Annotated in this window: 47 protein-coding genes (1 of these 47 cut by a window edge); 11 read left to right on the top strand and 36 right to left on the bottom strand. The window is 63.1% G+C overall.

Going from position 1 to position 57,671, the window contains the following annotated elements; all coding sequences use genetic code 11:
- The 3 genes in view from treZ to treY are tightly spaced (each overlapping or abutting the next) and all read left to right on the top strand, a layout consistent with a single transcriptional unit that may run on beyond the window.
- Positions 1-755, top strand: partial view of a malto-oligosyltrehalose trehalohydrolase gene (gene treZ, locus ABQJ48_RS14150; protein WP_367838630.1) — the end only. It extends 1,168 nt beyond the left edge of the window; 755 of the gene's 1,923 nt are visible here — the last part of the coding sequence; the start codon falls outside the window, past its left edge; it ends in the stop codon at positions 753-755.
- Entirely contained in the window at positions 752-2,962 is a 2,211-nt protein-coding gene (malQ, locus tag ABQJ48_RS14145; RefSeq protein ID WP_367838629.1) for a 4-alpha-glucanotransferase, read from the top strand. Before treZ ends, malQ begins: the two co-directional genes overlap by 4 nt.
- Positions 2,959-5,820, top strand: coding sequence for a malto-oligosyltrehalose synthase (treY, locus tag ABQJ48_RS14140; RefSeq protein WP_367838628.1), 2,862 nt, complete (start codon positions 2,959-2,961; stop codon positions 5,818-5,820). The genes malQ and treY overlap by 4 nt, the downstream gene beginning before the upstream one ends.
- Before the next feature lie 35 nt (positions 5,821-5,855).
- Here treY and ABQJ48_RS14135 read toward each other — a convergent pair whose 3' ends face one another.
- Together ABQJ48_RS14135 and ABQJ48_RS14130 are read right to left on the bottom strand one after the other, a co-directional pair.
- Complete coding sequence (locus ABQJ48_RS14135) at positions 5,856-7,199, bottom strand: hemolysin family protein (RefSeq protein WP_367838627.1); 1,344 nt, start codon at positions 7,197-7,199, stop codon at positions 5,856-5,858.
- A gap of 95 nt (positions 7,200-7,294) precedes the next feature.
- A complete protein-coding gene (locus tag ABQJ48_RS14130) occupies positions 7,295-8,101 on the bottom strand; it encodes a sensor histidine kinase (protein ID WP_367838626.1) in 807 nt (268 codons plus the stop codon).
- Between the two features lie 185 nt (positions 8,102-8,286).
- On the opposite strand from ABQJ48_RS14130, the gene ABQJ48_RS14125 reads away from it, so the two are divergent.
- Both ABQJ48_RS14125 and ABQJ48_RS14120 read left to right on the top strand, forming a co-directional pair.
- Positions 8,287-8,628, top strand: coding sequence for an FKBP-type peptidyl-prolyl cis-trans isomerase (locus ABQJ48_RS14125; protein ID WP_367838625.1), 342 nt, complete (start codon positions 8,287-8,289; stop codon positions 8,626-8,628).
- Between the two features lie 46 nt (positions 8,629-8,674).
- Positions 8,675-9,454 carry an AraC family transcriptional regulator gene (locus ABQJ48_RS14120; RefSeq protein WP_367838624.1) on the top strand — a complete coding sequence of 260 codons (780 nt, stop codon included), beginning with the start codon at positions 8,675-8,677 and terminating at the stop codon, positions 9,452-9,454.
- Positions 9,455-9,557: 103 nt separating this feature from the next.
- Here ABQJ48_RS14120 and ABQJ48_RS14115 read toward each other — a convergent pair whose 3' ends face one another.
- The 25 genes from ABQJ48_RS14115 to ABQJ48_RS13995 form a co-directional block, all read right to left on the bottom strand.
- The gene (locus tag ABQJ48_RS14115; protein WP_367838623.1) at positions 9,558-10,748 is read right to left on the bottom strand and encodes an O-succinylhomoserine sulfhydrylase; all 1,191 of its coding nucleotides are present in this window, start codon (positions 10,746-10,748) and stop codon (positions 9,558-9,560) included.
- Between the two features lie 289 nt (positions 10,749-11,037).
- Positions 11,038-12,588: an amidophosphoribosyltransferase gene (gene purF, locus ABQJ48_RS14110; protein WP_367838622.1), complete on the bottom strand. Its 1,551-nt coding sequence runs from the start codon at positions 12,586-12,588 to the stop codon at positions 11,038-11,040.
- 168 nt (positions 12,589-12,756) lie between these two features.
- Positions 12,757-13,251, bottom strand: coding sequence for a CvpA family protein (locus tag ABQJ48_RS14105; RefSeq protein ID WP_367838621.1), 495 nt, complete (start codon positions 13,249-13,251; stop codon positions 12,757-12,759).
- Between the two features lie 7 nt (positions 13,252-13,258).
- A complete protein-coding gene (locus ABQJ48_RS14100; RefSeq protein WP_367838620.1) occupies positions 13,259-14,179 on the bottom strand; it encodes an SPOR domain-containing protein in 921 nt (306 codons plus the stop codon).
- Positions 14,180-14,208: 29 nt separating this feature from the next.
- Positions 14,209-15,519, bottom strand: a complete 1,311-nt coding sequence (gene folC / locus ABQJ48_RS14095) for a bifunctional tetrahydrofolate synthase/dihydrofolate synthase (protein WP_367838619.1) — start codon at positions 15,517-15,519, stop codon at positions 14,209-14,211.
- A gap of 322 nt (positions 15,520-15,841) precedes the next feature.
- Positions 15,842-16,714 carry an acetyl-CoA carboxylase, carboxyltransferase subunit beta gene (gene accD / locus ABQJ48_RS14090; protein WP_367838618.1) on the bottom strand — a complete coding sequence of 291 codons (873 nt, stop codon included), beginning with the start codon at positions 16,712-16,714 and terminating at the stop codon, positions 15,842-15,844.
- Between the two features lie 79 nt (positions 16,715-16,793).
- Positions 16,794-17,606, bottom strand: a complete 813-nt coding sequence (gene trpA / locus ABQJ48_RS14085) for a tryptophan synthase subunit alpha (RefSeq protein ID WP_367838617.1) — start codon at positions 17,604-17,606, stop codon at positions 16,794-16,796.
- Positions 17,607-17,652: 46 nt separating this feature from the next.
- Positions 17,653-18,555 (bottom strand): DNA-methyltransferase, encoded by a 903-nt coding sequence (locus ABQJ48_RS14080; protein WP_367838616.1) that lies wholly within the window; start codon positions 18,553-18,555, stop codon positions 17,653-17,655.
- A gap of 11 nt (positions 18,556-18,566) precedes the next feature.
- Complete coding sequence (gene trpB, locus ABQJ48_RS14075) at positions 18,567-19,760, bottom strand: tryptophan synthase subunit beta (RefSeq protein WP_367838615.1); 1,194 nt, start codon at positions 19,758-19,760, stop codon at positions 18,567-18,569.
- Between the two features lie 25 nt (positions 19,761-19,785).
- Positions 19,786-20,499: a phosphoribosylanthranilate isomerase gene (locus ABQJ48_RS14070; protein ID WP_367838614.1), complete on the bottom strand. Its 714-nt coding sequence runs from the start codon at positions 20,497-20,499 to the stop codon at positions 19,786-19,788.
- Positions 20,496-21,308: a tRNA pseudouridine(38-40) synthase TruA gene (truA, locus tag ABQJ48_RS14065; RefSeq protein ID WP_367838613.1), complete on the bottom strand. Its 813-nt coding sequence runs from the start codon at positions 21,306-21,308 to the stop codon at positions 20,496-20,498. Before truA ends, ABQJ48_RS14070 begins: the two co-directional genes overlap by 4 nt.
- On the bottom strand, positions 21,305-23,833 hold the full coding sequence (locus tag ABQJ48_RS14060) for a FimV/HubP family polar landmark protein (protein ID WP_367838612.1): 2,529 nt from the start codon (positions 23,831-23,833) through the stop codon (positions 21,305-21,307). Before ABQJ48_RS14060 ends, truA begins: the two co-directional genes overlap by 4 nt.
- Positions 23,834-23,971: 138 nt before the next feature.
- The gene (asd, locus tag ABQJ48_RS14055; protein WP_367838611.1) at positions 23,972-25,093 is read right to left on the bottom strand and encodes an aspartate-semialdehyde dehydrogenase; all 1,122 of its coding nucleotides are present in this window, start codon (positions 25,091-25,093) and stop codon (positions 23,972-23,974) included.
- An 84-nt stretch (positions 25,094-25,177) separates the two neighbouring features.
- A complete protein-coding gene (locus tag ABQJ48_RS14050) occupies positions 25,178-25,321 on the bottom strand; it encodes a hypothetical protein (protein ID WP_367838610.1) in 144 nt (47 codons plus the stop codon).
- Between the two features lie 128 nt (positions 25,322-25,449).
- The gene (gene leuB / locus ABQJ48_RS14045) at positions 25,450-26,517 is read right to left on the bottom strand and encodes a 3-isopropylmalate dehydrogenase (RefSeq protein WP_367838609.1); all 1,068 of its coding nucleotides are present in this window, start codon (positions 26,515-26,517) and stop codon (positions 25,450-25,452) included.
- 70 nt (positions 26,518-26,587) lie between these two features.
- Positions 26,588-27,241, bottom strand: coding sequence for a 3-isopropylmalate dehydratase small subunit (leuD, locus tag ABQJ48_RS14040; RefSeq protein WP_367838608.1), 654 nt, complete (start codon positions 27,239-27,241; stop codon positions 26,588-26,590).
- Between the two features lie 86 nt (positions 27,242-27,327).
- Positions 27,328-27,486, bottom strand: coding sequence for an entericidin A/B family lipoprotein (locus ABQJ48_RS14035; RefSeq protein WP_121320181.1), 159 nt, complete (start codon positions 27,484-27,486; stop codon positions 27,328-27,330).
- A gap of 5 nt (positions 27,487-27,491) precedes the next feature.
- On the bottom strand, positions 27,492-28,901 hold the full coding sequence (gene leuC / locus ABQJ48_RS14030) for a 3-isopropylmalate dehydratase large subunit (RefSeq protein ID WP_367838607.1): 1,410 nt from the start codon (positions 28,899-28,901) through the stop codon (positions 27,492-27,494).
- Positions 28,902-29,247: 346 nt separating this feature from the next.
- Positions 29,248-30,549, bottom strand: coding sequence for a citrate synthase (gene gltA / locus ABQJ48_RS14025; protein WP_367838606.1), 1,302 nt, complete (start codon positions 30,547-30,549; stop codon positions 29,248-29,250).
- A gap of 83 nt (positions 30,550-30,632) precedes the next feature.
- Positions 30,633-30,905 (bottom strand): FAD assembly factor SdhE, encoded by a 273-nt coding sequence (locus tag ABQJ48_RS14020; RefSeq protein WP_367838605.1) that lies wholly within the window; start codon positions 30,903-30,905, stop codon positions 30,633-30,635.
- A gap of 1 nt (position 30,906) precedes the next feature.
- The gene (locus tag ABQJ48_RS14015) at positions 30,907-31,611 is read right to left on the bottom strand and encodes a succinate dehydrogenase iron-sulfur subunit (RefSeq protein WP_367838604.1); all 705 of its coding nucleotides are present in this window, start codon (positions 31,609-31,611) and stop codon (positions 30,907-30,909) included.
- A 24-nt stretch (positions 31,612-31,635) separates the two neighbouring features.
- Positions 31,636-33,411, bottom strand: coding sequence for a succinate dehydrogenase flavoprotein subunit (gene sdhA, locus ABQJ48_RS14010; RefSeq protein ID WP_367838603.1), 1,776 nt, complete (start codon positions 33,409-33,411; stop codon positions 31,636-31,638).
- A gap of 4 nt (positions 33,412-33,415) precedes the next feature.
- Positions 33,416-33,784, bottom strand: coding sequence for a succinate dehydrogenase, hydrophobic membrane anchor protein (sdhD, locus tag ABQJ48_RS14005; RefSeq protein ID WP_367838602.1), 369 nt, complete (start codon positions 33,782-33,784; stop codon positions 33,416-33,418).
- 3 nt (positions 33,785-33,787) lie between these two features.
- Positions 33,788-34,204: a succinate dehydrogenase, cytochrome b556 subunit gene (gene sdhC / locus ABQJ48_RS14000; RefSeq protein ID WP_367838601.1), complete on the bottom strand. Its 417-nt coding sequence runs from the start codon at positions 34,202-34,204 to the stop codon at positions 33,788-33,790.
- 155 nt (positions 34,205-34,359) lie between these two features.
- Positions 34,360-35,160 carry a GntR family transcriptional regulator gene (locus ABQJ48_RS13995; RefSeq protein WP_367838600.1) on the bottom strand — a complete coding sequence of 267 codons (801 nt, stop codon included), beginning with the start codon at positions 35,158-35,160 and terminating at the stop codon, positions 34,360-34,362.
- Positions 35,161-35,780: 620 nt separating this feature from the next.
- Between ABQJ48_RS13995 and ABQJ48_RS13990 the strand changes: the two genes are divergently transcribed.
- From ABQJ48_RS13990 to acnA, 6 genes are all read left to right on the top strand, one after another.
- Entirely contained in the window at positions 35,781-36,764 is a 984-nt protein-coding gene (locus ABQJ48_RS13990) for a malate dehydrogenase (protein WP_367838599.1), read from the top strand.
- Between the two features lie 179 nt (positions 36,765-36,943).
- Positions 36,944-37,960, top strand: a complete 1,017-nt coding sequence (locus ABQJ48_RS13985; protein WP_367838598.1) for an HpcH/HpaI aldolase/citrate lyase family protein — start codon at positions 36,944-36,946, stop codon at positions 37,958-37,960.
- A gap of 52 nt (positions 37,961-38,012) precedes the next feature.
- Entirely contained in the window at positions 38,013-39,182 is a 1,170-nt protein-coding gene (gene prpC, locus ABQJ48_RS13980; RefSeq protein WP_367838597.1) for a bifunctional 2-methylcitrate synthase/citrate synthase, read from the top strand.
- A 100-nt stretch (positions 39,183-39,282) separates the two neighbouring features.
- The gene (locus tag ABQJ48_RS13975) at positions 39,283-39,789 is read left to right on the top strand and encodes a hypothetical protein (RefSeq protein WP_367838596.1); all 507 of its coding nucleotides are present in this window, start codon (positions 39,283-39,285) and stop codon (positions 39,787-39,789) included.
- A 25-nt stretch (positions 39,790-39,814) separates the two neighbouring features.
- Positions 39,815-41,266, top strand: coding sequence for a bifunctional 2-methylcitrate dehydratase/aconitate hydratase (locus tag ABQJ48_RS13970; protein ID WP_367838595.1), 1,452 nt, complete (start codon positions 39,815-39,817; stop codon positions 41,264-41,266).
- Between the two features lie 40 nt (positions 41,267-41,306).
- Positions 41,307-44,024, top strand: a complete 2,718-nt coding sequence (acnA, locus tag ABQJ48_RS13965) for an aconitate hydratase AcnA (protein ID WP_367838594.1) — start codon at positions 41,307-41,309, stop codon at positions 44,022-44,024.
- Between the two features lie 105 nt (positions 44,025-44,129).
- Here acnA and ABQJ48_RS13960 read toward each other — a convergent pair whose 3' ends face one another.
- From ABQJ48_RS13960 to ABQJ48_RS13920, 9 genes are all read right to left on the bottom strand, one after another.
- Positions 44,130-45,074 carry a hypothetical protein gene (locus ABQJ48_RS13960; RefSeq protein ID WP_367838593.1) on the bottom strand — a complete coding sequence of 315 codons (945 nt, stop codon included), beginning with the start codon at positions 45,072-45,074 and terminating at the stop codon, positions 44,130-44,132.
- 80 nt (positions 45,075-45,154) lie between these two features.
- Complete coding sequence (locus ABQJ48_RS13955) at positions 45,155-45,766, bottom strand: hypothetical protein (protein ID WP_367838592.1); 612 nt, start codon at positions 45,764-45,766, stop codon at positions 45,155-45,157.
- Between the two features lie 350 nt (positions 45,767-46,116).
- On the bottom strand, positions 46,117-46,713 hold the full coding sequence (locus ABQJ48_RS13950; protein ID WP_367838591.1) for a response regulator: 597 nt from the start codon (positions 46,711-46,713) through the stop codon (positions 46,117-46,119).
- Positions 46,714-47,117: 404 nt separating this feature from the next.
- Complete coding sequence (locus ABQJ48_RS13945; protein WP_367838590.1) at positions 47,118-48,242, bottom strand: OmpA family protein; 1,125 nt, start codon at positions 48,240-48,242, stop codon at positions 47,118-47,120.
- A 96-nt stretch (positions 48,243-48,338) separates the two neighbouring features.
- Positions 48,339-54,953, bottom strand: coding sequence for a YadA-like family protein (locus ABQJ48_RS13940; RefSeq protein ID WP_367838589.1), 6,615 nt, complete (start codon positions 54,951-54,953; stop codon positions 48,339-48,341).
- 402 nt (positions 54,954-55,355) lie between these two features.
- Positions 55,356-55,538 (bottom strand): hypothetical protein, encoded by a 183-nt coding sequence (locus tag ABQJ48_RS13935; protein WP_367838588.1) that lies wholly within the window; start codon positions 55,536-55,538, stop codon positions 55,356-55,358.
- Positions 55,539-55,984: 446 nt separating this feature from the next.
- A complete protein-coding gene (locus ABQJ48_RS13930; RefSeq protein WP_367838587.1) occupies positions 55,985-56,359 on the bottom strand; it encodes an Hpt domain-containing protein in 375 nt (124 codons plus the stop codon).
- Positions 56,360-56,376: 17 nt separating this feature from the next.
- Positions 56,377-57,018 carry a response regulator gene (locus tag ABQJ48_RS13925; RefSeq protein ID WP_367838586.1) on the bottom strand — a complete coding sequence of 214 codons (642 nt, stop codon included), beginning with the start codon at positions 57,016-57,018 and terminating at the stop codon, positions 56,377-56,379.
- 174 nt (positions 57,019-57,192) lie between these two features.
- Positions 57,193-57,564, bottom strand: coding sequence for a hypothetical protein (locus ABQJ48_RS13920; protein ID WP_367838585.1), 372 nt, complete (start codon positions 57,562-57,564; stop codon positions 57,193-57,195).
- Positions 57,565-57,671: the final 107 nt, after the last annotated feature.

Below are 57,671 nucleotides of genomic sequence, written 5' to 3'. Positions count from 1 at the left end.
TCGTGATGTTTCTGCAGAACCACGATCAGATCGGCAACCGCGCATTCGGCGAGCGGCTTCGCAAGCTGACGTCGGACGACGCGTTGCGCGCGGCCACGGGCCTGCTGCTGCTGTCGCCGCAAATCCCGCTGCTGTTCATGGAGGAGGAATACGGCTCAACGCAGCCCTTCCTGTTCTTCACCGACTACACCGGCGAACTCGCTGACGCGGTGCGCGAAGGACGGCGCCGCGAATTCGCCCGCTTTTCGTCGTTCAGCGATGAGACGCGGCGCGCGCAGATTCCCGATCCGAACGACGAGAAGACGTTCGCCGCTTCATCGCCGCCGGCACCGGATCAGGCGTCCGCGCAAAACGACGCGGACGCGAAAGACCGGCTCGACTGGATGCACTTCTACAAGTCGGCGCTCACCGTGCGCGCCAAGCTCATCACGCCGCGTCTGCAGCACAGCAAGGCGCTGGGCGCGACCGTGCTAGGCGCGGCCGGCGGCGGCGATGCCAACGCGCTCGTCGCGCGCTGGCAACTTTGCGACGGCGAGACGCTGTCCATCGCGCTGAATCTGTCGAAGCAAAGCGTCGCGTTCGACGACGTCCCCGCCGGCAAGGTGATTTTCGAAACGCCGCCGCGCGTGCGCGAGCAGATCGATGTCGGCACGCTGCCGCCGAACACGTTCGTCGCGTGGTTGACCGGCGACGTCAGCGACTTCGCGATCAGACACGACGCTCGCATCGCGGGCCAACAGGAGCGCCGCGCGTGACTACCCGACGATCAGGCGAGACGATCGCCACGCTCGCGAGCCGCGCCGGCTTCGAAGTGGAATGGCAGGACGCACACCACACGACCCAGCGCGTGCCGGAGCGCACCCTCGCGATACTGCTCGAAAAGATGGGCCTGCCATGCGGCAATGCCACGCAAATCCGCCAGAGCGCCGCTGCGCTGGGGGCCGAACTGTCGGGCCGCAGAATGCCGCCGCTGATGACCGCCGAGCTCGGGCGCGGCATCGCGCTGCCGGTAGCGGCGGTCAAGTCCGGCAGCCACTACCGGATGGAACTCGAAAGCGGCTCGATCATCGATGGCCGCTTCACTGCGCCCAAGGGCGAAGAGGCCTTGCTCGCACCGATCGACGAGGCCGGCTACCACACGCTCGTCATCAACGATCAGCGCGTGACGCTGGCCGTCGCGCCTTCGCGCTGCTACACCGTCGACGATGCCTGGCGCGCGCTCAATCCCGACGACGCGGCGCCGGCGCGGCCGCCGCTGTGGGGCATCGCCGCGCAGCTCTATGGCTTGCGGCGCAGCGGTGACGGCGGCATCGGCAGCTACTCGGCGCTCGCGCACGCCGCCGTCGAAAGCGCGCGGCGCGGCGCGCATGCGCTCGCCGTCAGTCCGACGCACGCGATGTTCAGCGCCGAGCCGAGTCGCTTCAGCCCGTACTCGCCGTCCTCACGTCTGTGGCTGAACGTCACGCATATCGATCCCGCCGCGGTGTTCGGGGCCGATGCGGCACGCGCTGCGCTCGAAGCCGCCCAGGCCGGCGACGCATGGTCGGCATTGGAAGCCTTGCCGCTGATCGACTGGCCGAATGCGGTCAAGCTGAAGCTGAAGGTCCTGCGCACACTCTACGAGCAGTTCAGCGCACAGGAACGCGGCCAGGACACGCCGCGCGCACTCGAATTCCACGGTTTCTGCGAGCGCGCCGGCCGCGCGCTCGAAGACCACGCGCGCTTCGAAGCGCTGCAAGCCGCGCAACTCGCGCAAGGCGGCAACGGACATTGGCGCGACTGGCCCGAGGCGTTGCGCGATCCGCGCAGCCCGGAAGTGGAGGCCTTCGCCGACGCCCATCGTCACGAGGTCACCTTCCATCTGTTTCTGCAATGGCTCGCCGCGAAGGGTCTGTCGCACGCGCAGCACGCGGCGCGCGACGCCGGCATGGCCGTCGGCCTGATCGCCGACCTCGCGGTGGGCTGCGACAGCGCCGGCAGTCATGCGTGGTCGTATCGCGACGACATGCTGCAACGCGTGTCGGTCGGCGCGCCGCCGGATCTGTTCAATCAGGCCGGCCAGACATGGGGCCTCACCACCTTCTCGCCGCGCGCCATGCGCACGCAGGGGTTCTCCGCATTCATCGATATGCTGCGCGCCGCCTTCGCGCACGCCGGTGGCATCCGCATCGACCACATTCTCGGCTTGCGCCGGCTCTGGCTCGTGCCCGAAGGCGAAAGCGCGCGCAACGGCGCGTACCTGCGCTATCCGCTCGAAGACCTGCTGCGGCTGATCGCGCTCGAATCGTGGCGACATCGCGCGATCGTGATCGGCGAGGATCTCGGCACCGTGCCGCCCGGTTTTCGCGAGCGGCTCGATGAGCACGGCATCGCCGGCATTCGCGTGCTGTGGTTCGAACGCGCGGTCGACGGCAACGATTTCAAGCCGCCGCAGGAGTGGGACCGCAATGCGGTCGGCACGACCACCACGCACGATCTGCCGACCGTCGCCGGCTGGTGGCGCGGCAGCGACATTGCGTGGCGCAACCGGATCGGCCAGACGAGCGCACGGCCCGACGGCCAGGACCCCGAGGAAGCCGCACACGAGGAGCGCACGAGCGATCGCGCCGCGTTGTGGCGCGCATTCCAGCAAGCCGGCGTGGCCGCGCCGGATGTGTCCGCGCCGCCGCCCGACAGTGCGCCCGTCGACGAAGCGCTCGCCTTTGTGGCGGCCACGCCCGGGCCGCTCGTCACGTTGCCGCTCGAAGATCTGCTGGCGCTCGACGAGCAGCCGAATCTGCCCGGCTCGATCGACGAGCATCCGAACTGGCGCCGCCGCCTGAGCTTGTCGATCGACGAATTATTCGACGACGAGGACTTCAACGATCGTTTGCTGGCGGTCGATCGCGCGCGCCGCGCGGCGAGCGCTCCCGTTCCACCTGCCGCTCCTCCCACCGCTTCTTCGGAGCCTGATACGCCATGACCGTCCCGCGCTCCACGCTGCGCCTCCAGTTTCATCGAGGCTTCACCTTCGACGACGCCGCCAGGCACGTCGACTATTTCGCCGCGCTCGGCATCAGCCACGTGTACGCGTCGCCCGTCACGACCGCCGAGCCGGGCTCGATGCACGGCTACGACACCGTCGACTACACGCAGGTCAGCGCCGAATGCGGCGGCGAGGCGGCCCTCAAGCGCCTGGTCGACACATTGCGCGCGCACGGCATGGGTCTGATCGTCGACGTGGTGCCGAACCATATGGGCGTCGGTGGTTCGAGCAACACGTGGTGGCTCGACATTCTCGAATGGGGCCGGCATAGCGCGTATGCGCGGCATTTCGATGTCGACTGGCATTCGCCCGATCCTGCGCTGCGCGGCAAGGTGCTGCTGCCGACGCTCGGCGCGCCCTACGGCGAAGAACTCGCGGCGGGCCGCATCGCGCTGCATTTCGCGGCCGACAGCGGCCGTTTTTACATTGGCTACGGTCCACACGTGTTTCCGGTGTGCCCGATCGATTACGCAGCGATCTTGCAAAGCGCCGAGCGCGTCGATCTCGGTGCGCTCGCGGAGCGCTTTCACGGACTGACCACGCAGCCCGCCGATCAGCCGCGCGCCGCCGAAGTGCGCGACGCGTTGCGCGAATTCGTCGCGCGAAACGGCGATGCGGCGCTCGAATTCGTGTTGCACGCTTATGCGCCCGACGATCCGGTCACGCGCGACCGGTTGCATCGGCTGCTCGAGCGACAGCACTTTCGGCTCGCGTGGTGGCGCACCGCGTCGGATGAAGTGAACTGGCGACGCTTCTTCGACATCTCGACGCTGGCCGGCGTGCGTGTGGAACGACCGGAAGTCTTCGAGGCGGTGCATGCACTGATTTTTCGTCTGTATCAGGAAGGCGTGGTGGACGGGTTGCGCATCGACCATGTCGACGGCCTCGCCGAGCCACGCGAATACTGCCAGCGTTTGCGGCAGCGGCTCACGGAACTGCGCGATACGACGCCCTACGTGGTGGTCGAAAAGATTCTCGCGCGCGGCGAACCGCTGCGCGACGACTGGCCCGTCGACGGCACCACGGGCTACGATTTCATGAACGACGTGGGCGCGCTGCTGCACGATCCGGCCGGCGCCGAGCCGCTCGCGCGAACGTGGACGGAACTGACCGGCCGCAGCGCGTCGTTCGCCGACGAAGCACTGGCCGCGCGCCGCAAGGTTCTCGCGGAGAACCTCTCGGCGGAACTGGACCGCGCGGCGCGCGCGTTGCATCGTATCGCGCGCGATTCGCTCACCACGCGCGACTTCACTTACACGACGCTGCGCCGCGTACTCGCCGAGCTCGTCGTGCATTTCCCGGTGTATCGGATCTATCCGCAAAACGGTATGCGCAGCGCCGTCGACAACCTCTATTTCGAGCAGGCGCTGGCCGGCGCGACAGCGGCGCTGTCGCGCGCGGACCACGCAGCGCTCGATCGCGTGAATGCCTGGCTCGGCGGCAGCGCCGACGACGCGCCCGCGGCGCGGCCCAGCGCGCCGCAACAGTTGCAGACACTGAACGGCATGCCCCCCACTCATGCAGGCTCCGCGCGACGCACCGCACAGACGCTTTTCTCGCAACTCACCGCGCCCGTCGCCGCCAAGGCGGTCGAGGATACCGCCTGCTATCGGTATGGCCGCCTGCTGTCGCGCAGCGAAGTCGGCGCGGACCCTGGCGAACTGGCGTTATCGGTCGAGCGCTTTCACGCGGGCAATCTGGAGCGCTCGCAACGCTTCCCGCACACACTGCTCGCCACTGCCACGCACGATCACAAACGCGGTGAGGACGTGCGCGCACGGCTCGCGGTGCTCAGCGAGATCGCCGAGGAATGGGGCGCGACGTTGCGCGAGTGGTCCACGCTGAACGCGCCGCACCGCCGCGCGCTCGACGGCAAGCCGATCAGCAGCGTCAGCCAGGACAGGAGCGATGCATGGGCGCCCGGCCCCGCCGCCGAAGCGATGCTGTATCAAACGCTGGTGGGCTGCTGGCCGCCCCACTTGCAGCCCGACGACGAAGCAGGCGTCAAGGAACTGGCCGAGCGCGTCGCGCAATGGCAATTGAAGGCGCTGCGCGAAGCCAAGCTGCGAACCAGCTGGCTCGCCCCGGACGAAGCCTATGAAGCCGGTTGCCGCGAGTTCCTGTTTGACATCCTCTCGCCACAGCGGCGCGACGGCTTTCTCAAGGAACTGTCCGCGTTCGTCGCGCGGATCGGCCGCGCCGGCGCGCTGAACAGTTTGCAGCAGACGGTGTTGCGGCTGGCATCGCCGGGCATTCCTGATCTTTACCAAGGCACCGAGTTGTGGGACTTCAGCCTGGTCGATCCGGACAATCGCCGGCCTGTCGATTTCGCCAAACGGGCAGCATGCCTTGCGCAAACGCCGCCGTCCGAATGTATGCCGGACTGGCGCGACGGACGCGTGAAACTCGCGGTGATCCAGCGTGTGCTGGCGCTGCGCGCACATTTGCCGGAGCTGCTGAGTCAGAGCACGTATTTGCCACTCACCGTGCGGGGTGAACACGCGTCGAATGTCATTGCGTTTGCGCGCCGCCATGGCAATGCATGGGCCGTCGTGGTGGCGACTCGGCTCGCGGCCGGCCTGCTCGATGCAGACGGCGACCTGCCGCTCGTCAATCCGGAGAAGTGGGCGGACACGGCGGTGGACATGCCGTCGGATCTGTCCGCGCGGGCATTGTTCGACTGGCTGAGTCCAGCGGCGCCGAAGGTCGATGAAAACGGCCTGCTGTATTTGCGCGACGCGTTGACGGCGATGCCGATCGCGGTGCTGGTCGAGGATGGCGTGCCGCGCAGTTGAGTTTTTTTTGCTAGCCGCAGCCGGTTGGCCTGCGGCTAGCCGCCTTCGTCGTCGAATAGCTTCGGGTACACGCGCACGAGCACGATGCGCGGCCCTTTCATCTTTTTCACCACCACGTCGAAGCGGTCGAATTCCACGCGCTGTCCTTCGCTGGGCAGATCGTTCAGCGCCTGGATGACGAGGCCGCCCACCGATTCGGCTTTGCCCTCGTCTATGTCGATACCCAACGCGCGCTCCAGCGACACCACCGGCAAGCTGCCCTTGCCCATCAGTGTGCCGTCGTCCATGCGCGTCCAGTCGGCGTCGCCCTGACGGAACTCGTCGTGGATCTGGCCGACCAGTGCGCCTAGCAGATTGTCGAGCGTGAGAAAGCCGATCGGCTTCGAATTCTTGTGGCCCACGAGCGCGAAATGCGGCGCGCCCTTGCGAAAGCGGCGAAACAGTTCCAGCGCCGGCATGTCCGGCTTCACGTATTGCACGGGGCGCGCGTAGTGCGACAGGTCGTCGAGCGTGCTGCCCGCGTGACGCGCCAGCAGCAGGTCCTTCAAATGGATCATGCCGGCTACCCGTTCGCCTGACGCGTCCTGAAACAGCGGATAGCGGCTGAAGCGGTGCCGCGCGACCGTCTGCATGTTCTCGCGCAATGGCAGATCGCGCCGCAAACCGATCATTTCATACGCCGGGCGCATCAGGTCCGACACGCTCATGCGCGAGAAGTCGAGCGAGTGCGCGATCGTGTTCCACTCGTCCTGGCTGTAGGCGCCGTCGGGCGAGCCCAGTTCGGTCGCGAGGTTGGTGCGGCGGCCGCGCAGGATCAGCTTGAGTTCGTCGGTCGAGTAATGCGAGTCGTGACCGTGATCCGCGTCGAGCCCGGCGAATTTCAGCACCGCGTTGGCGCTCGAATTGAGCATCCAGATCGCGGGATACATCGCCCAATAGAAAGCGTACAGCGGCACGGCGGCCCACAGCGAGACTTTTTCCGCCTCGCGGATGGCCAGCGATTTCGGCGCGAGTTCGCCCACCACGATATGCAGAAAAGAAATGCACGAGAACGCGAAGAACAGCGAAATGGCGTGGATCAGCGCCTGCGATTGCACGCCGATCAGCCTGAGCAGCGGCGAGAGCAGTTGTGCGAACGCCGGCTCGCCGATCCAGCCAAGCCCGAGCGACGCGAGCGTAATGCCGAGTTGACAGGCGGACAGATAGGCGTCGAGCCGGCCGTGCACCCTGGCGAGCAGCCGTCCGCGCAAGCCGTGCCGGGCGGTAAGGCTCTGCAGGCGGGTCCGCCGCAGCTTGACCAGACCGAATTCGGCGGCAACGAAAAAACCATTGAGGGCAACGAGAAGCAACGCACCGATAAGGGCGACGACCTGGATCAAAGCAAGGAGCTCCGGCGACAAAAGCTGTCAGTATAGAAGCTGAAAGCTCGATGAAACATCAATCGAGCACAAGTCGCCCGGCTAAAGATGAAGGCTCACTTGGGCGCCGTCGCGCTCAACGGCACACGCAGCGCGAGCGTGGCGGCGGCGTCGCTGGTGGCGTCGCTTTGTTCGAAGCTGCCGCCGTGCGCTTCCGCGACGCGCTTGCACAATGCAAAGACCCACCCAATGCGCTTCGCTTCGCGCGGCTCGCCGGCTTGCTTGCGGGCAAATGCCTCCAGCACATGAGGCAAGGCCGGGTCGTTCAGTGCCGTTTCGTTCGGCCGGTATGTGACGATGGCGTCCCACGTGCCCGTGTCGGCGCGCACCGCGACTGTGACCGCCGCGCCTTCGGCGCTCGCTTCGACCGCGAACGCGAGCATCACCCATAGCGCGGCGGCGAGGCGCTCGCGGTCGCCGTTCAGTTGCTCGGTGGCGAGTTGCGACTCCACCTCGATCTCGACGCCGCGCACGCGGGCGAGACCCGAGCGCACTTCCTCGATGGTTTCATCGAGGAGCGGATGCAGCGGAAACGGCGCATACGCAAGCGCCAGCGATCGGGTTTCGGCGCGCGTCGCATCGACGATCGTTTCGAGCAGCTTCACCTGCTGATCGACGCCGCTGCGAATGCCGGTGACCGCACGCTGCACGTTCGGGTCGTTTGCATCGAGCTTGCGCTCGAGCACATAGGCCCAGCTATGAATGGCGTTGAGCGGACCGCGCAGGTCGTGCGACACCAGCGACAGCACATGATCGCGCATGAACAGCGCGGTTTCGGCGCGCAGGCGTGCGGTGCGCTCGGAGACGGCGAAGCCGGATGCAACCGGCTGTGCACGACCAGTCCCGCTTGAAGACGTTGCCACGATCGACCCCTCACAGGCAGTGCTGGATGATTGAAAAAGCCCCATTATAGGCAAGCTGTCCGGCGCGGCCAGCCTGGGCAGACCGTCTATGTGGGCGCAAGCGGCGTGCCACGCGGTATGGTCCGGCGATGCGGCGCCAACACGCCTACAATGTCGGTTTTTACGATTTCATCGAGGAATAATTTATGTCGACTATGACAACCGAGTCCGGCCTGAAGTACGAGGACATCGTCGAAGGCACCGGCGCCGAAGCTGTGGCAGGCAAGACCGTCAGCGTGCACTACACCGGCTGGCTGACCGATGGCCAGAAGTTCGACTCGAGCAAGGACCGCAACGACCCGTTCGCGTTCGTGCTGGGCGGCGGCATGGTCATCAAGGGCTGGGACGAAGGCGTGCAAGGCATGAAGGTGGGCGGCACGCGCAAGCTGACCATTCCGCCGCAACTGGGCTACGGCGTGCGCGGCGCGGGTGGCGTGATTCCGCCGAATGCAACGCTGGTGTTCGAAGTCGAATTGCTCGACGTTTGAGCGATTCACTGTCTTTGCTATCGCGCATCGTCGACGGATTACAGCCGTGAGCCACGCTTGCGTCACCGCACCTAGCGTTTCCTTGCGCCGCTACGGCGCTTTGGAAGCCTCGGACGTGCACGACTTCCACCAGGTCGTGCTCGGGCTCGACGGCGCGATGGTGATGGCGGTCGACGGTGTCGCCCAGGAGATCGACGCCGGCTCCGCGTGGCTGATTCCCGCGGGTGCACGGCACGAGTACGCCGGGCTGGGCGAGAACCGCCAGTTGGTGCTGGATTTGCCGGCCGCGTCGCTGGCCGTACCGCAACGGCTGTTCGACCGCGCGCGCGCCGTGATGGTGGATGCGTCGCTCAGGCAGCTCGTGCAGCGAATCGCGGAGAATGCCACGGCTGATGCTCCCGGCCACGATCTGGACAGCCGGCGCTTCCACTGGGACGCCGCTGCGCGGCTGGGCGCAGCACTCGTCGCCGACACCGGTACGACGGGCAGCGCGCTAGCCGGCGGGGCCGGTCTCGACTTCGCGCGCATCGACCGCTGGCTGCGCGCGCATTTGTCGGAGCCGTTGCGCATCGCCGACCTGGCCGCGCATTGCGGTTTCGGCGTGCGGCGCTTCCACCAGCTTTTCATCGATGCGTTCGGCGAAACGCCGCACCGCTATTTGCAGCAGCTGCGGCTCGATACGTCGATCACGTTGCTCGCCGACCCGCGACTCTCATTGACCCATATCGCGCTTGAAATCGGCTTCGGCGATCAGAGTGCGTACACCCACGCGTTCACCCGGCGCTTCGGACGGGCGCCCGGTCAGTGGCGCGCGCTGCGATACTGACCCACGACTACGCTTGAGCGCGCGAGCCGCAGGAAGCCGCGGCCCGCTTTTCGCGGCCGGCAGCGCCGCTCACGCCGGCGCGCCTTGCATCATCGACCAGGAATCAACCGGCCAGCCCGCACTGCAGATCGCCGCGAATATCGCCGGCGTTTTCCAGACCCACGGCAAGCCGGATCAAACCTTCGCTGATGCCCGCTGCCGCCCGCGCTTCCGGCGTCACGCGAGCATGCGTGGTGGTCGCCGGGTGCGTGATCGTGGTGCGGGTATCGCCGAGGTTGCCGGTAATCGAGCACAGCTTCGTGTGGTCGATCACGCGCCAGGCGTTCTCGCGCATTTGCTCGGGCGTGTCGCCCTTCAGTTCGAACGACACGATCGCGCCGCCCGACTTCTGCTGCCGCATGGCGAGCGCATGCTGCGGATGCGACTCGAGCCCAGGATAGAACACGCGGTTCACCGCCGGATGTGCTTCCAGCCACCGTGCAATTTCCAGCGCATTCGCCGACTGCTTCTCGACCCGCAGCGACAGCGTTTCCATGCCCTTGAGCAGCACCCAGGCGTTGAACGCAGAAAGCGTCGGCCCCGCGCTGCGCACGAACGGGAACACCTTCTCCATGATGAATTTCTTCGAGCCGACCAGCGCGCCGCCTAGCACCCGCCCCTGGCCGTCGAGAAACTTGGTGGCCGAATGCATCACGACGTCCGCGCCGAGCTTCAGCGGCTGTTGCAGCGCGGGGCTGCAAAAGCAGTTATCGACTACGAACAGCGCGTTCGCCGCCTTCGCGACCTTGCTGATCGCTTCGATGTCGGCGACTTCGGTCAGCGGGTTCGACGGCGTTTCGAGGAAGAACATCTTCGTCTCGGGACGCACGGCGTTTTTCCACGCTTGCACGTCGGTCGGATCGACGAAAGTGGTCGTGATGCCGAACTTGCTGAAGATCTGCGAGAACATGCCGAGCGTCGACCCGAACAGCGCCTGCGAGCTCACCAGATGGTCGCCCGCCTGCAGCGTGGACATCACCACGGACATGATCGCGGCCATCCCCGACGCCGTCGCCATGCACGCTTCGCCGCCCTCCAGCGCGGCGAGTCGATCCTGGAACATCGACACCGTCGGGTTCGTGAAGCGCGAGTAGGTGTAGTTGTCCTCGGAGTTCTTGAAACGCTCGGCGGCGTCCGCGGCACTCTTGAACACAAAGCTCGAGGTCAGGAAGATCGCTTCCGAGTGCTCGTTGAAGTTGCTGCGCACGGTGCCCGAGCGGACTGCGAGCGTATCGAAGTTCAGGGAGTCGTCCATGGTGGTTGTGGTTTCCAATGTTCGATGGCTGCATTCGGCGCGGCTCGTCTGCGACGATGCGCAACGCCGGACAGCAGCAACAAAAAAGCCCGCTTTGCGTCGGCATAAGCGGGCTTCATGTGCGGGAAAAGCTGGAGCGGCAGGCGGATGAGTGCGGCTTTTTCCACCCTTCGCTTTAGCTGTTTCGGGTTGCCCCGCGTCCGCAAGCTGAGATCAAATCGACGCAAGCCGCCATGCTAACACGCTCATCGCGCGGCGTGCCACGCGCTGAGGCGGCAGCGCCGAGCGCTCAACCTACCGACAGTTGCAGATGCAATTGCGAACGCGCCGGACCACCACCGTCGATCGCTTCGCTCGCGGCATCGCGGTCCGATTGCGACGAAGGTGCGAGACGCGCCGTTTCGATGCGATCAAGGTACTCGGTCGTGACATCGCCGGTCACGTAGTTGCCGTCGAAGCACGACGCCTCGAACTCCTTGAGCGCCGGGTTGATGTCGCGCACAGCCTGCTTGAGCGCTGCGACGTCCTGATACACGAGATGGTCGGCGCCGATCATGCGCGCGACTTCTTCATCCGTGCGCCCGTGGGCGACGAGTTCGCCGCGCGTCGGCATGTCGATGCCATAGACGTTCGGGAATTTCACCGGCGGCGCCGCCGACGCGAAGATCACCTTGTTCGCGCCCGCATCGCGCGCCATCTGCACGATTTCGTGCGAGGTGGTGCCGCGCACGATCGAGTCGTCGACGATCAGCACGTTCTTGCCCTTGAACTCGATGCCCATCGCGTTCAGCTTTTGACGCACCGACTTCTTGCGCACCGCCTGGCCCGGCATGATGAACGTGCGCCCCACGTAACGGTTCTTGAAGAAGCCTTCGCGATACTCGACGCCCAGCTTCTTCGCGACCTGCATCGCGGCCGGACGGGACGAATCGGGAATCGGCATCACGACGTCGATCGCGACATCGGGCAGTTCGCGCCGGATCTTCTCGGCGAGGTAGTCGCCCATGCGCAGACGCACGTTGTACACCGGCACGCCGTCGAGCACCGAGTCCGGACGCGCGAGATAGACGAGTTCGAAAATGCAGGGGTTCAGGCTCGGGCTCAACGCGCACTGCTGCGAATGCAGTTGGCCGTCGATGTCGATGAATATCGCCTCGCCCGGCGCCACGTCGCGCACGAACTCGAAGCCAATGCCTTCGATCGCCACCGATTCCGACGCCAGCATCCACTCGACGCCTTCAGCCGTTTCCTGTTTGCCGAGGCACAGCGGACGAATCCCGAACGGGTCGCGAAAGCCCAGCAATCCGTAACCGGCGATCAGCGACACGATCGCGTACGACCCGCGCACCCGGCGATGCACGCCCGAGACCGCATTGAACAACGCGGCCGGATCGAGCTGCAGGCCGGAGCTGGCCAGCTGCAATTCGTGCGCGAGCACGTTGAGCATGACTTCGGTGTCGGAACTGGTATTGATGTGGCGCCGATCGATGCGGAACATCTCGTCTTTCAGCTGCCGCCAATTGGTCAGGTTGCCGTTGTGCGCGAGGATGATGCCGAACGGCGCATTGACGTAGAACGGCTGCGCCTCTTCTTCGCTCGATGCCGAACCCGCGGTCGGGTACCGCACCTGGCCGATACCGGACGTGCCGGGCAGGCTGCGCATGTTGCGCGTGCGGAACACGTCGCGCACCATGCCGTTGGCCTTGTGCATGTGGAAGTTGCTGCCGTTCGCTGTCGCGATGCCGGCGGCGTCCTGACCGCGGTGCTGCAAAAGCAGCAGGCTGTCATAGATCAGCTGGTTGACCGGAGAATGGGAAACTACGCCTACGATGCCGCACATGGCATGTCCTTCAAAGGTACGAAATTCGTCGTGGCGGCCGCTGCCTGCGTGGCGTCCCCAAGAAGCTTCCTTCGGGTCGTTCGCGATGCTACGCGACGGTACGCGCCGTTACGGCAAGGCAGCCGGTTTGCGCCGGAGTCCAGCGGCGTCCTGCTACTCGCTGTGTCGTCATACGCGGACGTAGACAGCGAGCGGCTCGGGAAGCAGCGGTTTCATCAAGTGCACGCCCTCGACCGCATAGGGCCTCAGCAGAGCGTTGCGCCAGAATTCCTGCTGGGGCAATTCGGTCAAGCCTGCGAGGGCGACCAGAATCAACACCAGAATGACCCCGCGCACGAGGCCGAACATCAAACCAAGCGAGCGGTCCACGCCGCCCAGGCCGGTTGCCTGCACGAGGCGGCTCATCAGCGCGCTTACCACGCTCGCCACCAGCACCACGCCGATCACGAGCAGCGCGAACGCCAGCAGCCACTGAGTCAACGCGCCGCCCGGCCAATGAGACGGCATATACGGCACCACGTAGCCGACGAATTCGCAGGCTATGAAAAATGCCGCGATCCAGCCGATCAGCCCGAATATCTCGGACAGAAAACCGCGCCATGTGCCCCGCAGCGCCGATAAACCGATCACCGCCATTACAGCGTAGTCGAAGGCCGTGAACATCGCTCGCTTAGTGCGCAGCGCCGTTGTTCGCGCCCGACGTCAAGCCGGCCTCGCGAACCTTCGCGATCGCGGCGCTTGCGGCTGCGCGGTCCGCGAATGGACCCGCGCGCAACAGTGTCAGCGTCGAGCCGTCTGCCTGCTTGCGATGTTCGGTATATGCGGGCACACCGGCGGCTTTCAACTTGGTGGCCCAACTGCGCGCGTTGGCGTCGTTCGCGAATGCGCCGAGCTGCACAGCGAAACGGTTGCCAGGCGGCGATGCGGGTGTGCCGGAATTCGCGTCTGCGCGAGCGGCGGCGCTGTTTATTTCGTCGTCGCTCGGGGCCGGCGCGCTTTCTGCGCTATGCGTGGCTGGCGTGCGGGCCGCTTTGGCGGGCGCGACGGGCGCAGCCGGTGCGGTATTGGCGGCGATAGCGGGCGCTGGCGGCTTCGCCGCAGGCTTGGCTGCCGGTGCCGGTGCCGGCGCATTATCGGCGTTAGCGCTTTGCTTTGCCGCGCCGGACTGAGCTGGCTGCGTTTGCGGCGTCGCCGCAAGGCCTGACGCGGCAAGGCCCGCGTCGGGCGTCGGATTGTCGGGCGCTACGCCCGCCTGGGTGTCTTCGGTGCTCTTGTGGGAGATCTTCGGCGCGGGCCGATTCGGAATGTCGATCGAAATGTCGTCGGTGACCGGCTTGGGATGCGAATCCAGCACCATTGGCAGAACGATCACCGCAGCCACGACCAGCGCAATCGCGCCGACCAACCGGCGCCGCGCGCGCTGCTTTTCCGGCAGCGTGGGATCGAGCAGCATCGCATCGGCCTCGACCGTGCGCTCGGTGCGGCGGGTGCGCCGCTCCACGCGCTCACTGCGGGCGGCCCGATTGGAACTGGTGTTTGCGCTGCGCCGGGTAGGCGCGTCGTCTTTCTTGCCGAACGAGAAAATTCCCATGAATCGCTTGGTTCGAGGCTGGCGCCCGTTCAGTGTTGCTGCGATTTCCGGTAGGCCATGACGCCTGCTACCGTATAGAAACTGCCGAAAACCACGATTCTATCATTCTCTGACGCACGTTTTAGCGCGTCTTGGAAAGCCTCTGCCGGTGTCGCGTAGCAAGTCACACTGCCGTCGGCGCTCGCTCCCACGCCCTGCTCGCGCAACGCCGCTTCGAGTTCTTTCGCCGAGGCCGCGCGTGGGGTCGGCAAATCGGTCACGCACCAATGGTCGATTTCGCCTTTCAGATGAGCCAATACGCCGGCAATGTCCTTGTCGCGCATCGCGCCGAACACCGCGTAGGTGTACGGAAAAAAACCCATGTTGCCGAGGTTTTGCGCCAGCACCGCGGCCGCATGCGGATTATGACCGACGTCCAGCACGACGGCCGGCTTGCCCGGCAACACCTGGAAACGTCCCGGCAGTTCGACGTTGGCGAGACCGAGCCGGATGTCCTGCGCCGATACCGGCAAGCGATCGCGCAATGCTTCGAGACACGCGAGCGCGGCCGACGTATTGATCAGCTGGTTCGCGCCGCGCAGCGCGGGATAAGCGAGCGCGGAACGCCGCATGGTCGGACCGACGTAGCTCCATTGCTGACGCTCGCTGCCCGCCTGGCCTTCGTAGCGAAAATCGCGGCCGAACAGCCATAGTTCGGCACCGATCTTCTCAGCATGGTCGATCAGCGATTGCGGCGGCACGGGGTCCGCGCAGATGGCCGGCTTGCCCGGACGGAAGATACCGGCTTTTTCGAGGGCGATCTTCTCGCGCGTGTCGCCGAGATACTCCGTGTGATCGAGATCGATGCTGGTGATGATTGCGCAGTCCGTATCCAGAACATTCACCGCGTCGAGGCGACCGCCCAGGCCAACTTCGAAAATCACCGCATCGAGCCGGCGCGAGGCGAACAGGCTCATGATCGCCAGCGTCGTGAATTCGAAGTACGTCAGCGTGACTGGCTGCGCGAGGCTTAGGCGCGCGGCTTCCACGGCTTCGAAGTGCGGCAGCAGATCCGCCTCGTTCGCCATTTCGCCGTTCACGCGCGCGCGTTCGTTGAACGCAAGCAGATGCGGCGAGGTGTGGCAGCCCACCGCAAACCCGGCCCGCAGCAGGATGGATTCGAGGATCGCGCACGTCGAGCCCTTGCCGTTCGTGCCGCCGACCGTGATGATCGGACAGGCGAACGACAGTTGCATCGCGTGGTGCACTTGGGAGATACGGCCCAAACCCATGTCGATGCCTACCGGATGCGCGGATTCGAGGTGCGTGAGCCACGCGTCGAGGGTGGGGAATGTGGTCATGGGGGTGAATCGCGAGTGGATCGGTTTTGGCGAGTGTGACGAAGATGCGCGGGCTTGGCGGCTGCGGCTGCGGCTGCGGCTGCGGCTGCGGCTGCGGCTGGCGAAGCATAGCGCGGCGGGCAGTTTATGCGCAGAAAGCCGCGGGCGGCAGCGCGGCTGGCGCCGCCGCGTAGCGAGACTGTGATTATCCCGGAAATGAGAGCGCGCCGCTCGATGACTCACGCGGCGCGCTGTTTGTTTGCTGTTTGTTACTGCGTTTCGACCCCACCCCCGGCTCGGCAAACTGCGACATGGCGGGTCGATTGCTCTCCATGGCCGTCGCTTACGCGACCGCGTCCGCCGGCTGATGGGTCAACAGCGCCAACAATTGAGCCAGCTCTTCCCGGAGCTTGCGACGATCTACGATCATGTCGACCGCGCCCTTCGTCAGCAGGAACTCGGCGCGCTGGAAGCCTTCGGGCAACTTTTCGCGAACGGTTTGTTCGATCACACGCGGTCCGGCAAAGCCGATCAGCGCCTTCGGCTCGGCGATCACCACGTCGCCGAGAAACGCGAAACTCGCGGACACGCCGCCCATTGTGGGATCCGTCAGCACGGAAATGAACGGCAGCTTCGCTTCGGCGAGCCGGGTGAGCATGGCGGTGGTCTTCGCCATTTGCATCAGCGACAGCAGGCTTTCCTGCATTCGCGCGCCGCCTGAAGCGGTAAAGCAGATAAACGGCACCTTCTGTTCGAGCGCGTTCTGTGCGCCGCGCGCAAAGCGCTCGCCCACCACCGAACCCATCGACCCGCCCATGAACGAGAACTCAAAGCAGGCGACCACCACCGGCAAGGTGTGAATGGCGCCGCCCATCACGACCATGGCGTCGGTTTCATCCGTATCGTCCATCGCCTCTTTCAGGCGATCCGGATACTTGCGGCTGTCCTTGAACTTGAGCGCGTCGACCGGAACGATTTCCTGGCCGATTTCGTAGCGGCCTTCCGGATCGAGCAGGCCGTCGAGCCGCTCACGCGCGCCAATACGCATGTGATGGTCGCACTTCGGGCAAACATGCAGATTGGCCTCGACGTCATTGCGGTATAGCACGGCTTCGCACGACGGACACTTGATCCACAGGCCTTCCGGAATTCCCTTGCGGCTCTTCGGGTCGGTTTGTTTGATTTTGGGCGGCAGCAGCTTGTCGAGCCAGCTCATATTGAATCCTTCTGGGGTCACGGTCGCGCGAACGGCGGGACAAGCCCGCCGTTCGCACTCGAGCGAGAAAAAGTAACTGTTATCGGGCTGTCGCGACGCTATCGATCGCCTCTCGTACTTCAGCGACGAAGCGCGTAAGCGTCTGCGCGGCGGTTTCCGGTGCTGCCTGTTCGAGCAATTGGACGATACGGCTGCCGATCACGACGGCATCGGACACTTCGGCCACCAAACGCGCGGTTTGCGCGTCACGGATGCCGAAACCGACGCCCACCGGCAGGGGAACTCGCGACTTGATGGCCGGGATTTTACTCGCGATGCTGGAAACGTCCAGATTTGCCGCTCCGGTCACGCCTTTTAGCGACACATAGTAGACGTAACCGCTGGCAATCTTGCCCACTTCTGCGATGCGCTCGTCCGTGGACGTCGGTGCCAGAAGAAAGATCGGATCGATGCCGGCCGCACGCATCTGTTCCGCGAAGTTCGCGCATTCTTCCGGCGGGTAGTCGACAACCAGCACGCCATCGACGCCAGCCTCCTTGGCCGCCTTCGCGAAGCCTTCGGTGCCCATGCGTTCGATCGGATTCGCATAGCCCATCAATACGACCGGCGTGCTGTCGTTGGTTTCGCGAAAGCGCTTGACGTCGGCCAGCACGTGGCGCAACGACACGCCTTGCGCCAGCGCGCGTTCGGACGACTGCTGGATCACCGGGCCGTCGGCCATCGGATCGGAAAACGGCACGCCTAGTTCGATCACATCCGCGCCGCCGGCGGCGAGCGCGTGCATGAATTCAACCGTGCGGGACGGGTCAGGGTCGCCAGCCGTCATGAACGGAATCAGGCCTTTTCGACCTTCGGCGGACAACGCGGCAAACGTGTTCTTGATACGGGACATGGAATGTTCTCGGTATTGTGGCTACTGCGCCCTGCGCGCACATCGGTCATTGCACTTCGGGCTGCCGTTGCGGCTTGGCTTTGACGCGGCGAGGGCCGGGTGCAGAAGCGGCGGCGCTGACGCGCTCGCGCGCTATCGCACAGTAGCTTTCATTGATCTCATAGCCGACGAATTCACGCTGCTGACGGGCGCAAGCGACGGCGGTCGTGCCGCTGCCCATGAACGGGTCGAGCACGCGGCCGCCCTTCGGACAACTAGCCAGCACCATCCGCTCGACGATCTCCAGCGGTTTCTGGGTGGGGTGCGCGACCCGTTCGGCATGTTGCCGATGCAGCCGCGAAACCGACCAGACATCCTTCGGATTGTAGCCAAGCTCCAACCACTTGCTGCCTTCGAACAACTTGCGCGAACGCGCCTTCTTCGTAACGGCGTCATACGGGATGCGGACGGGATCGAGATCGAAGAAATAGTCCTTCGACACCGCGAAAAAGCCGATGTTGTCGTGCACCGAGGTGAATCGGCGCACGGTGCCGCCCATGCTCGGTACGCGCCGGTCCCAGATGATTTCGTTGATCATCGTGAGTCTGGTCTTCAGGAAACTGAAGATTTCCGGCGCATATTGCCACGTGCAGAAAATGTACAGCGAACCCGACGGCTTGAGTTTCGGAATAGCCAACTCCAGCCAGCCGCGCGTCCAGCCGAGAAAGTCCTCGCCTGTGCGCATATCCGAGTCGTTACCGTAGTCCTTGCCCAGCCCATAGGGCGGATCACATACGATCAGGTCGATCGACGCGTCGGGAATATTCGCTACATCGGTCAGAAAATCGCGGTTCAACAACCGAATGCCGGCCGGCACCTGCGCCACCAACGGGGCAGGCGCCGCTCCTTCGTCGGCGGCCGGGTTCTGAACGTCACCGGCCGCCTGCGGCTCGTCGAACTCGTCGCGCATCGTCGCGGCGCTCAGAACTGGATGCCCGATCGCTCGGCGACCGTATGCATGTCCTTGTCGCCTCGGCCCGACAGATTGACCAGCAGGACCTTGTCCTTCGAGAGCGTGGGCGCCAGCTTCGCGGCATAGGACAGCGCGTGGCTGGACTCCAGCGCTGGAATGATCCCCTCGATGCGGCAGCAATCGTGAAAGGCTTTGAGCGCTTCTACGTCAGTGATACCGACGTATTGTGCACGATTGCTCTCCTTCAGCCATGCGTGTTCGGGACCGACGCCGGGATAGTCGAGGCCGGCCGACACCGAATGAGTCTCAATGATCTGGCCGTTTTCGTCCTGCAGCAAGTACGTGCGATTGCCGTGCAGAACGCCCGGACTGCCGCCGATTAGCGAAGCCGCGTGACGGCCCGTTTCGATGCCGTCGCCCGCCGCTTCCACACCGATCAGTTGCACGGCGGCGTCGTCGATATAGGGATAAAAGATACCCATTGCGTTCGAACCGCCGCCGACGCACGCGATCACCGCATCGGGCTGGCGTCCGACCAGTTCCGGCATCTGCACCTTGCATTCATCGCCGATCACGCGCTGGAAGTCGCGCACCATCATCGGATAAGGATGGGGACCTGCCACCGTGCCAATGATGTAGAACGTGTTTTCGACGTTGGTGACCCAGTCGCGCATGGCTTCGTTGAGCGCGTCCTTGAGCGTGCGCGAGCCGGACTCGACCGGTACCACGGTCGCACCCAGCAGCTTCATGCGATAGACGTTGGCGGCCTGGCGTCGCACATCCTCCACGCCCATGTAGACCACGCATTCCATTCCGAAACGCGCTGCGATGGTCGCCGTGGCCACACCGTGCTGACCGGCGCCGGTTTCCGCAATCACCCGCGGCTTGCCCATGCGTTTTGCCAGCAGGGCCTGGCCGATCACGTTGTTGATCTTGTGGGCGCCAGTGTGGTTGAGGTCTTCGCGTTTGAGGAAGATCTGCGCGCCGCCCAGCAGTTCGCTCCAGCGCTGCGCATGATAGATGGGCGACGGCCGGCCGACGAAATACTTCAACTCGCGTTCATATTCGGCGATAAAGCCGGGATCTTTCTGGTACTTCTCGTAGGCTTCCCGCAGCTCGTCGAGCGCGTGAACCAGCGTTTCGGCGACGAACACGCCGCCGAACTGGCCAAAATGGCCTCTTTCGTCAGGCAAGTTATACATGGCGATCACTCTTTCCAGTGGGGAATCATTCGACATCCGCTGCGCGCACCGCGCGCACGAATGCCGCCATCCGGGCGTGATCCTTCACGCCCTTGGCGCCCGCGACTTCGATGCCGCTCGAGACATCGACCGCGTACGGGCGCACGCGATGGATCGCATCACTGACGTTTTGCGCGTTCAACCCACCACTCAAAACGGCCCGACGCGCGAGCTCTGCTGGAATAAGTGACCAATCGAAAACCTTTCCGCCGCCGCCATAGCCCTCGACATGCGTGTCGAGCAGAAGACCATTGGCCGCTGAATAGTTGAGAGCCGATTCTACCAAATCGGCCGGTTGAGTATCCGCCGCAACGCGCAATGCGCGCAACCAAGGCAAACCCGCAACGCCCGCGAGCGATTCGCACTGCTCGGGGGTCTCGTCGCCATGAAATTGAAGTAGAGTGAGCCCGACATTGCTCGCCACTTCGTGAATCCATTCGGGCGTCGCGTTGACGAACAGCCCGACCACGGACACGAAAGGCGGCACGTCGCGCACCAGTTCGGCCGCTTGCGCGACGCTGACCGAGCGCGGGCTCGGCGGATAGAACACGAGGCCGATCGCGTCGGCGCCCAGCTCGATCGCGTGAGTGACGTCCGCCGGTTTCGACAGTCCGCACAGCTTGATGCGCGTGCGATGCGGCACGTTGGGCGCATCTTGCGCGGCACCCGCCGGGTGGGCGAGGTCTTGACTAGCTTTCATATTTCCGGTTGCTCGGTCCATACGGTACTCCACGGCACGCTGCCCGTTTTCGGCGCGGGCACGGCGAATTTCTCAGGATAGCCCACTTGCGCCAGATACAAGCCGTCCGGCATGAAGGTCGGCGCGGCGCAGTCGCGGCTGCGGCTCGCGAGCACGTCGGCCAGCCATTCGGGCGGCCGGCGCCCGCGCCCGATTTCGATCAGGCAGCCCATCAGGTTGCGCACCATGTGATGCAGGAACGCGTTCGCCCGGAAGCGGAAATGAATGAAGTCGCCCTGCGGCCGAACGTCGACTTCGTACAGATGCTTGATCGGCGTTTTCGACTGGCATTGCGACGAACGGAACGCCGAAAAGTCCTGTTCGCCGAGCACATGAACGACACAGGCCCGCATCGCGTCGACGTCGAGCGGCACATGCACCCAGCCGGCCCGGGTCGCCAGCATCGGCGAGCGCACCGGACTGACGTAGAGCACGTAGTAATAGGTTCGCTCGAATGCCGAAAAGCGCGCATGAAACTCGTCGGGCATCGGCTTGGCCCACTGGACGCCGATCGTCTTCGGCAGAAACGCGTTCGTGCCGCGTACCCAGGAGACGTCCAAACGGTCGAGTTCCGTGTCGAAATGCACGACTTGCCCCAGCCCATGCACACCCGCATCGGTGCGGCCCGCTACCACGGTACGCACGGGCGTCTGAGCAAATTCGCGCAGCGCCCGTTCCAGTTCGTCCTGCACCGTCCTACCGTGCGGTTGCGCCTGCCAACCGCCGAATGCTGCGCCGTCGTACTGGACGCCTAATGCAATCCGCCTCACGACAAGGGCGCCAGCGTCGAGAGCAACGCGCGCGCCTCGGTGCGCGTGGCCGGATCGTCCGCTTCGATCACTTCGTTGATGAGCGTGCGTGCGCCGGACAGATCGCCCAGTTCGATGTACTCGGAGGCCAGATCGAGCTTGTTGCGGGCAATACGGATCAGATCGGTTTGCGTGAACGCAGGCAGCGGCGGGGCTGGGCTCGGCGGCAGTTCCAGATCGAAGTCGAGGTTCAGCGCGCCGAAGCTGCGCGCGCCCAAGCCCGCGAGCGCCGCATGACCGGCCGTGCCGGCGGCGATTTCATCGGCGATATGCGGGCTGTCGTCCAGTTCTTGCGACGTGATCGCGTGCTGAGCGGCGTCTTGCGGCGACGCTGCCGGCTGTGTCGCGGCCGATGTTGCGGCATGCCCGGTGTCGGCCGGGGAGTCGATGCGCGGCGGCAGCGGCATGTCGAGGCTGCTGAACGCGTCGACGGCATCGCGCGGGAATGCGCTCGGGGCAGCGGACACGGGCTGAGCGGGCGTCGACGGTTCGGGGAACGTGCTCGAGACCGCATCGTCGGACGGCTGCCCCAACGGGGGCACGGTGCGCGACTCGGTGTTTTGCTGAGCGAAGTCGATCACCGGTGCGGGAGTATCGGGATGATCCTGCCTATCGGTGGCGGGCTCCTGTTGGGCGCTCGGCGCGCTGCGCGCCGGTTCGTCGTTCCATTGCCGGTGGCGAGTGGGGTCGTCGCGCTGCCGCGGTTCGTCGAGCGGTTCGAGCGGGTCCAGCGGCTGGAGCGGCAACGCTTCGGCGCCCAGTTCCGCCGCGGCGGCGAGGCTTGGGGCCGTCGTCGCGCCGTTGCTCGTCTCTGGAGGAGCCGCGGGAAGAGGCTCCGATGAGGAAGCGCTTTCGGCGAGCTGCGGGGCGTTCGCGGATGGTTGAGCCGGTTCGGCGTGTACGGGCGACGCGGCGGGTATTTGCCCGCTTCGCTTCGGTGAAGCGGGGTCCTGGGTGACGCTGTCGGCGCGAGCTTCGTGCCCCGCGGCTGGCTCGGCCATTGCCTGTTGTGCTACCGTCCCTGCTGCCGTGTGATCCGCTGATGACGGTTCGGCTGACGTGCGTTCGGGTGCTGTCTGTTGGGGTGATGTCTGTTCGGCCGCTGCTTTTTCAGCTGCTGCTTTTTCAGCTGCTGCTTTTTCGGCTGCTGCGTGTTCGGCTACGCGTTGAGCTGCCGCATGTTCCGCCACTGCACTTTCGCCTGCCGCGCGTTCGGCCGCCGGCTCGTCCTGTGCCGCCCTATCCTCGCCCGCCAGCGCGGCCGCTTCCCCCGCCGATTCACCGTCACGCGCACGTGCTGCCCGGCTCGCGAGCATCTGCTGGTCGCTTGCCGGTGTCGATGCGGCACGGCCATCCGCGGACGCCGCCTCCGCCGCCCCACCAGCCTCCCGCTTGCGCCGAAGCGTCCGTAAAGCCGCGAGCAGAACAACCAACGCTGCGCCCACCGCCGCCGCGATGCTCAACCCCGTTTGCGACATGCCGGGACTATTCGGCACGGGAACCACTGCCGCGCTCGCATGCGCCGTTTCGGCCGGCTTGGCCGACGATGCAGCCGGCACCGACGCGGACCCGCCCACGGACGCAGTGCCGCTGGTTGCCACCGGCGCGCCACCGATGCCGTGCTTTTGCAATTCCATCAGCACGCGGTTCTTCAGCGCGAGCAATTGCTGCAAGCTGGAAACCTGCGCGTGCGGCTGGGATGCCGGCTGTGCACCCGCCGTCGCCGGAGCGCGGGGTCGAGCGACAGCGGCAGGCTCGCTAGCCGTCGGTTGAATCGCGCCCGACCACTCGCGCCCGTCGCTGGCGGACGACGATGCCGCCTGGCTACCCGCGACCGGTGCCGACGAAACCGCACCGCTTACGGCCGCGCCAGCCGGCGCCGCGCGTGCCTCAGCCGGCGCGCTGGCGACCTGTGACGTGACAGGCGCGGCCGGCGCAGCGGAACGAGCCGCCGAACTTGCCGGGCTCGCGGCACTTGCTGCAACCGCATTGGCCTGCGCGGCGCCGCTCGCCGCGTCAGTCGCCGCCGCGGTACCCGGCGCAGCCGCGCCCGCAGCCGCCTGCGCAGCCGGCGACGAAGCAGTCGAAGCAGCCGCCAAAGCCCCCGAAGCATCGAGCGCCGGAATCGTCAGCACGGCTCCCACACGCATCCGGCTCGGATCGTGGCTCATGAACGCGTTCGGATTCGCGTCGAACAGCGCGTGCGTCGCACGTGCGAGCGTCGCCCGATCGTGCGACTGGGTCACCGCAATCGCCACGTCGTTCAACGACTGCCCGGGCCGCACCGTGTATTGACTGCCGGCCGCATACGAGACTGAGGCGGCGTCCGGCGCGCTCGCGGCATCGCCGGGCGCGGCGAGCGCGCTGCCCATGCCAGCGCCGGCCAGCGCCAAAACCAAAGCGGCTGCGGCCGCCGGGCGGCCCGTCAAACGGTTTTTATCTTGATGATTGGACATAGCCCGAAGGGATGAGAGTCGAAGGTTCATCGGGACTCCAGGCGCGTCAGCGCGCAGCCCTTGTTCGCGGTTCGAAAGTGACAAGATGATCGGAGCACACAATGAAAAAAGCGCCGCGCAAGCGCGACGCTTCCTGGTTTTCTACGCGTCGTGAGCGCGTAGTTTACTTCACTTGTCGAGCACAATGCGAAGCATGCGACGCAGCGGTTCGGCCGCGCCCCACAGCAGCTGATCGCCCACGGTGAAGGCCGACAGATATTCGCCGCCCATCGCCAGCTTGCGCACCCGGCCCACCGGCACCGTCAGCGTGCCCGTGACCACCGCCGGGGACAAATCGCGCATCGACGCTTCGCGCTCGTTCGGCACGACCTTGACCCAGTCGTTGCCGGACGCGAGGATGCTGTTCACCTCGTCGAGCGGCACATCCTTGTTCAGCTTGATGGTCAGCGCCTGCGAGTGGCAGCGCATCGCGCCGATGCGCACGCACAGACCGTCGACCGGGATCGAACCCGGCGTGCCCATGGCCGGCTTGCCGAGAATCTTGTTGGTTTCGGCACCGCCCTTCCACTCTTCCTTCGACATGCCGTTGCCGAGATCCTTGTCGATCCACGGAATCAACGAGCCGGCGAGCGGCACGCCGAAATGGTCGGTCGGCATGCGATCGCTGTTCATCGCGCTCAACACGCGACGGTCGATGTCGAGAATCGCCGACGACGGATCAGCCAGGTCTTCCTTGGCCGCACCATACAGCGTGCCCATTTGCTGCAGCAACTCGCGCATGTTCTGCGCACCCGCGCCCGAAGCGGCCTGATACGTCATGGCCGTCATCCAGTCGACGAGGTTTTCGCGGAACAGGCCGCCGAGCGCCATTAGCATCAGGCTGACCGTGCAGTTGCCGCCGATGAAATTCTTCTGCCCCTTGACCAACGCGTTCTTGATCACGTCGAGATTGACCGGATCGAGAACGATGACCGCGTCATCTTTCATGCGCAGCGACGAGGCCGCGTCGATCCAGTAGCCGTTCCAGCCCGCCGCGCGCAGCTTCGGGAAGACTTCGTTCGTATAGTCGCCGCCTTGGCAGGAGATGATTGCTTCGCACTTCTTCAGGTCTTCAATGCTGGTCGCATCTTTGAGCTTGGTCTCGTTTTTGGCGAACGACGGCGCGTTGCCGCCCGCGTTGCTGGTGCTGAAAAACACCGGTTCGATCAAGTCGAAATCGCCTTCCTGCTGCATGCGTTGCATCAGGACGCTGCCGACCATGCCGCGCCAACCTACGAGACCTACGTTCATGACTTGATACCCTTCGAGTGGAGACTTCCCCGCATCTTTGCCCGCAGTGACCGCGCGGGGAAGATGAGCGGGCACGACGGACGATCAGCGTTTCGTGATCGTTTTCGGGGTAATTGTTTTGATGAGCGTCGTGGTGACGATGGCGAACTCAACCGCACGGGCCGTTTTGCCGTGCAGTTCCAAAATCGAGGAGATTTGGGAGATCTGCGCCATCGCTACAATATACACGAAAACCCGAAACTGGCGACGTCATTCGCCGCTACCGTCCGTATTACGCGCAAATCGGCCCATTTTCGGGCCGATTTGCGTTTTAACGGGCGTTTGACGACCCGTTACTGCGTTGAGTGCAACGCGGTTTACAGCGCTGCGACGACGGCGTCGCCCATCGCGGCGGTGCCCACCTGCCTGCAACCCGGCGTGAGAATGTCGCCGGTGCGATAGCCCTGCTCGAGCACCGTCTTCACCGCGCTTTCGATGCGATCGGCCTGGTCCGCCCTGTTCAGCGAATAACGCAGCATCATTGCCGCGGACAGGATGGTGGCGAGCGGATTGGCCACGCCCTTGCCGGCGATATCCGGCGCGGACCCGTGCGACGGCTCGTACAAACCCTTGTTGTTCTTGTCGAGCGAGGCCGACGGCAGCATGCCGATCGAGCCCGTCAGCATGGCCGCCTCGTCGGACAGGATGTCGCCGAACATGTTGCCGGTGACGATCACGTCGAACGACTTCGGCGCCTTCACCAGTTGCATCGCGGCGTTGTCGACGTACATGTGCGACAGTTCAACGTCCGCATATTCCTTCGACACCTCGATCATGATGTCTTTCCAGAACTGCGACGTTTCCAGCACGTTGGCTTTGTCCACCGAGGTCAGCTTCTTGCCGCGCTTTTGCGCTGCCTGGAACGCGACGTGCGCGATGCGACGCACTTCCGGTTCCGAATAACGCATTGTGTCGAAGCCTTCCTTTGCGCCGGCGAACAGGCCGTCCGGCGCTGTGCGCACGCCGCGCGGCGCGCCGAAGTAAATGTCGCCGTTCAGTTCGCGCACGATCAGAATGTCGAGACCCGAGACAATCTCTTCCTTGAGCGAGGACGCGCCGGTGAGCTGCGGATAGCAGATCGCCGGACGGAAGTTCGCAAACAGCTCCAGGTGTTTGCGCAGACCAAGAATCGCCTGCTCAGGGCGCAGCGCGCGTTCGAGCTTGTCGTACTTCCAGTCACCGACCGCGCCGAACAGGATCGCGTCCGCTTCTTTCGCAAGCGCCAGCGTCGACTCAGGCAGCGGGTGGCCCTTCGCTTCGTAGCCCGCACCGCCAACCGGCGCTTCTTCGAGTTCGAACTTCTCGCCGAGCACGTTCAGCACCTTCACGGCTTCCTTGACGATTTCGGGACCGATGCCGTCGCCCGGCAACACTGCGATCTTCATGCGAATTCCTTGATGATTTTCTTCGAGACTGTTGAGCACGAATCGGCGCGGGCACGAGGCCCTCATGCGCTTATCCGACGATACGGTGATCCAGCCACGGCTGTTTGGCGATACGCTCCGCTTCGAACTGGCGAATCTTGTCCGCGTGACGCAGCGTCAGGCCGATATCGTCGAAACCGTTCAGCAGGCAGTATTTGCGGAAACCCGCGACCTCAAACGGGTATTCGACGCTGTCGTCCGCGGTGCGCACGACTTGCGCTTCCAGGTCGACGGTCAACTGGAAGCCGTTGAATGCATAGGTTTCGTTGAACAGGTGATCGACTTGCTGTTCGGTCAGCACGATCGGCAGCAGGCCGTTCTTGAAGCAGTTGTTGTAGAAGATATCCGCGAAGCTCGGCGCGATCAGCGCGCGAAAACCGTATTGCTGCAATGCCCACGGCGCATGCTCGCGCGAACTGCCGCAGCCGAAGTTCTTGCGCGCCAGCAGCACCGATGCACCCTGATAACGCGGTTGATTCAGCACGAAATCCGGATTCAGCGGCCGCTTCGAGTTGTCCTGCCCCGGTTCGCCGTGATCGAGATAACGCCATTCGTCGAACGCGTTGGGACCAAAGCCCGTACGCTTGATCGACTTCAGGAATTGCTTCGGAATGATCGCGTCCGTGTCGACGTTCTCGCGATCGAGCGGCGCCACGACGCCGGTGTGTACGATGAATTTATCCATGACGCTTGCGCCTGTTTCAAGAGCGGGCGACGCGCGCAGCGGCCGAAAAGCCGCTCGTCGCGTCGCCGGCAACAATCAAAAACCGCTTATTTCTCAGCGTGATTGCTGATCGAATTGCCGAGGTGAGACATGTCCTGGCCGAATCCGTGCACCGTGTTGCAACCGGCCAGACCGAGCAATAGCCCGGCGAGCGTACCGAGTGCGAAGCGGCGCAATAGAGTGCTGCGATTCATGTTCTTCATCATGCGATTCATCCAAGCTTGCGAATATCGACGAAATGCCCTTCGATGGCTGCGGCCGCGGCCATTGCGGGGCTCACCAGGTGAGTGCGTCCACCGGCGCCCTGACGACCTTCGAAATTACGGTTCGAAGTGGATGCGCAACGCTCGCCCGGATCCAGCCGGTCGGCGTTCATTGCGAGACACATCGAGCAGCCCGGTTCGCGCCATTCGAAACCGGCGTCGGTAAAGACCTTGTCGAGGCCTTCACGCTCGGCCTGCGCTTTGACGAGGCCCGAACCCGGCACAACCATCGCCAGACGGATGTTCGGGGCGACGCGGCGGCCCAGTTTCTTCACGACGTAAGCCGCGGCGCGAAGGTCTTCAATGCGCGCGTTGGTGCACGACCCGATGAAGATTTTATCGGGCTTGATCGATTCGATCGGCGCATTGGGTTCGAGCGCCATGTACTTGAGCGCGCGTTCCATCGCATCGCGCTTGACGGGATCCTTTTCGCGCTCCGGGTCCGGCACGCGGCCGTCCACGGCCGTGACCATTTCCGGCGACGTACCCCACGTGACTTGCGGCACGATTTCCGCGGCGCTCAGTTCGACGACGCGATCGAAATGCGCGCCCTCGTCCGACTTGAACTGCTTCCAGTACTCGACCGCGTGATCCCACTCGCCGGCCTGCGGCGAGTACGGGCGACCTTTCAGGTATTCGAGGGTGGTGTCGTCGACCGCGACCATACCGGCGCGCGCGCCGGCTTCGATGGCCATGTTGCAGACCGTCATGCGGCCTTCCATGGACAACGCGCGGATCGTCGAACCGCCGAACTCGATCGCGTAGCCGGTGCCGCCCGCCGTGCCGATTTTGCCGATGATCGCAAGCACGATGTCTTTCGCGGTGCAGCCGCGCGGCAACGGGCCTTCGACCTTGATCAGCATGTTCTTGCTCTTTTTCTGCAAGAGCGTTTGCGTGGCCAGCACGTGCTCGACTTCCGAGGTGCCGATACCATGCGCCAGCGCGCCGAACGCGCCGTGCGTGGACGTGTGCGAGTCACCGCAGACGATGGTCATGCCCGGCAATGTGGCCCCCTGCTCCGGCCCGATGATGTGCACGATGCCCTGCCGCAGGTCGTTCATCTTGAACTGCGTGATCCCGTAGGTGTCGCAGTTCGAATCGAGCGTGTCGACTTGCAGCCTGGACACCGGGTCGGCGATGCCGTGGCTGCGGTCCGTGGTCGGGACGTTGTGGTCCGAGACGGCCAGATTCGCGCTGATGCGCCACACCGGCCGCTCCGCCAGCTTCAGGCCTTCGAACGCCTGCGGGCTGGTCACTTCGTGCAGCAGGTGACGGTCGATATAAAGAATCGTCGTACCGTCTTCTTCCGTGTGGACCACGTGTGTGTTCCACAATTTGTCGTAGAGAGTCTGTGCCATGGTATGCGGGGTAGTAATGACTGCGGGCTGACTGTGTCGGTCGATTATGCCACGCAGCGCCCCGCCATGGGCCCCTCAATCTGCTGAAAAAGCGATAAAAAACAGGGAGTTGGGTGGTAGTGTCGATACCTGTATGGGCGTTACCCGGCACAGGTTCGCGCGAGGGTGGCGTCATGCGCCGAAGCAGCAACGCCAGCACGCCGCGACGCCCCAGCCCCGTGCCGCGCTGCATTGCAAAAGCAAACGCCCCAACGTTAAACCCGTTGGGGCGTTTTCCGTGGCGCGGACTCCACGCTCATTCGCAACAGGACAACCGCTACAAACTACGCAGCAGGCTTAGATCCGATCAACGTTGCGCGAGCGGCTTCGCTTCCCGCTGCGTCTCGCCGATGAACAGCTGACGCGGACGGCCAATCTTCTGCTCAGGATCAGCGATCATTTCGTTCCACTGTGCGATCCAGCCCACCGTACGCGCCATCGCGAAGATACACGTGAACATCGACGTCGGAATGCCCAGCGCGCGCTGCACGATGCCCGAGTAGAAGTCGACGTTCGGGTACAGCTTGCGCGACACGAAATATTCGTCTTCCAGCGCGATCTTTTCCAGCGCCATGGCCAGCTTGAACAGCGGGTCGTCGTGCAGGCCCAGTTCTTCCAGCACTTCGTGGCAGGTTTCGCGCATCAGCTTCGCGCGCGGATCGTAGTTCTTGTACACGCGATGGCCGAAACCCATCAGCTTCACGCCCGAGTTCTTGTCCTTCACCTGCTTGATGAACTCAGGAATATGGTCGACAGAGCCGATTTCTTCCAGCATGTTCAGCGCGGCTTCGTTCGCACCGCCGTGCGCCGGGCCCCACAGACAGGCGATACCCGCCGCGATACACGCGAACGGATTCGCACCCGACGAACCGGCGAGACGCACCGTCGAGGTCGACGCGTTCTGCTCGTGATCCGCGTGCAGAATCAGGATGCGGTCGAGCGCGCGCACCAGCACGTCGTTGACTTCATAGTCCTCGCAGGGGTTCGAGAACATCATGCGCATGAAGTTCGCGCTGTACGACAGGTCGTTCTTCGGATAGACGAACGGTTGGCCGATGCTGTACTTGTACGCCATTGCGACCAGCGTCGGCAGCTTCGCAATCATGCGGATGGCGGACACGTCGCGATGACGCGAATTGTTGATGTCGAGCGAGTCGTGATAGAACGCCGACAGCGCGCCCACGGCGGCGACCAGAATCGCCATCGGGTGCGCGTCGCGACGAAAGCCGCGGAAGAAGAACTGCATCTGCTCGTGCACCATCGTGTGATTCGTGACGGTACTGACGAACTCTGTTTTCTGCTTTGCGTTGGGCAGTTCGCCCTTGAGCAGCAGATAGCACGTTTCGAGGAAGTCGGCGTTCTGCGCCAGGTTGTCGATCGGATAGCCGCGATACAGCAGTTCGCCCTTGTCACCGTCGATGTAGGTGATCGCCGAATTGCACGCCGCCGTCGACATGAAGCCCGGGTCGTACGTGAACTTGCCGGTCTGGCCGTAAAGTTTACGAATGTCGATCACGTCCGGGCCGAGCGTGCCCTTGTAAATCGGCATTTCAACGCTAGGCGAATTGTCGCTGAACGATAGCGTGGCTTTAACATCTGACGGGGTCATAGCAGATCCTCAATCGAAGTATGAATACAGGGTTTCGATAATCGCACGCCTGGGTCAATGGACTGGTGGCGAAACGGCGGCGCTCACGCGTTGCGCAGCAGCTCCAGCACCCGGATCACATCCGGGTCGGCAAGCTCGCCTTCAGGTTCCTTGCGCACGAGCAGCAAGTCCATCAGGTCGTTATCGCTCAGCTCGAGCAGGCGCGTGAGGGCGCCCACATCGGCATCGCTGAGGTCATGCTCATATCGGCTGAAAAAACGCTCGAAGATCAGATCGTTTTCCAGCAAGCCCCGCCGCGCACGCCAGCGAAGACGCGCGCGGCGGAGAGGGTCGGACTGATGCGGTGTTTCGTCCATCTCAGACAGCGCGGCGAACCATCAATTCCTTGATCTTGCCGATCGCCTTCGTCGGGTTCAGGCCCTTCGGGCAAACGTCGACGCAATTCATAATGGTGTGGCAACGGAACAGACGGTACGGATCTTCCAGATTGTCGAGACGTTCACCCGTCGCTTCGTCGCGGCTGTCCGCGATGAAACGGTAGGCTTGCAACAGCCCAGCCGGGCCGACGAACTTGTCCGGGTTCCACCAGAAGCTCGGGCACGACGTCGAGCAGCTAGCGCACAGAATACATTCGTAGAGGCCATCCAGCTCGTCGCGTTCTTCCGGCGACTGCAGGCGTTCTTTTTCCGGCGGCGGCGTATCGTTGATCAGGTACGGCTTGATGGAATGGTACTGGTTGAAGAACTGCGTGAAGTCGCAGATCAGGTCGCGCACAACCGGCAGGCCCGGCAGCGGACGCAGCACGATCTTTTGCGGCAGATCGTTCATGTTCTGCAAACAGGCCAGACCATTCTTGCCATTGATGTTCATCGCGTCGGAACCGCACACGCCTTCACGGCATGAACGGCGGAACGACAAGGTCTCGTCCATTGCCTTCAGCTTGAGCAACGCGTCGAGCAGCATGCGTTCGTGCGAGTCGATGTCGATCTCATACGTTTGCATGCGGGGAGCCGCATCCTTGTCCGGGTCGTAGCGGTAAATTTCGAATGTACGCTTTGCCATTTCTGAATTCCTTTGACTTGTGCCTTAGAAGGTACGCGCTTTCGGCGGCACCGATTCGACGGTCAGCGGTTGCATGTGAACCGGCTTGTAGTCGAGGCGATCACCTTCGCTGAACCACAGCGTATGGCGCAGCCAGTTTTCGTCGTCGCGATGTTCGAAGTCGTCCTGCGCGTGCGCGCCACGGCTTTCCTTGCGCGCTTCGGCGGAGACCATTGTGGCGCGTGCCACTTCGATCAGGTTCGCCACTTCCAGCGCTTCGACACGGGCCGTGTTGAACACCTTCGACTTGTCCTTCAGATGGATGTTGTCGACACGTTCGGTCACTTCGCGGATGCGCTCGACACCCTTGGCGAGCAGCTCCGACGTGCGGAACACGCCAGCGTGCGCCTGCATCGTGGCGCGGATGTCGTTCGCGACGTTCTGCGTGTACTCGCCCGAGGACGACCTGTCGAGCCTGTCCAGACGCGACAGCGCCATGTCGGCAGCGTCGGCCGGCAACGGTTTGTGCTCCTTCATGTCGTTCACGTGCTTGACGATGTGGTTGCCGGCCGCGCGGCCAAACACCACGAGGTCGAGCAGCGAGTTCGTGCCCAGGCGGTTCGCGCCGTGCACCGACACGCAAGAGCATTCGCCCACGGCATAGAAACCGTTGACCACTTCTTCATGACCGTTCGGCGTGCCGACCACCTGACCGTTGATGTTCGTCGGGATACCGCCCATCTGGTAGTGGATGGTCGGCACGACCGGAATCGGCTCCTTGATGCAGTCGACGTTCGCGAACTTCAACGCGATTTCGCGGATCGACGGCAGACGCTTCATGATCGTCTCCGCACCGATGTGCGACAGGTCAAGCAGCACGTGATCCTTGTTCGGACCCACGCCGCGGCCTTCCTTGATTTCCTGATCCATCGAACGGGAAACGAAGTCGCGCGGCGCCAGATCCTTCAGCGTGGGCGCATAGCGCTCCATGAAACGCTCGCCATTCGAATTGCGCAGAATGCCGCCTTCGCCACGCACGCCTTCGGTAATCAGCACGCCCGCGCCGGCCACGCCGGTTGGGTGGAATTGCCAGAATTCCATGTCCTGCAGCGCGATGCCCGAACGTGCGGCCATGCCCAGGCCGTCACCCGTATTGATGAACGCATTGGTCGATGCCGCGAAGATGCGGCCCGCGCCGCCCGTAGCGAACAGCGTGGTCTTGCCTTCGAGGATGTAGACGTCGCCGGTTTCCATTTCCAGCGCGGTCACGCCGAGCACGTCGCCGTCGGCGTCGCGGATCAGGTCCAGCGCCATCCATTCGACGAAGAATTGCGTCCTGGCCGCGACGTTCTGCTGGTACAGCGTATGCAGCAGCGCGTGACCGGTACGGTCAGCCGCCGCGCAAGCGCGTTGCACCGGCTTTTCGCCGTAGTTCGCGGTGTGGCCGCCGAACGGCCGCTGATAAATCGTGCCGTCCGCGTTGCGGTCGAACGGCATGCCGAAGTGTTCGAGTTCGTAGACTGCATTCGGCGCTTCGCGGCACATGAACTCGATCGCGTCCTGATCGCCGAGCCAGTCGGAGCCCTTGATCGTGTCGTAGAAGTGATAGTGCCAGTTGTCTTCGCTCATGTTGCCGAGCGATGCCCCGATGCCGCCTTGAGCCGCGACAGTATGCGAACGCGTCGGAAACACTTTGGACAGCACGCAGACCGACAGACCGGCGCGCGCGAGTTGCAGCGAAGCGCGCATCCCCGAGCCGCCTGCGCCGACGATAACCACGTCAAACTTGCGACGCGGCAGATTATTCTTGATTGCAGCCATTCTTTTACACTCTCCAGAGAATCTGCGCAGCGTAGCCCGCACATGCGAGCAGCCAGACGATCGTCAGCGCCTGAAGCAACAGACGCGTGCCAACGGGCTTCACATAGTCCATCCAGATGTCGCGGATACCGACCCACGCGTGATAGAAGAGCGACAGCAGCATCACGAACGTGGCGAGCTTCATCCATTGCGTCGCGAAGATCGACGCCCAGCCTTCGTACGAAAAGTCCTGCGCGCCGAAGAACCACGCGAGCAGGATCACCGTGTAAATGGCCATCACTGCGGCGGTGATGCGTTGCGCGAGCCAGTCGCGCAGACCGTAATGCGCGCCGACGACGAGACGCTTCGAACCGATTCGGTTATTGGCTGACATTTTTTAGAATGCTCCGAACAGTTTTGCCGCGAATGCAAGGGTGAGCAGCGACGACACGACAAGCACCACGATGGAGGTCTGCTTGCCTTTTTCCTTCGACACCGCGTTGTGGTTGGTATCCATCACAAGGTGACGGACGCCGGCGCAGAAGTGAAACAGGAAAGCCCACGCAAGAACGAGCGTGATGAGCTTGACGATGATGTTGGAGAGGAACCCTTTGAAGACGCCGAAACTCAATTCGGAAGTCAGGCTCTGATCGAAGAGGTACAGCAGGAACGGAAGAAAAACAAACAGCAGACCACCGCTCAGACGGTGCAGGATCGACACTCGCCCCGCTAGCGGAAGACGGTATGCCGTCAATATTTGCCCAATACCGATGTTCCGGAATTCCGGCCTCGGTTTTTTTACGGCTTCAGCCATGCTAGACCCCTACTTGTAGTCACACTAATCCGCAATTTTAGCGCCTTTTCATATCGCGCTGCAGCGAAAACCACCACAGGTCCGTTGCAGTGCGGGCGAGAAAGGCGCCCTCAAACAGGCGCGCGCGTGGGATGCGCGCGTTGTTTCAGCCCGATTCAGCTGAGATCATTCTGATAGTAGTACCCGGTCGTGACATACCAACCGCGCCGGACTTCGACCGGCCGGTCGCCGTACGTATAGGACACCCGTTCGACCGACAGCAGCGGAAAGCCCGCCGGCACGCGCAGCAGTTCGGCCACCGAAGGCTCGGCCGCCACCGCGCGAATCTTCTCGGTCGCGCGGATCATCCGGGTGCCGAACTCCGTCTCGAACATCGCATAGAGTGGACCCTTGTACTCCGACAGACGCTCGAGCGTAAGTCCGCGGAACACCGCGCCGGGTAGCCAGATTTCGTCGAGTACCGTGATTTCGCCGTCGAACTGCAGCAAGCGCTTGATCAGCACTACCGGATCGGCTGGCTTCAGATCGAGTTGCCGGGCGATTTCCGCTGAAGCGCGCAGACGCCGGCACTCGAGCAGGCGGCTCACGTGCGGATGCTCCGCACCGTCATCGGCCAGCAGTCTCAGGAAACGAAACTGCGCGCGGTCCTCGTTGTGCGTTGCGACAAACGTACCCTTGCCCTGGCGGCGCACCAGCAGGTTGTCGGCGGCAAGTTCGTCGATCGCTTTGCGCACCGTGCCCTGACTGACCTTGTATCTTGCGGCCAATTCGACTTCACTAGGAATGATCTCGCCCGGCTTCCATTCGCCGCCTTCCAGACTTTGCGTGATCAGCCCCTTGATCTGCTGGTACAGCGGGCTGAACGTAGGCGACGCAGCTGGTGCAGCAGCGGATACACCTTCTCCCGCAGCCCCTTGGCCGCTCGGGTGGTTGGTGTTCGCCGGGTTCGAATTCATGCGCGCATTTCATCATAAAGGACTGGGGTGCGTCTAGGTTTTTCCCGGCAACAGATGTGTCTTATATAAGACATAAGATAATGTTGACTTTGCGTCTGGCGGCTCCTACACTCCTTGTCGAGCAAGGGTTTGCGGGTTTTTTCGGCGGTTGCCCAGCGCAGCTGCGCAACGCGCCGGCAGCCTCTTTGCACCATGCTGTTCCCACGCAGTTCACGTTTCGATTCGCCGCCAGCCGTTGGCCAGACGCTTGCCGAAACAGGCTGTTCGCAGGAGCCCGCACCGTGCAGGGGCTACCCGGCGTATCGAAGTCGCGTCCCCGTCTTCCCGAGAAAACACCGCGCCGCCAGCGTTCCGGGCTTCGCAGTCAGTTTCCCGCCCGAACGAGGTCCGCTGCGGCAATGGTTGGTTGCCGCTCGGGCACCCGCACGCAGCCCGGTGGAGGACATTCGGCAGAACAGGTTTCCGGCATGGCGGTCTTGCCGAACACGCCGCCCGGCCTCGGCAAATGGCGAGACCGGGCGCGAACAGCGAATTCCGCCGTGTTTCATAACGCTTCGCTGAACGCGCATATAGAATGGCGTTTTCCCTAGCGTCTAACGCATCGTCCTGGAGATTACTCAATGGCTAAGCCCGCAAAGCGCGTTGCCGTCACCGGCGCCGCAGGTCAAATCGCTTACTCCCTGCTGTTTCGCATCGCCAATGGCGATCTGCTCGGCAAGGATCAACCGGTCATCCTGCAATTGCTCGACCTGCCGCAAGCGCAAGGCGCCGTCAAAGGCGTCGTGATGGAACTGGATGATTGCGCATTCCCGCTGCTGTCGGGCGTCGTGATCACCGACGACCCGAAGGTCGCATTCAAGGATGCAGACGTGGCTCTGCTGGTCGGCGCGCGTCCGCGTTCGAAAGGCATGGAGCGCAAGGACCTGCTGTCGGCCAACGCTGAAATCTTCACGGTTCAAGGCAAGGCGCTGAACGAAGTTGCCAGCCGCGACGTGAAGGTGCTGGTGGTCGGCAACCCGGCTAACACGAACGCGTACATTGCAATGAAGTCGGCGCCGGATCTGCCGAAGAAGAACTTCACCGCAATGCTGCGTCTGGACCACAACCGCGCACTGTCACAACTGGCGGCCAAGTCGGGCAAGCCGGTCGCGTCGATCGAAAAGCTGGCGGTGTGGGGCAACCATTCGCCGACCATGTACCCGGACTTCCGCGTTGCAACGGCAGAAGGTCAGAGCCTGACCAAGCTGATCAACGACGAAGAATGGAACCGCAACACGTTCATCCCGACCGTCGGCAAGCGCGGTGCGGCGATCATCGAAGCCCGCGGCCTGTCGTCGGCGGCGTCGGCGGCCAACGCTGCGATCGACCACGTGCGTGACTGGATTCTCGGCACGAACGGCAAGTGGGTGACGATGGGCATTCCGTCGGACGGCTCGTATGGCATTCCGGAAGACATCATCTACGGCGTGCCCGTCACGTGCGAAAACGGCGAATATAAGCGCGTCGAAGGTCTGGAAATCGACGCATTCTCGCGCGAAAAGATGGACGGCACGCTGCAGGAACTGCTGGAAGAACGCGAAGGCGTTCAGCATCTGCTCGGCTAAGCACTGCATGCCGACTAACCGGAACTCCGAAGCGTCACCGCGGCGGGTTCCGGTTTTTTTGTGCAAATGCAGCGTTTTGCAGCTGATCCGAACGCGTTTTGCGACGGCCGCACGGCGGCCGGGCAGAACGCGCCCGAATCGGTTCTCACCAATCACTACCCACGCCCCTGACGCCGAAGATGCGCGCCCTCACACCCGCCGAAGTGCTGTTTGACGGCGAAGTGCCGCCCGCGGTACTGCCTGCCTGTGATCACTACGCCGGCAGCGAAAAGCTGATGCTGAAATCGCTCGCGTTGCAGCAGCAACTGGGGCCGGTGTTCGATATCACGCTCGATTGCGAAGACGGTGCGCAAGTCGGCCGCGAGGCGGAGCATGCGGAGCTGGTCGCGTCGCTGCTCGGTAGCGAGCACGACAGCTTCGGCCGCGTCGGCGTGCGCATTCACGACTTCGACAATGCGCATTGGCGTGACGACGTGCGCCTGATCCTTCGCGCCGCGAAGCGACCACCTACTTACATCACGCTGCCGAAAATCCGCAATGTCCCCGACGCCGCCGAGATGGTCGCGTTCATCGAGGCGACGCGGCGCGAGCTGGGCCTCGCGCAGCCCGTGCCGGTGCACTTGCTGGTCGAAACCCACGGCGCGCTCACGCGCGTGTTCGAACTGGCCGCGTTGCCGGGCGTCGAAGCGCTGAGCTTCGGCCTGATGGATTTCGTCTCCGCGCACGACGGCGCGATTCCCGACACCGCGATGCGCTCGCCGGGCCAGTTTGATCATCCGCTGGTACGGCGCGCGAAGCTGGAGATTTCGGCGGCCTGCCACGCGCACGGCAAAGTGCCGTCGCACAACGTCAGCACGGAAGTGCGCGACATGAGCGTGGTCGCGAACGACGCAGCGCGCGCTCGCAACGAATTCGGCTATACGCGGATGTGGAGCATTCACCCGGCGCAGATCGAGGCGATCGTCGCCGCGTTCGCGCCGCGCGACGAAGAAATCGCCACGGCGACCGAGATCCTGCTGGCCGCGCAGTCCGCGCAATGGGGACCGACGCGCCATCACGACACGTTGCACGACCGCGCGAGCTATCGCTATTACTGGTCGGTGCTGCGCCGCGCGCAAGCCACGGGCCGCGCCGTTGCGCAAGAGGCTGCGCCGCTCTTCGCGCAAGTAGGCGCTCACGGACAGTGCGCATCGTGAACGCGACGGTCCACGCAGCAGTTAAGAGCAAGCCAACAGGAGAAGGCGGGAGATGAGCGAGACGACGCAGGCCGCTGGCGCAGAAGGCGGCTTCAAACCGAAGAAATCCGTCGCGCTATCCGGCGTAACGGCGGGCAACACCGCACTGTGCACGGTCGGCAAGACCGGCAATGACCTGCACTACCGCGGCTACGACATTCTCGACCTCGCGAGCGCGTGCGAATTCGAAGAAATCGCGTACCTGCTGGTCCACGAAAAGCTGCCGACCCAGGCCGAACTGACTGCCTACAAAACCCGGCTCAAGAGCCTGCGCGGGCTGCCCGCGAACGTGAAGGCCGCGCTCGAATGGATTCCCGCCGCCGCGCATCCCATGGACGTGATGCGCACGGGCGTATCGGTGCTCGGCACCGTGCTGCCGGAGAAAGACGATCACAATCTGCCGGGCGCGCGCGACATCGCTGACAAGCTGATGGCTTCGCTCGGTTCGATGCTGCTGTACTGGTACCACTACTCGCATAACGGCAAGCGCATCGAGGTCGAGACCGACGACGAGTCGATCGGCGGCCACTTCCTGCATCTCTTGCATGGCGTGGAGCCGTCGAAGTCGTGGGTCGACGCGATGCATGTGTCGCTGAACCTGTACGCCGAGCATGAGTTCAACGCATCGACGTTCACTGGCCGCGTGATCGCGGGCACGGGCTCGGACATTTACTCGGCGATCACCGGCGCGATCGGTGCACTGCGCGGCCCGAAGCACGGCGGCGCCAACGAAGTCGCGTTCGAGATCCAGTCGCGCTACCAGACGCCCGACCAAGCCGAGGCGGACATCCGCCGTCGCGTCGAGAACAAGGAAGTGGTGATCGGTTTCGGCCATCCGGTGTACACGATCTCGGACCCGCGCAACAAGGTGATCAAGGAAGTCGCGCGCAAGCTCTCGAAGGAAGCGGGCAACACCAAGCTGTTCGAAATCGCCGAGCGGCTCGAATCGGTGATGTGGGACGCGAAGAAGATGTTCGCCAACCTCGACTGGTTCAGCGCGGTTTCGTATCACATGATGGGCGTGCCCACGGCGATGTTCACGCCGCTTTTCGTGATCGCGCGCACGGCCGGTTGGAGCGCGCACATCATCGAGCAGCGCATCGACAACAAGATCATCCGGCCGAGCGCGAATTACACCGGACCCGAGAATTTGAAGTACCTCCCGCTAAATAGGAGAAAATAGCGGTCGCTGTGCGCTTTCTGAGCGCGTGCAGTTCAACCCGCGCGGTCGCCAGGACCGGTAGGCCGCGCAATGTTTAACTGAAACTAGAAAGGTTTTCTCCATGAAAAAGCTGATGATCGCTGCCGTGATTGGCGCGCTGTCCACGACGATGCTGTCCGTCTCGACGAATGCCGCCGCACAACCGGCGACCACCACGAAGCCGGCTACGAAGGCTGTCGCGAAACGCCCGCAGCCGCGCCGCCTGATCAAGCGCAAGGAAAATCCCGCCAGGGAAGCGAAGGTGGATCCGGTACCGGAAGGCGCGGAAAAGTGGTCCTGCAAGGACGGCCTCGCGTTCGAAATGAAGGGCGACATGAAGCGTGATCAGATCGTCACGGTTCACTGGGCGAACAAAAACTACAATCTGCCGCGCGAAGCGACCACCACGGGCGCGGACCGTTTCCACGACGCCGCAACCGGCATGGATCTCGTCGTGATCCCGACCAAGGCGATGCTGTTCCAGGACAAGGACAGCTCGCGTCTGGCCGACGAATGCAAGACGGTAGCCATGGAGCAAGGCGCGCCGGCTCCGACGCAATCGAACGCGATCAACCGGACCGCCAACTAATCACCGCCGTCAGGAACGCTCCCCGATGTCCGCTCCGATTTCCAACGTGCGACCCGACCCGGACTCCGTCCTCGTCGATATCGTCGACTACGTTCTGGACTTTCAGGTCGACAGCACGCTCGCGCTGGAAACCGCGCGTCACTGTCTGATCGATACGCTCGGCTGCGGACTCGAGGCGCTTACCTACCCGGCCTGCACGAAGCTGATGGGACCGATCGTGCCCGGCACGATCGTTCCCAACGGCGCGAAGGTGCCGGGCACGTCGTTCCAGCTGGACCCGGTTCAGGCCGCCTTCAACATCGGCGCGATGATCCGCTGGCTCGATTTCAACGACACATGGCTCGCCGCCGAATGGGGTCATCCATCGGATAACCTCGGCGGCATTCTCGCGACAGCCGACTGGCTCTCGCGCACTGCCATCGCAGCAGGCAAATCGCCGCTGGCGATGAAAGACGTGTTGATCGCGATGATCAAGGCGCACGAAATTCAAGGCTGTATCGCGCTCGAAAACTCCTTCAACAAGGTCGGGCTCGATCATGTATTACTGGTGAAACTGGCGTCGACCGCCGTGGTGGGCCACCTGATCGGCCTCACGCGCGACGAACTGATCAACGCGGTGTCGCAGGCGTTCGTCGACGGGCACGCGCTGCGCACGTATCGCCACGCCCCGAACACCGGTTCGCGCAAGTCCTGGGCCGCGGGCGACGCGACCTCGCGCGCCGTGCGTCTCGCACTGATTTCGAAAACCGGCGAGATGGGCTATCCGTCGGTCCTCAGCGCGAAGACGTGGGGATTCTACGACGTGCTGTTCAAGGGCAACGCTTTCAGATTCCAGCGTTCGTATGGCTCGTACGTAATGGAAAACGTGTTGTTCAAGATCTCGTTCCCAGCCGAATTCCACGCGCAAACCGCCGTGGAAGCCGCGCTCACGCTGCACGCGCAATTGAAAGCGGCGGGCAAGCGGGTCGAGGACATCAGCAAGATCACGGTGCGCACCCATGAAGCCGCGATCCGCATCATCGATAAAAAAGGCCCACTGAACAATCCGGCTGATCGCGATCATTGCATCCAGTACATGATCGCCGTGCCGCTGATCCACGGCCGGCTGACGGCCGGAGATTACGAAGATTCGATTGCGCTGGACGCGCGCATCGATGTGCTGCGCGCAAAGATGGAATGTGTCGAAGACGCGCAGTTCACCAAGGATTACCACGATCCCCAGAAACGTTCGATCGCCAATGCACTGACGATCGAATTCAACGACGGCTCGAAGTTCGACGAAGTCGTAGTCGAATACCCGATCGGTCATAAGCGCCGTCGCGAAGACGGGATTCCGTTGCTGGTCGAGAAGTTCAGGACCAATCTCGCGCGGCGCTTTCCGATCAAGCAACAACTGGCGATTCTGGACGTGTCGCTCGATCAGGCAAGGCTCGAAGCCATGCCGGTCAATGAATACGTCGATCTGTACGTCATTTAGTCAAGTACTGTAGTTCCGCGATCAAACCAAGGAAAACACCATGGCCCACAACCTCCACAAAACGCTCAAGGAATTCGACAGCGGTTCCGGCACAGGCAAGTTCTACTCCCTGCCGCAACTCGGCAAGGCACTGAACATCAAGATCGACCGCCTGCCGGTTTCGATCCGTATCGTGCTGGAATCGGTGCTGCGCAACTATGACGGCAAGAAGATCGCCGAGGAACACATCACGCAACTGGCAAACTGGAAGCCGAGCGCCGCTCGCGTCGACGAAATCCCGTTCGTCGTGTCGCGCGTCGTGCTGCAAGACTTCACCGGCGTGCCGCTGCTCGCCGACATCGCCGCCATGCGCGGTGTCGCGCAGCGCGCGGGCAAGAACCCGAAGTCGATCGAGCCGCTGGTGCCGGTCGATCTGGTCGTCGATCACTCTGTGCAGATCGATCACTTCCGTGAAAAGAACGCACTCGACCTGAACATGAAACTGGAATTCCAGCGCAACAACGAGCGCTACCAGTTCATGAAGTGGGGCATGCAGGCATTCGACACGTTCAAGGTCGTGCCGCCGGGCGTCGGCATCGTTCACCAGGTGAACCTTGAATACCTCGCACGCGGCGTGCACAAGAAGGCTGACGGCGCGGACACGGTGTACTACCCGGATACGCTGGTCGGCACCGACAGCCACACCACGATGATCAACGGTATCGGCGTGGTGGGCTGGGGCGTGGGCGGCATCGAAGCTGAAGCCGGCATGCTCGGCCAGCCGGTGTACTTCCTGACGCCGGACGTGGTCGGCGTGAACCTGAAGGGCAAACTGCGCGAAGGCGTGACGGCCACCGACCTGGTGCTGACCATCACCGAATTGCTGCGCAAGGAAAAGGTTGTCGGCAAGTTCGTCGAGTTCTTCGGCGAAGGCACGCGCTCGCTGTCGCTGCCGGACCGCGCGACGATCGGCAACATGGCGCCGGAATACGGTGCAACGATGGGCTTCTTCCCTGTCGACGAAAAGACCATCGACTACTTCAAGGGCACTGGCCGTACCGACGCGGAAATCGCGGCGTTCCAGAACTACTTCAAGGCACAGAATCTGTTCGGCATTCCGAAGGAAGGCGACATCGACTTCACGAAGGTCGTCACGCTGGATCTCGGCACGGTCGCGCCGTCGCTGGCCGGTCCGAAGCGTCCGCAAGACCGCATCGAAATCGGCAATGTGAAGTCGACTTTCAGCGACCTGTTCTCGAAGCCGGTGTCGGAGAACGGCTTTGCGAAGAAGGAAGCCGATCTGGACGCGCAATATACGACGAGCAACGGCGTGAACGTGAAGAACGGCGACGTGCTGATCGCCGCGATCACGTCGTGCACGAACACGTCGAACCCGAGCGTGCTGCTGGCCGCCGGTCTGCTCGCGAAGAAGGCGGTGGAAGCCGGGCTGACGGTGGCTCCGCACATCAAGACCTCGCTGGCTCCGGGATCGCGTATCGTCACTGAATACCTGACCAAGACCGACCTGCTGAAGTACCTGGACAAGCTCGGCTTCACGCTGGCCGCTTACGGCTGCACGACTTGTATCGGCAACGCCGGCGACCTCACGCCCGAACTGAACGAAGCGATCACCAAGAACGACATCGTCGCGGCCGCCGTGCTGTCGGGCAACCGCAACTTCGAGGCGCGGATTCACCCGAACATCCGCGCGAACTTCCTCGCCTCGCCGCCGCTGGTCGTCGCTTACGCGATCGCCGGCAATATCACGCGCGACCTGATGACCGAACCGGTCGGCAAGGGCAAGGGCGGCAAGGACATCTACCTGGGCGACATCTGGCCGACCAGCGAAGAAGTCAACGAGCTGCTGAAGTTCGCGCTCGACGCCGAGGCGTTCCGCAAGAACTACGCGCAGCTCACCAAGAAGGGCGACCTGTGGAGCAAGATCGAAGGCGAAGAAGGCCAGGTCTATGACTGGCCGAAGTCGACCTACATCGCAGAGCCGCCGTTCTTCGGCGACGATTTCTCGATGACGCCGGCCGACAGCATCGCACCGGTCAAGAACGCGCGGGCACTGGGCATCTTCGGTGACTCGGTCACGACCGACCACATCAGCCCGGCTGGCTCGATCAAGGAAGATTCGCCGGCCGGCAAGTGGCTGAAGGAAAACGGCGTGCAGAAGGCCGACTTCAACAGCTACGGCTCGCGCCGCGGCAACCACGACGTGATGATGCGCGGCACGTTCGCGAACGTCCGGATCAAGAATCTGATGATCCCGGCGCGGGCAGACGGCTCGCGCGTTGAAGGCGGACTGACGATTCATCAGCCGAGCGGCGTACAGCAGTCGATCTACGACGCAGCCATGAAGTACATCGAGGCGGGCACGCCGACCATCGTGTTCGCGGGCGAAGAGTACGGCACGGGCTCCTCGCGCGACTGGGCGGCGAAGGGTACGCAACTGCTGGGCGTGAAGGCCGTGGTCGCACGCAGCTTCGAGCGGATTCACCGTTCGAACCTGGTCGGCATGGGCGTTCTGCCGCTGCAGTTCAAGGGTTCGGATAGCGTGCAGTCGCTCGGCATCACCGGCGAAGAAACGTACGACATCGAAGGCCTCGGTGCGGACTTCAAGCCGCAACAGGAGGTCACGCTGGTGATTCGCGGCAAGGACGGCAGCGAGAAGCGCGTGCAGGTGCTGCTGCGCATCGACACGCCGATCGAAGTCGACTACTACAAGCACGGCGGGATTTTGCCGTTCGTGCTGCGTTCGCTGCTGGCCGCTTAAGCGCGGCGGTAAGGCAAACGGCTCGGCTGTTTTGCAGGGGCTGCGTCCTGTGGAGGGCGCAGCCGATTTTGAGCCCGACCTCTGGTCGGGCTTTTTTTTCGCCGCTCAGTTTGGGGCGCTGAGGGCGGTGAAGGCGCTGAAGGCGGACGGGTTGTCGGTGATCCGACGCTGCGTCATGCGGGCGCTCCAATCCATGTCGCTCGAGGCGGCCGCGCTCGGCTTTGTCCGCGCGGCGCTGCGGGCGCGGTCGTGCTGGTGCAACGTGCGCCAGTCGAGCCATTCGTTGCCGAAGGGGTCGCCGGCGGGCGTGTCGGTGGCGTCTGGCGATGGGGGCGCGAGCCATTCGGGCTGCGCCGACGCGGCGGAATCCAGGGCTGGGCGAATCGCGGCCGTTGTCGCGCGCAGTTGGTCGAACTGCGGTTCGCTTGGGCGCGGGGATGTCGGTTTGGTGATGGTGCGGGGCTTGATCGGCCGCGCCGCTTCCTGCGACGGTTTCCACGGGCTTTTTGGTTCGGTTTTGGGGTCGGTTTTCGGCTGCGTTCGAAGCAAGGCCTTTGGCGTCCGGGCGGCCGCCGCGCGCACGCTCGTCGCCGGCTTCGGCCCGGCTTCAACGGACGGCTGCGCCGTTCTGGCCGACGCTTGCGGCTGCGTTGCGGTCGCCATCGCCGGAGACTCCCGGGCGATTCCGATCATTCCGGGCTTGTCGGCGTCGTGCGTCGCAGTGGCCGTCAACAACCAGGCAAGCGCAATGCCGCAAGCCGCCAGGATCGCTCCCCCCAACATCCGGTCCGCAGGTGACGAAGAGCAGCGCATCGTCCCCATCGCGAGGTAGTGCCTGGATTCATCCATCTGCGTATCGAAATACGATGAATTGTCGCGTGGCTTCGGCAGCTCGTAGATAAAGCGGGAGTGCTGTCGCGGCGCAAATGCAAGGCGACGCTCGTGCGGCGACGTGCGCCGCGCGACTTCCCGGAACGTTTGATGCGCAAGGGTGACTGCCGCCGCTTGCAGCCGAGGTTGCGCCGCGTTGGGCGGCGGCCAGCGGGACACGCCGTAAGGCGGCGGCAAACCGCGCAGTGACCGTGCGTTCGGTAGTGCCACGTCGCCTTGAATCAAGGCCAGCGGTCGATTCATGGGTGCGTGTCCGGACGTGCGCCAGGCGCGGTGCCTAGTTGCTCGACCAAATTCCTGGCGCGGTGGATCAACGTCTGAATAGCGCCGATGTCATGGTCCAGTGGCGAAGCACTCGCCCGGCGCAATGCTTCTGTCAAAGCGCGCGCGCCGACCAGCCCGACCGCGCCGCTCAATCGATGCAACAGCCCGCGGACATGGACGGGGTCGCGCCGGCAATGCAATGCGCTAGCCAGGGCGTGGAGGTCGTCGTTCATTGCATCGCGCCAACCGATCAGGAACGCGGCAAGGTCGATGCCTTCTTCGGATAGTGCGTCCAGGTAGCTTTGCTCGAAGGGTTCGGAGTTGGTGGGATGGGTGGGTTCGGTGTGGGCGGTGGTGTCTGCGAGGCCGGCGACTTCCGCTGACTGGCCGCGGCAGGCCGGTTCGTTCGCGATTGCCTGGCTTTCTCCGGTCGGACGCCGCAGCGCTGCTAGCAAGAGGCACGTGCCAATCAACGCCGCGATGACCTCGATCGACAGCGCCTGTAACCCACGCTGCTGTGCAGCCGCCGCGCCTTGCGCGTGCTTTCCGGACCCGTCCAAAACGGGGAGTCGATTGTCATTCGACACGGAGGCAGGCGCTGCATGAGAACCGTTGCTGTTTTGTGACGCGACGTCATGGACCCCCTGCTCACGATTAGTCGGAACACTGACTGTGGCGGACCCCGCCGAATGACGCGAACCATGCGCGACCACCCGTTGCGGCGTGTGGTCGGCGGCCGGCGCCGCATCGGCGCGTGCCGAAAACGCCCAAGGCCATGCGAATGCAAACAGACAACCGGACAGCGTTGCCAGCTGAATTGCAGCCTGCGACGCCGAATGAAAGCGAGGATGACGAGGACCCTCGACAAAGCCCGCCGCACGATGACTTGCACCGGCGGAAGAACTCAGCGGGCCGATATCTTTCATAGCCCGCAATTTCAGTCGATCAGCTTATGCATCGAAGCAAACTCGATCAGCGCCGCCAACGATGACAGCCCGAGCTTCTCCTGAATGCGGCTTTTGTAGGTGCTCACAGTCTTGTCGCTGAGAAAAAGGCGGCCCGCAATGTCGCGATTGCTGGCGCCGCGCACCAGGTGTTGCAACACTTCGACCTCACGTGCCGACAGGGACTTTAGTCCGTTGTCGGACGCAGCATGGGTCGTATCCACCGGAAAGCACTCGTAACCGAATAGCACCGTTTTGAGCGCGGTGATTAATTCGCTGATTTCCCGACCCTTGCTGACATAACCATTGGCACCGGCATTACGCGTATAGGTGGCCATGACATGCTCCGGCTTTGCCGATAACACGAGAATACTGGTTTTCAAATTCTGCGCACGAATGCGACGGATCATGGATAAACCATCAAGGCGCGGTAAATCGAGATCGAGAATGACTAGATCGGGGCACTCCGCCAGCACCATTCGCAGGCCGTCCTCTCCATCGCCGCACTCGCCCACCATATCCAGCTCAGGATCGGCGCGCAATACGTTTGCGATCGTTCCACGAATGATTGGATGGTCGTCGATAATCATGATTCTCTTCATTTACGACTCGCCTTTCAATCAGTGGGCATTATACGAATCGAACTGGCAAAGATGAGACAGGGTTAAATAGTATCAACTTTGTCTTGCGTATTTTTCGGCAATATTGAGTGAAATTTCCGCAACATTGAAGTGATTGTCCTTTTCGAAGCGATTGCGGTTCCGTGCTCATTTGTGAATGCGGCGCCGGACGCACGCACGCAGGATGCCCTGCGCGCGGTCGGAATGGCGCGGTACTTAAGCTGCGGTTTTAGAGAAAAAACGCGTTCGGAGAATAGCGACCATTCCCCTCCTGCGGGAATAAGAACGCGAGCATAGTTCGCGCTCCTAACTCCCGTCTCGCATTCGATCGTCAAAGGCAATGACCGCCCATGCCGAGCCGGTCATTGGAGATCTCACTGTTCCTGCTGCGATTGCTTATCGAGCAACGGATGCTGCGATTGGATGCCTTGACTCTTTGGCACATCCGATGCCCGCGGACCAGCACGAGTAAAGTCGAGCTCGACGCGACGGTTTGGCGCCAGGCAGTCGATCAGCGCCTGACGGTTGCGGTCGTTACACTGCACCACCGGCTCTTCCTTGCCACGGCCACTCGCTGTTATCGGCGTCTTCACACCACCGTTCTGCAGATACCGTTTAACGGTCTCAGCACGCTTGGCCGACAACTTACGGTTGTAGCTGTCGCTACCGAGGCGGTCCGTAAAGCCTTCAATACGGATGTCTGTCACGTCGTCGACCTGACTCAGGTCGTGCAGCAACTGGTCGAGCTTGGCCTTGCCGCCCGGCAGCATGCCGGCCAGATCGCCGCGATCAAACTTGAATGTCGCGTCGGCTTGCAACGTGATCTTTGCCGGAATCGCATCAGGCTTGGCGAGTGGCGGCGGCGCGCAGGCTGACAGCGCCGCCCCGATACCAGGCAAGCCGCTTTCGACGCCGTCCACGATGCGCTGGCTCGCGCTGAAGTCGCGCGTCCAAGCTTCGTGCCCTGCGTGAATCAATTGAACTTCGGAGCACGCCGTCAAACGCTGCGCCTGCTGACACTGCGGAAACTGTGGCGACGTCTTCGCTGCGAGGATCTGCTTCCACAGGTCCGGGCGGATTACCGAAGCCGTGCGCAACGCCGGGTTGTCGACTGAAAGGCCCTGACCGGTTTCCAGCGCCTTGGTCAGCCGGTCGGCTTCGACCAGTGCTTCCTCGACGAACCCCCACCCGTCGTGGAGCGAACGCTCGTCTTGAGCCGCGTCCAGCCAGCACTGCGCCTTGTCGCCGAAGTAGTTGTCCGACCGCTCGCCCAATGCGTTCAGTCGGGCCTTGACCGAAGCCAACGTCGCGGCACTCTTCACGCCACCATACGTCTGGATCCACTGCGGCGTCACGGCGCCGGCGGCCTGTTCCTGCGTCGCCTGGAAGCCGGTTTGCAGTACCGTAGGATCCTGGATCTGCAGCCGATCGCGCGTCGCGGACGACGAACATCCGGCGAGCATCGCGGCGAGCGCGATGGCAATTAACGAATACTTCATCTCTGTCTCTCATGGAAAGAGGGTCGCACGGAAGCTCCCCGTACGACCCAGACGGCTAACGACTCAAGCCTCTATTCAAAGCCTCGTGGGATTCGTCTAGTTGCCGAGGACGATGCCGATACCAGCACGGACGATGGTGCTATTACCGCCGGAACTGGACACGCCGAGGTTGTAGTTGATCGTGCCCTTCTCGTTCCAGCGGGAGATGCCCAGGCCGACAGCCTGGTAGCCACGGTAGTTGGCGATACCTGCGTTCAACGTGGTGCGGCCCGGCAGGTACGGCGTGACGATGTTCAGCGCGGACGCTGAAGCGATACCCTTGGCGGCGTTCCGGTCGACGTTGTTGATCGTGCTGTTCATGTTGCCCATGGCACTGTTCAACTGATTCACGTTGACCGCGTCGGTGCCCTGCGTGCCGGCCGCAAGATTGGTGATCTGACGCTCCGCGCCGGCCGAACCCACCGATACAGAGTTGTCACGGTCCGTCGTCGAGTTCGCACCGAGCGCGACTGCGTTGTCATTCGGAGCCGAAGCGCCGGCCCCGAGCGCGACGGAGTTTGCTCCCGATGTGACCGCGCTCTTGCCGATTGCGATCGCCGCCGTACCGGTTGCCGCAGCGCCGTTGCCGATTGCAATTGCATCCGTACCGGACGCAACGGCAGCGCTAGCGGTCGTGCCGGCCTCCGGCGAGCCGACCGTGAAGTAGTTGTTGCCGCCCTCAGTCGGAACGCTGAGGTTTTTGACCTCGTCAAGGAGCGCAGAGAACTGTCCGTAGTTGACCGCATCCGTCGCATTCGAGCCCGCCGCCACGTTCGTCAGCACAACTTGATCAGTCGCGTTCGTGCCGCCTAGAGTTACCTGCTTCTTCGACGAATCATCGTAGGCGACCGCGTTCTGGGTGCCGCCACTGCCCGGGTTGTTAGACACGTAGTCGGAGACATACGACTGCATCTGTCTAAGGTTGACGGCGTCAGTCGGATCCAGTCCGTCGGCTACATTCCTCAACCGGGTCGCATCGCCATTCGGGTTGAAGGTCAGCGTCTTCCTGGTGGCGTCGTCATATGAGACGAACGAGTTGGTGGGATTGCCAGACGAGTCGACGGTCAAACCAGCGTCCTTCAATTGCTTGAGGTTCACTGCTTCGTCGTCGGCCGTGGCGGCCGCCAAGTTCGCGATCGTCACTGCCGGCTTCGAGGCGTTGCCCGTGCCGCCCAAGGTCAGCTTGTCGTGCGCGGACGTGTCATAGATCACGCCATCCGGATTGCCACCCGTAACGATCGCCGCGTTGAGCGCGGAAATTGCCGAATCGACGCCCGTGTACGAGTTGTCACCGACGGTATAGACCGGTTTGCTAACCTGACCGTCAGAGCCCACCGCCGAACCACCGCCCAGCGCGGCTGCCGCGCTGTTCATCGCGCCGTACAGTTGCGAGCCGTTGATCGCCTGCTTGCTGTTCGACGCGACCTGCCCAGCACCGACATTCGCCAGGACCACCGGCGTTGTCGAACCGATGCCGCCGAACGTGACCGTTTGCCTGGTCGTATCGTCATAGGCCACGAACGCATTAGTCGCGTTGCCGCTGCTGTCGAGTGTCATGCCCATCGACTTCAGTTGGCTGACGTTCACGGCGTCGGTGTCCGCGACGCCGTTTGCCAGGTTCGACACCGTCACCGCCGCGCCGCCCTTGTTCAGGGTGAGTTTGTCATGCGACGGCGTGTCGTAAATGACCGCGTCAGCCGAACCGCTGCTGGCCGATGCACTGATCGCAGCATTCATCTGCGCCAGGTTGACCGCGTCGGTATCCTGAACGCCGGCAGCGACGTTGATGATCTGCCTCTGCGTGGCGGAGTTGCCCACCGAAACTGCATTGGCACGGTCGGCGATTGAACCGTAGCCGATCGCGACACCGTTCGCGGCGCTGGCTGTGGAATTTGATCCCAGCGCAAGACCGCTGGTGCCGGTGTCGGTGACGAACGCGTTGTAGCCGAGCGCGACCGCACCGGCGCCCGCGGTGAAGGCATAAGCACCCAGCGCCAACGCATTGGTTGAATTGACCCGGGTGTTGTAGCCGATGGACACTGAGTTGGCCGAATCCACGCCGACGATCGAACTCGCGCCAATGGCGGTCGCGTTCGCCGACAATGCGGCCGCGCCCGAACCGACCGCCGTGCCAAAGTCGCTGGCCACGCCAGCACGCGCCCCGAGCGCCAGCGCATTGGAACCGGCCGCTGCCGCCGCCGGGCCGATCGCCATGGCGTTCATGTCTTCCGACGCACTCGTGGTGGTTCCCTGAACCGTGTTCGAACTCACCGCGATGTAGCTCAACACCGCAGACGGGCTTTGCATCATCGATTTCGCGCCACCGGTCGACCCGCTCGTGAGCTGAGTCTGCAATGCGTCCAGTTGCGCCACCGTTGCCGCGTCGGTTGGATTGATACCGTTCGCAACGTTCGTGATGCGCATTTGCAGATTGCGGTTGCCAACGGACACCGTATTGGGCGCATCCGTCTGGGCATTCACGCCAAGCGCGGTCGAGTTGTCAAACGTTGAACTTGAGCCCGAACCGATCGCCAGCGTCCCATTACCTGACGCATATGAGGCGCCACCAATTGCAATGGCATTGTTGCCTCCCGCCACCGCGTCGGCATCAGTCGACACAACCTTGATGTACTTCAGACCGGTCGAGAAAGTCGTGTTCATCTGACCCATCTCGCCATCGACCGCGGACAGTGCCGAGCCAACATTGTCAAAGGTTTGGCCGCTGATCACGTACGACGGCCGGGAGAGTGTGCCGTCAGGGAGAACGCCCGCACCACCACCCGCGACGTCCGCGGCTGATTGCGCAAGATTGTAGAGCTGCGCGCCGGTCACCGCGTCGCTGCTCGACGCAGCGACCTGACCCTGTGCGACGTTCGTCAACAGAACCGGCACGGTTGAGCCGGCGCCGCGCAGCGAGATTTTGTCCTTTGTGTCATCGTCGTACGAGACAAAGGCATTCGTTACGTTGCCCTCGCTGTCGACATTGCCGCCCAGCGCGCGCAACTGCCCGAGGTTCACCGCGTCGGTGTTGCTCGTGGCATTGGCCACGTTGACGATCTGGCGTTCCGCACCGACCGCGCCCACCGACACCGAGTTCGCACGGTTTGCCACCGAGTTGGAACCCAGCGCGACCGAGTTGTCCGCCGTTGCGCTCGCCGCGCCGCCGATTGCCACCGCGTCCGCACCGGTTGCCGACGAATCGGCCAGCGTCGAATTGGTGTGGAAATACTTGATGCCGCCACCGTCGACAACCACGTTGTTAATGACGTTGGTGATGTTCGTCATGTTGCCGGCGACGTTTGCGAGATCGCCCGCCACGCTCGCGACGTTGGCATTGGTGCTGTAAAGCTGGCTGCCGTTGACTGCGTCCAGACTGGTGTCGCTGAGCTCGCCCGCTTTCACGTTCGCGATCCTGGTGCCCTCGGCACCTTTGAGCGTGATCGAGCCGAGCGTGGTGTCGTCGTACGCGACAAAGCTGTTCGCCGCATTGCCGTCGCTGTCGAGAACCATGCCCAGTTTCTTGAGCTGGCCGATGTTGACCGCGTCGTCGTCCGCCACCCCGCCGGCAACGTTCGACAGCGTGACCGGCGGTGCCGAACCGCCCGCGCCGCCCAACGTCAGCCTGGTGTGGTCGGAAGTGTCGTATTGAACCGAGTTGGCCATCGAAGCCGAAAGGGCCGAGCCGACGTCGGCGTAAGTGTGGCCGCCAATCGCAAAACCCGGAGCCTTGATCGTGCCGTCGGCGTTCACGGCTGCTCCGCCGCCGATCGCATCTGCCAGACCCGACAACTGGCCGACGTTCACCGCGTCCGTGTTGCTGGTACCCGCCGCTACGTTGATGATCTGGCTCTGCATGGTGGCGTTACCCACTGAGACCGCGTTGGCACGGTCGGCGATTGCGCCGTAGCCGATCGCCACACCGTTCGCGGCGCTCACCGTGGAATTCGCTCCGAGCGCGAGGCCGTAGATACCCTGGTCCCTGACAAACGCGTTGTAGCCGAGCGCGACCGCACCGGCGCCGGCAGTGAAGGCATAAGCACCCAGCGCCAATGCGTTGGTTGAGTTGACCCGCGTGTTGTAGCCGATGGACACCGAGTTAGCCGATTCCACGCCAACGATCGAACTAGCGCCAACGGCGGTCGCGTTCGCCGACAATGCGGCCGCGCCCGAACCGACGGCCGTGCCAAAGTCACTGGGCACACCAGCACGCGCGCCGACCGCCAGCGCATTGGACCCGGCCGCCACCGCCGCCGGACCGATCGCCATCGCGTTCATGTCTTCCGACGCGCTCGTGGCGGTTCCCTGAACCGTGTTCGAACTCACCGCAATGTAGCTCAACACCGCAGCCGGGCTTTGCATCATTGATTTCGCGCCACTGGTCGACCCACTCGTGAGCTGACTCTGCAACGCGTCGAGTTGCGCCATCGTCGCCGCGTCGGTCGGATTGATACCGTTCGCAACGTTCGTGATGCGCATTTGCAGATTGCGGCTGCCAACGGACACCGTATTGGGCGCATCCGTCTGGGCATTCACGCCGATCGCGGTCGAGTTGTCGAAGGTTGCACTCGAACCTGAACCGATTGCCAGCGACCCGTTACCAGACGCCAGCGCAGCGCCGCCGATGGCCACCGATTCCGAGCCGCCTGCCACCGCAACGCTCTGGTCTGATACGACCTTGACATACTTCGACTCGTTGACGAGGTCGCCCGCAGCCGTATTGAGCGCCGCCAGTGCAGCGCCGATGTTGTCGTAGGTGGTGCCACTGATCTCGTAGCCCGGTGCGGTGATGGTGCCGTCCGCGTTCACCGCCGCGCCGGCGCCCAATGCGGAAGCAAGACCGCTGGCGCTCTTGTACAGCTGATCGCCGTTCACCGCGTCCGTGCTGCCAAGCGCGATCTGGCCTGCCGCCAGATTCGTCACGAGAACCTGGGGCTGCGTCGCCGCGCCGCCAAGCGTGACCTTGTCATGCACCGGTGAGTCGTAGGCGACCGAGTCGGAGCCGCTGCCAATCGACGCATTGCGGATAGCCGTATTCATCTGCTCGACGTTGACTGCGTCCGTTTCCGCAGTGCCTTGCGCCACATTGATGAGCTGACGCTCCGAACCTGCCGCACCGAACGATACCGCGTTCTGACGATCCGCCACCGAGTTCGCGCCCAACGCAACCGAATTGGCAGCCGATGATACGGCCGCCCCGCCGATTGCCACCGAATCGGCACCGTCTGCCGACGAATCGGCCGACGACGAATTGGCGTGGAAATACTTGATGCCCTGCGTGTTAAGGTCGCCAACGTTCGCTGCGAGCTGACTCAAGTTCTGGTTCGTTTCGTACAACTGAGCGCCGTTGACTGCATCACTACTCGCGGCGGAGAGATCGCCCGCGGCTACGTTGGTCAGCTTGACGGGCGTCGGCGCGCCCACACCGCCCAGCGTCAGCATGTCCTTGTCAAGGGTGTCGTACTTCACCATGAGTGGAGAGCCCGCGACACCGTTGGCCACGATCTGGTTGACGACGTTGGTCACGTTGGCCAGATTGCCCGATACGCCGGCCACATCGTTCGCGACGTTCGTCACATTCTGATTGGTCTCGAACAGCTGCGAGCCGTTCACGGCATCCGTGCTCAGCGCACTGGAGATGTCGCCCTTTGCCAGGTTCGTGATCTTCGTGCCTTGCGCGCCCTTGAGCACGATCAGGTCCGCTGCGGAGCTGTTGTATGTCACCGGATTGTCGACGCCGCCGTTAGCGTTGACGCTGTCGATCGCCGCGTCCAGCTGCGCCACGTTGACCGCGTCGGTCGCCGCAACGCCCGCTGTGACATTGGTGATCTGCCTCGTGTAACTGGTCGTGCCGTCCGCGGATACATAGCCGACCGACACAGTGTCGGCACGGGTAGCCTGCGAGCCCGCGCCAAGCGCCACCGAATTGATCGCCAACGCGGCGGCGTTCGCGCCGTATGCGCTGGAATTGCTCACGAGCGCCCGCGCCGACGGTCCCGATGCCACTGAGTCCGACCCCAAGGCCTGCGCGTCGGTCGACGCGTTACTCGACGCGGACGCCGCGGTGAAATATCGCGTGCGTTGATAAAGCTGGTTGCCATTTACCGCATCCGAGCTCGCCGACGAGACGTTGCCGTCCGCCAGATCGGTGATTTTGTTGCCTGTCATGTCGACGGCATTGAGCATACTGATGCCGCCCATGCCCTTGAGCTCCAGGCGGCCATCGTCATACCCGGTGACGCGAGCCGTGATGTTGCCGCTGTCGAAGCCCCACGCGCCGTTGGTGGCTGCCGAGTTGTTCAGCGAGAAAGACATGTGGTCCGCCGAACCGTTGCTCGCTCCGCAATTCATGATGCCGACGGCGCTGGACAGCGTTCCCCAAGACGAGCCGATCCCGTTCACGCCGCCGGGGCAGAGCTCGAGACCGCCGTTGCCTACCGTTGCCTGAGCTGCGGCCATACCCGGCAGCATGGCCAGACCGACTGCGCCGATAGCCATTGCGATCGGCATGAACGCAGCCCTCAGAGGCGTGGCCGGACGGCTCGCTGTCTCCCGGTGGACGCAAACCGTCCGTGACGATGCGCTTGCCGTACCGCAATGCGTTCTCGCAGTCTCGGGCGCGGCGACCCACGTTCCGGATACGTCATTCCAGACGCTAATATACGACTTGTTCATAAATTCCCTAGATGTAAGGCAAGCCCCGCATGCAGTTCGATTTGAGAAATCGTGCGTACACGCTTCCCGCAAAAAAACTGGCCGGCACTTTGAAGAGGCTCGACTCAAAGTTTTTCAACGCTCTGCAAATCTAACCGTGAGCTTTATCCCTAAAAATCAGGGAATGCGTAAATCGTGTAGGAATTATCTGTATAAGGACGCGAGAAATCGCAATCGACTCTACCGAGCATGCCTGGCTTGAGTCTGGACGATTTGGGCCTGCTAAGGAAAAGCGCAGCAATGCGCGACATTCGTCGCGTCTTTGCAACACGAAGCCCACAATAAATTTGTTTAACGTTTTATATGTCCATCGGCATGCGGAATTACAGCATCTATATTGGGAAACTTCGCAAATCTGCGAGATCAAATCGCCCCTATACTTTGATCAACACAGTTCTCGCGGCCTTTTAGAAAATGAAACTTCAACTTAATTTTTACAGGCAACAGAGACTTCTCAGCAATCAAGTGCAGTCGCCACCATTTTTCAGAATTGACGACTTCTAGTTCAGAAGAACCATGAGGTTTTGCAAATTCGCGCTTGGGCATGATGCTGTTCGGTGAGACGATGCCCAAGCAGACCGCCGGCACTGAAACGGAAATGTTGGCAAGGACACAGCGACCAACACTTGGCACGCGAAAATCGCCGCCGAGACTTCAACGACGAATGCGGACGAAACGAAGAAGCTGGGCGCACACAACACAGCGACACACAACACAACGACAATATCGGCAACTTAAACTTGCCAGGTTAGCGATATCCATCGCCATCGCCGCGCTGGCGGATTGTTGAGTGTAGCGAGCACCCAGAACAGCTCTGCCATGCCGACATCGCGCTGGTGCGCGCCGTGCTCGACGCGCTGCTGCCCGCGGTGCCCAGCGATATCACCAGCGCAAAATGTTGGGCAACCCAAAATGTTCGGCAGCCCATGTGGTGGTGCGCGCCAGTACCGCTGCGAACTGCCCGCACAGTCTCGCAGCAGCCCGCGCGTCGTTCAGCGCCGGGCGATACCGCCCACCGCTGCGTCGATAGAAACGTTCAACTGGACCACTGCATCGACCACGAGCCTCAAAAGCACGACGGCCTCCGCATGCCGTTGTTCGCGGGCTGCCGCTTCCAGCTCGATCAGCAATGCGATCAGTTCGCCATTGGCTAGCAGACGCGCCGAACCGGCGATCCGGTGGGCCGCGCCGGCGACGTCATCCCACGACGAGGCCCTGCTACCGGCTTGCAAAGACGCCAGTGTCGTTCGATTAGTTTCGGCGATCATCTCGAGCAGACGCATCGCCATCACCTGATCGTCTGCGGCCAGTTCGAGTGCCTTTTCGTGCAGCGCTTGCGCGTCGCCTGACAGTCGGGAACGGTCCATCGCGCCGGCGGCCCTGATCATCGCGCCAAAGCGATCCGGCAACGTCGCGCCAGATCGATCAGTTCAACCAACGATTTGACGCAAAGCTTCTGCATGATACGGGTCTTGTGACTGCTGACGGTTTTATTGCTGACGAATAGCGCATCGCCGATCGCCTTGTTCGACATGCCTTTGGAAAGCATCTGCAGGATCACGAGTTCCTTGTTAGACAGCAGTCTCACCCGCTCCTCCTCGTCTGCCGCCACGTTGACAGGGGGCACCATGCCGCCGGTGGCCATGACGGGGAACACGGTGTAGCCGGCGAGCACGGCTTCCACGCCCCGCATGATCTCCTTCATTTCCTGCGACTTGCCGACAAAGCCGTGGACGCCGCAGCGCATTGCGCGCGGGGCAAACGTCGCGGGGTCGTGCCCCGACAGCACCAGTACGCGGATCGACGGATGCACGAGCTTGAGCCGCGGAATCACATCGAGCCCGCTGATGCGCGGAATGTCGAGATCCAGTATGGCCAGACTCGGCGCGTGTTGCCGGGCCATTTCGACAGCGGTCTGTCCGTTGTCGGCCTCGATGACTTCCTCCACTCCCAGCAATTGCATGAGCTGCATCTTGATGACCATCCGAAATGCCGGGTGGTCGTCGATAACCAGAATAGTTGACATCTTCTGCATTCCCCCTTTGAAGCGTTCCCCGTCGCACTGGTTTTTTTCATCGCGCGGCTTAAGTTATGTCTAGCCTTGCGGCACCTGTGGTCGTTTCAGTGTCGGCAACCCGATCCAGCCAGGCATTGTCCGCAAGCTTCATGACCCATAGCCGGTTCGGCAATGCGTGGCAAGTCACGCCGCCTGGTCGCAGGTACGGCTCGACGAACCCCGCGCGCGACCACGGCAGCCCCAGGTTGCCGGCTTCGTTGCCCGGCAGTCGGTGTAGCCGGTGATCTTGATCGTGCGTTGGGCCGGCAGCGTATCTAGACCGACTGCCAGCGCGTGGAGCCGGCGCTTGCGGCCGGGGACGATCGCCGCAGCGTCGGCTTTCATGTAGCCCGTCTGCTCGCCCGGCCTTTGATCGAGCTGCGCCTGCAACCAGTCGAGCGTGACGCGGCTGTTCCTGATCGACGCATACCTGTTGACCCATCGCGGATCGAGCGCGCCCGCTGCTTCGTTCTGAAGCGCGCCGACGCCGGTTTTCAGCACGCTTGCGTCTTCCATGCCGAGCCGCTCCGGCGCGGCATGGTCCGCGCAAGGGTTTAAGGCCAACGCGCATGCAAGCGCCGTTAGCTCCAATTTCATGGCCTAGGTGCGTCGAGCGCATTTTT

This window comes from Paraburkholderia suaedae (genome assembly GCF_040812055.1).
In the GTDB taxonomy this organism is placed as follows: domain Bacteria; phylum Pseudomonadota; class Gammaproteobacteria; order Burkholderiales; family Burkholderiaceae; genus Paraburkholderia.
Note: the sequence above shows the minus strand (reverse complement) of the source record. Positions and strands in the feature narration are given on the sequence as shown.

What these genes read in the sequence shown, in the direction of transcription:
- ABQJ48_RS13990 (WP_367838599.1), top strand. Translation starts at nt 35,781, where the DNA reads ATGGCTAAGCCCGCAAAGCGCGTTGCCGTCACCGGCGCCGCAGGTCAA.
- gltA (WP_367838606.1), bottom strand. Translation starts at nt 30,549, where the DNA reads ATGACCCCGTCAGATGTTAAAGCCACGCTATCGTTCAGCGACAATTCG.
- ABQJ48_RS13995 (WP_367838600.1), bottom strand. Translation starts at nt 35,160, where the DNA reads ATGAATTCGAACCCGGCGAACACCAACCACCCGAGCGGCCAAGGGGCT.
- purF (WP_367838622.1), bottom strand. Translation starts at nt 12,588, where the DNA reads ATGTGCGGCATCGTAGGCGTAGTTTCCCATTCTCCGGTCAACCAGCTG.
- ABQJ48_RS14015 (WP_367838604.1), bottom strand. Translation starts at nt 31,611, where the DNA reads ATGGCAAAGCGTACATTCGAAATTTACCGCTACGACCCGGACAAGGAT.
- prpC (WP_367838597.1), top strand. Translation starts at nt 38,013, where the DNA reads ATGAGCGAGACGACGCAGGCCGCTGGCGCAGAAGGCGGCTTCAAACCG.
- ABQJ48_RS13920 (WP_367838585.1), bottom strand. Translation starts at nt 57,564, where the DNA reads ATGGAAGACGCAAGCGTGCTGAAAACCGGCGTCGGCGCGCTTCAGAAC.
- ABQJ48_RS13950 (WP_367838591.1), bottom strand. Translation starts at nt 46,713, where the DNA reads ATGATTATCGACGACCATCCAATCATTCGTGGAACGATCGCAAACGTA.
- ABQJ48_RS14080 (WP_367838616.1), bottom strand. Translation starts at nt 18,555, where the DNA reads ATGCGCGACGAGTTCGACGAGCCGCAGGCGGCCGGTGACGTTCAGAAC.
- sdhC (WP_367838601.1), bottom strand. Translation starts at nt 34,204, where the DNA reads ATGGCTGAAGCCGTAAAAAAACCGAGGCCGGAATTCCGGAACATCGGT.
- ABQJ48_RS14020 (WP_367838605.1), bottom strand. Translation starts at nt 30,905, where the DNA reads ATGGACGAAACACCGCATCAGTCCGACCCTCTCCGCCGCGCGCGTCTT.
- ABQJ48_RS13975 (WP_367838596.1), top strand. Translation starts at nt 39,283, where the DNA reads ATGAAAAAGCTGATGATCGCTGCCGTGATTGGCGCGCTGTCCACGACG.
- accD (WP_367838618.1), bottom strand. Translation starts at nt 16,714, where the DNA reads ATGAGCTGGCTCGACAAGCTGCTGCCGCCCAAAATCAAACAAACCGAC.
- trpA (WP_367838617.1), bottom strand. Translation starts at nt 17,606, where the DNA reads ATGTCCCGTATCAAGAACACGTTTGCCGCGTTGTCCGCCGAAGGTCGA.
- ABQJ48_RS13970 (WP_367838595.1), top strand. Translation starts at nt 39,815, where the DNA reads ATGTCCGCTCCGATTTCCAACGTGCGACCCGACCCGGACTCCGTCCTC.
- treY (WP_367838628.1), top strand. Translation starts at nt 2,959, where the DNA reads ATGACCGTCCCGCGCTCCACGCTGCGCCTCCAGTTTCATCGAGGCTTC.
- leuB (WP_367838609.1), bottom strand. Translation starts at nt 26,517, where the DNA reads ATGAAGATCGCAGTGTTGCCGGGCGACGGCATCGGTCCCGAAATCGTC.
- leuC (WP_367838607.1), bottom strand. Translation starts at nt 28,901, where the DNA reads ATGGCACAGACTCTCTACGACAAATTGTGGAACACACACGTGGTCCAC.
- sdhA (WP_367838603.1), bottom strand. Translation starts at nt 33,411, where the DNA reads ATGGCTGCAATCAAGAATAATCTGCCGCGTCGCAAGTTTGACGTGGTT.
- ABQJ48_RS14100 (WP_367838620.1), bottom strand. Translation starts at nt 14,179, where the DNA reads ATGGGAATTTTCTCGTTCGGCAAGAAAGACGACGCGCCTACCCGGCGC.
- leuD (WP_367838608.1), bottom strand. Translation starts at nt 27,241, where the DNA reads ATGGATAAATTCATCGTACACACCGGCGTCGTGGCGCCGCTCGATCGC.
- ABQJ48_RS13945 (WP_367838590.1), bottom strand. Translation starts at nt 48,242, where the DNA reads ATGAAGTATTCGTTAATTGCCATCGCGCTCGCCGCGATGCTCGCCGGA.
- acnA (WP_367838594.1), top strand. Translation starts at nt 41,307, where the DNA reads ATGGCCCACAACCTCCACAAAACGCTCAAGGAATTCGACAGCGGTTCC.
- sdhD (WP_367838602.1), bottom strand. Translation starts at nt 33,784, where the DNA reads ATGTCAGCCAATAACCGAATCGGTTCGAAGCGTCTCGTCGTCGGCGCG.
- ABQJ48_RS14125 (WP_367838625.1), top strand. Translation starts at nt 8,287, where the DNA reads ATGTCGACTATGACAACCGAGTCCGGCCTGAAGTACGAGGACATCGTC.
- asd (WP_367838611.1), bottom strand. Translation starts at nt 25,093, where the DNA reads ATGAACGTAGGTCTCGTAGGTTGGCGCGGCATGGTCGGCAGCGTCCTG.
- ABQJ48_RS13930 (WP_367838587.1), bottom strand. Translation starts at nt 56,359, where the DNA reads ATGGACCGTTCCCGACTGTCAGGCGACGCGCAAGCGCTGCACGAAAAG.
- trpB (WP_367838615.1), bottom strand. Translation starts at nt 19,760, where the DNA reads ATGTATAACTTGCCTGACGAAAGAGGCCATTTTGGCCAGTTCGGCGGC.
- ABQJ48_RS14115 (WP_367838623.1), bottom strand. Translation starts at nt 10,748, where the DNA reads ATGGACGACTCCCTGAACTTCGATACGCTCGCAGTCCGCTCGGGCACC.
- ABQJ48_RS13925 (WP_367838586.1), bottom strand. Translation starts at nt 57,018, where the DNA reads ATGTCAACTATTCTGGTTATCGACGACCACCCGGCATTTCGGATGGTC.
- folC (WP_367838619.1), bottom strand. Translation starts at nt 15,519, where the DNA reads ATGACCACATTCCCCACCCTCGACGCGTGGCTCACGCACCTCGAATCC.
- ABQJ48_RS14070 (WP_367838614.1), bottom strand. Translation starts at nt 20,499, where the DNA reads ATGAAAGCTAGTCAAGACCTCGCCCACCCGGCGGGTGCCGCGCAAGAT.
- ABQJ48_RS14035 (WP_121320181.1), bottom strand. Translation starts at nt 27,486, where the DNA reads ATGATGAAGAACATGAATCGCAGCACTCTATTGCGCCGCTTCGCACTC.
- ABQJ48_RS13940 (WP_367838589.1), bottom strand. Translation starts at nt 54,953, where the DNA reads ATGAACAAGTCGTATATTAGCGTCTGGAATGACGTATCCGGAACGTGG.
- ABQJ48_RS13935 (WP_367838588.1), bottom strand. Translation starts at nt 55,538, where the DNA reads ATGCCCAAGCGCGAATTTGCAAAACCTCATGGTTCTTCTGAACTAGAA.
- ABQJ48_RS14060 (WP_367838612.1), bottom strand. Translation starts at nt 23,833, where the DNA reads ATGAACCTTCGACTCTCATCCCTTCGGGCTATGTCCAATCATCAAGAT.
- ABQJ48_RS14105 (WP_367838621.1), bottom strand. Translation starts at nt 13,251, where the DNA reads ATGTTCACGGCCTTCGACTACGCTGTAATGGCGGTGATCGGTTTATCG.
- ABQJ48_RS13985 (WP_367838598.1), top strand. Translation starts at nt 36,944, where the DNA reads ATGCGCGCCCTCACACCCGCCGAAGTGCTGTTTGACGGCGAAGTGCCG.